Annotated in this window: 41 protein-coding genes, 1 tRNA gene and 2 pseudogenes (1 of these 44 running past the window's edge); 15 read left to right on the forward strand and 29 right to left on the reverse strand. The window is 66.2% G+C overall.

The genetic code is table 11. The features are described from left to right. The 4 genes from DIE12_RS10585 to acnA all read left to right on the forward strand — a co-directional run. Nucleotides 1-12, forward strand: the 3' portion of a protein-coding gene (locus DIE12_RS10585; protein WP_124521917.1) for a CoA ester lyase. It extends 993 nt beyond the left edge of the window; 12 of the gene's 1,005 nt are visible here — the last part of the coding sequence; its start codon lies off the left edge, out of view; its stop codon occupies nt 10-12. A 223-nt stretch (nt 13-235) separates the two neighbouring features. Continuing rightward, nucleotides 236-745 (forward strand): hypothetical protein, encoded by a 510-nt coding sequence (locus tag DIE12_RS10590; protein ID WP_124521919.1) that lies wholly within the window; start codon nt 236-238, stop codon nt 743-745. 22 nt (nt 746-767) lie between these two features. Continuing rightward, nucleotides 768-2,219 (forward strand): bifunctional 2-methylcitrate dehydratase/aconitate hydratase, encoded by a 1,452-nt coding sequence (locus DIE12_RS10595; RefSeq protein WP_124521921.1) that lies wholly within the window; start codon nt 768-770, stop codon nt 2,217-2,219. A 52-nt stretch (nt 2,220-2,271) separates the two neighbouring features. Then, nucleotides 2,272-4,989, forward strand: a complete 2,718-nt coding sequence (acnA, locus tag DIE12_RS10600; protein WP_044845311.1) for an aconitate hydratase AcnA — start codon at nt 2,272-2,274, stop codon at nt 4,987-4,989. A gap of 87 nt (nt 4,990-5,076) precedes the next feature. On the opposite strand, the pseudogene DIE12_RS10605 reads toward acnA, so the two are convergent. The 4 genes and pseudogenes from DIE12_RS10605 to DIE12_RS10625 all read right to left on the reverse strand — a co-directional run bounded on the left by DIE12_RS10605 (nt 5,077) and on the right by DIE12_RS10625 (nt 7,606). Continuing rightward, nucleotides 5,077-6,295, reverse strand: a pseudogene (locus DIE12_RS10605) (ISL3 family transposase). A 122-nt stretch (nt 6,296-6,417) separates the two neighbouring features. Continuing rightward, entirely contained in the window at nt 6,418-6,855 is a 438-nt protein-coding gene (locus tag DIE12_RS10615) for a DUF1801 domain-containing protein (RefSeq protein ID WP_124486403.1), read from the reverse strand. Beyond that, nucleotides 6,852-7,283, reverse strand: coding sequence for an SRPBCC domain-containing protein (locus DIE12_RS10620; protein ID WP_124486404.1), 432 nt, complete (start codon nt 7,281-7,283; stop codon nt 6,852-6,854). The genes DIE12_RS10615 and DIE12_RS10620 overlap by 4 nt, the downstream gene beginning before the upstream one ends. After that, nucleotides 7,280-7,606 (reverse strand): helix-turn-helix transcriptional regulator, encoded by a 327-nt coding sequence (locus tag DIE12_RS10625; protein ID WP_044845308.1) that lies wholly within the window; start codon nt 7,604-7,606, stop codon nt 7,280-7,282. The genes DIE12_RS10620 and DIE12_RS10625 overlap by 4 nt, the downstream gene beginning before the upstream one ends. Before the next feature lie 700 nt (nt 7,607-8,306). Here DIE12_RS10625 and DIE12_RS10635 point away from each other — a divergent pair. Further along, complete coding sequence (locus DIE12_RS10635; protein ID WP_124521923.1) at nt 8,307-10,046, forward strand: protease pro-enzyme activation domain-containing protein; 1,740 nt, start codon at nt 8,307-8,309, stop codon at nt 10,044-10,046. 82 nt (nt 10,047-10,128) lie between these two features. Here DIE12_RS10635 and DIE12_RS10640 read toward each other — a convergent pair whose 3' ends face one another. From DIE12_RS10640 to DIE12_RS10660, 5 genes are all read right to left on the reverse strand, one after another. Then, a complete protein-coding gene (locus DIE12_RS10640) occupies nt 10,129-11,565 on the reverse strand; it encodes an MFS transporter (protein ID WP_124521925.1) in 1,437 nt (478 codons plus the stop codon). A 261-nt stretch (nt 11,566-11,826) separates the two neighbouring features. Beyond that, entirely contained in the window at nt 11,827-12,663 is an 837-nt protein-coding gene (locus tag DIE12_RS10645) for an ABC transporter permease (protein ID WP_044845306.1), read from the reverse strand. A 37-nt stretch (nt 12,664-12,700) separates the two neighbouring features. After that, on the reverse strand, nt 12,701-13,975 hold the full coding sequence (locus tag DIE12_RS10650; RefSeq protein WP_044845305.1) for an ABC transporter permease: 1,275 nt from the start codon (nt 13,973-13,975) through the stop codon (nt 12,701-12,703). 93 nt (nt 13,976-14,068) lie between these two features. Beyond that, a complete protein-coding gene (locus tag DIE12_RS10655; RefSeq protein ID WP_044845304.1) occupies nt 14,069-15,115 on the reverse strand; it encodes an ABC transporter substrate-binding protein in 1,047 nt (348 codons plus the stop codon). A 78-nt stretch (nt 15,116-15,193) separates the two neighbouring features. After that, on the reverse strand, nt 15,194-16,288 hold the full coding sequence (locus DIE12_RS10660) for an ABC transporter ATP-binding protein (protein ID WP_044845303.1): 1,095 nt from the start codon (nt 16,286-16,288) through the stop codon (nt 15,194-15,196). A gap of 108 nt (nt 16,289-16,396) precedes the next feature. Between DIE12_RS10660 and DIE12_RS10665 the strand changes: the two genes are divergently transcribed. Beyond that, nucleotides 16,397-17,923 carry a PLP-dependent aminotransferase family protein gene (locus DIE12_RS10665; RefSeq protein WP_124521927.1) on the forward strand — a complete coding sequence of 509 codons (1,527 nt, stop codon included), beginning with the start codon at nt 16,397-16,399 and terminating at the stop codon, nt 17,921-17,923. 21 nt (nt 17,924-17,944) lie between these two features. Here DIE12_RS10665 and DIE12_RS10670 read toward each other — a convergent pair whose 3' ends face one another. The 5 genes from DIE12_RS10670 to DIE12_RS10695 all read right to left on the reverse strand — a co-directional run bounded on the left by DIE12_RS10670 (nt 17,945) and on the right by DIE12_RS10695 (nt 23,587). Next, a complete protein-coding gene (locus tag DIE12_RS10670; RefSeq protein WP_124521929.1) occupies nt 17,945-18,979 on the reverse strand; it encodes a lipase secretion chaperone in 1,035 nt (344 codons plus the stop codon). Nucleotides 18,980-18,982: 3 nt separating this feature from the next. Then, on the reverse strand, nt 18,983-20,077 hold the full coding sequence (locus DIE12_RS10675) for a triacylglycerol lipase (RefSeq protein WP_124486408.1): 1,095 nt from the start codon (nt 20,075-20,077) through the stop codon (nt 18,983-18,985). 232 nt (nt 20,078-20,309) lie between these two features. Next, nucleotides 20,310-22,442, reverse strand: a complete 2,133-nt coding sequence (locus DIE12_RS10680; RefSeq protein ID WP_124521931.1) for a TonB-dependent copper receptor — start codon at nt 22,440-22,442, stop codon at nt 20,310-20,312. 83 nt (nt 22,443-22,525) lie between these two features. Next, entirely contained in the window at nt 22,526-22,894 is a 369-nt protein-coding gene (locus tag DIE12_RS10690) for a DUF2946 domain-containing protein (RefSeq protein ID WP_044845298.1), read from the reverse strand. Between the two features lie 156 nt (nt 22,895-23,050). Next, nucleotides 23,051-23,587 (reverse strand): cytochrome b, encoded by a 537-nt coding sequence (locus DIE12_RS10695; RefSeq protein WP_124486410.1) that lies wholly within the window; start codon nt 23,585-23,587, stop codon nt 23,051-23,053. Nucleotides 23,588-23,818: 231 nt separating this feature from the next. On the opposite strand from DIE12_RS10695, the gene DIE12_RS10700 reads away from it, so the two are divergent. After that, nucleotides 23,819-24,457, forward strand: coding sequence for a Pr6Pr family membrane protein (locus tag DIE12_RS10700; protein ID WP_124521933.1), 639 nt, complete (start codon nt 23,819-23,821; stop codon nt 24,455-24,457). A gap of 54 nt (nt 24,458-24,511) precedes the next feature. On the opposite strand, the gene DIE12_RS10705 is transcribed toward DIE12_RS10700, so the two are convergent. Continuing rightward, the gene (locus DIE12_RS10705; RefSeq protein WP_124521934.1) at nt 24,512-25,246 is read right to left on the reverse strand and encodes a peptidoglycan DD-metalloendopeptidase family protein; all 735 of its coding nucleotides are present in this window, start codon (nt 25,244-25,246) and stop codon (nt 24,512-24,514) included. A gap of 428 nt (nt 25,247-25,674) precedes the next feature. Between DIE12_RS10705 and DIE12_RS10710 the strand changes: the two genes are divergently transcribed. Further along, nucleotides 25,675-25,995: a hypothetical protein gene (locus DIE12_RS10710; protein ID WP_044845295.1), complete on the forward strand. Its 321-nt coding sequence runs from the start codon at nt 25,675-25,677 to the stop codon at nt 25,993-25,995. Between the two features lie 115 nt (nt 25,996-26,110). Here the strand turns inward: DIE12_RS10710 and DIE12_RS10715 are convergent, their stop codons facing one another. The 4 genes from DIE12_RS10715 to DIE12_RS10730 all read right to left on the reverse strand — a co-directional run bounded on the left by DIE12_RS10715 (nt 26,111) and on the right by DIE12_RS10730 (nt 29,700). After that, on the reverse strand, nt 26,111-26,455 hold the full coding sequence (locus tag DIE12_RS10715) for a DUF4148 domain-containing protein (protein ID WP_044845294.1): 345 nt from the start codon (nt 26,453-26,455) through the stop codon (nt 26,111-26,113). 200 nt (nt 26,456-26,655) lie between these two features. Next, entirely contained in the window at nt 26,656-28,068 is a 1,413-nt protein-coding gene (gndA, locus tag DIE12_RS10720; protein WP_044845293.1) for an NADP-dependent phosphogluconate dehydrogenase, read from the reverse strand. Between the two features lie 97 nt (nt 28,069-28,165). Then, complete coding sequence (locus DIE12_RS10725) at nt 28,166-28,807, reverse strand: DUF938 domain-containing protein (RefSeq protein ID WP_124521318.1); 642 nt, start codon at nt 28,805-28,807, stop codon at nt 28,166-28,168. Further along, nucleotides 28,804-29,700 carry an NAD-dependent protein deacetylase gene (locus tag DIE12_RS10730; RefSeq protein WP_124486414.1) on the reverse strand — a complete coding sequence of 299 codons (897 nt, stop codon included), beginning with the start codon at nt 29,698-29,700 and terminating at the stop codon, nt 28,804-28,806. The genes DIE12_RS10725 and DIE12_RS10730 overlap by 4 nt, the downstream gene beginning before the upstream one ends. 1,182 nt (nt 29,701-30,882) lie before the next feature. Between DIE12_RS10730 and DIE12_RS10740 the strand changes: the two genes are divergently transcribed. Both DIE12_RS10740 and DIE12_RS10745 read left to right on the forward strand, forming a co-directional pair. Beyond that, nucleotides 30,883-31,842 carry an LLM class oxidoreductase gene (locus tag DIE12_RS10740; protein ID WP_124521316.1) on the forward strand — a complete coding sequence of 320 codons (960 nt, stop codon included), beginning with the start codon at nt 30,883-30,885 and terminating at the stop codon, nt 31,840-31,842. 352 nt (nt 31,843-32,194) lie between these two features. Then, on the forward strand, nt 32,195-34,669 hold the full coding sequence (locus tag DIE12_RS10745; RefSeq protein ID WP_124521956.1) for a mechanosensitive ion channel domain-containing protein: 2,475 nt from the start codon (nt 32,195-32,197) through the stop codon (nt 34,667-34,669). Between the two features lie 73 nt (nt 34,670-34,742). On the opposite strand, the gene DIE12_RS10750 is transcribed toward DIE12_RS10745, so the two are convergent. Continuing rightward, nucleotides 34,743-35,318, reverse strand: coding sequence for a hypothetical protein (locus tag DIE12_RS10750; RefSeq protein WP_124486417.1), 576 nt, complete (start codon nt 35,316-35,318; stop codon nt 34,743-34,745). Between the two features lie 195 nt (nt 35,319-35,513). On the opposite strand from DIE12_RS10750, the gene DIE12_RS10755 reads away from it, so the two are divergent. Both DIE12_RS10755 and DIE12_RS10760 read left to right on the forward strand, forming a co-directional pair. Further along, a complete protein-coding gene (locus tag DIE12_RS10755) occupies nt 35,514-35,699 on the forward strand; it encodes a hypothetical protein (protein ID WP_124521936.1) in 186 nt (61 codons plus the stop codon). A gap of 241 nt (nt 35,700-35,940) precedes the next feature. After that, complete coding sequence (locus DIE12_RS10760; protein WP_044845284.1) at nt 35,941-37,776, forward strand: protease pro-enzyme activation domain-containing protein; 1,836 nt, start codon at nt 35,941-35,943, stop codon at nt 37,774-37,776. Between the two features lie 136 nt (nt 37,777-37,912). On the opposite strand, the gene DIE12_RS10765 is transcribed toward DIE12_RS10760, so the two are convergent. The 9 genes from DIE12_RS10765 to DIE12_RS10810 all read right to left on the reverse strand — a co-directional run bounded on the left by DIE12_RS10765 (nt 37,913) and on the right by DIE12_RS10810 (nt 51,224). Continuing rightward, nucleotides 37,913-39,463 (reverse strand): phospholipase D family protein, encoded by a 1,551-nt coding sequence (locus DIE12_RS10765; RefSeq protein ID WP_124521938.1) that lies wholly within the window; start codon nt 39,461-39,463, stop codon nt 37,913-37,915. A gap of 411 nt (nt 39,464-39,874) precedes the next feature. Further along, nucleotides 39,875-42,325, reverse strand: coding sequence for a glucose/quinate/shikimate family membrane-bound PQQ-dependent dehydrogenase (locus tag DIE12_RS10775; RefSeq protein WP_124521940.1), 2,451 nt, complete (start codon nt 42,323-42,325; stop codon nt 39,875-39,877). Between the two features lie 630 nt (nt 42,326-42,955). Then, nucleotides 42,956-43,034, reverse strand: a tRNA-Ile gene (locus tag DIE12_RS10780). A 138-nt stretch (nt 43,035-43,172) separates the two neighbouring features. Further along, nucleotides 43,173-45,590 carry an RNA polymerase sigma factor RpoD gene (gene rpoD / locus DIE12_RS10785; protein ID WP_124486422.1) on the reverse strand — a complete coding sequence of 806 codons (2,418 nt, stop codon included), beginning with the start codon at nt 45,588-45,590 and terminating at the stop codon, nt 43,173-43,175. A gap of 88 nt (nt 45,591-45,678) precedes the next feature. Next, on the reverse strand, nt 45,679-47,550 hold the full coding sequence (gene dnaG / locus DIE12_RS10790; protein ID WP_124521306.1) for a DNA primase: 1,872 nt from the start codon (nt 47,548-47,550) through the stop codon (nt 45,679-45,681). A 72-nt stretch (nt 47,551-47,622) separates the two neighbouring features. After that, a complete protein-coding gene (locus DIE12_RS10795) occupies nt 47,623-48,069 on the reverse strand; it encodes a GatB/YqeY domain-containing protein (protein ID WP_059524656.1) in 447 nt (148 codons plus the stop codon). Between the two features lie 185 nt (nt 48,070-48,254). Further along, nucleotides 48,255-48,467, reverse strand: coding sequence for a 30S ribosomal protein S21 (rpsU, locus tag DIE12_RS10800; protein ID WP_006479415.1), 213 nt, complete (start codon nt 48,465-48,467; stop codon nt 48,255-48,257). A 105-nt stretch (nt 48,468-48,572) separates the two neighbouring features. Further along, the gene (locus tag DIE12_RS10805; protein WP_124486424.1) at nt 48,573-49,793 is read right to left on the reverse strand and encodes an NAD(P)/FAD-dependent oxidoreductase; all 1,221 of its coding nucleotides are present in this window, start codon (nt 49,791-49,793) and stop codon (nt 48,573-48,575) included. Nucleotides 49,794-50,285: 492 nt separating this feature from the next. Continuing rightward, nucleotides 50,286-51,224 (reverse strand): LysR family transcriptional regulator, encoded by a 939-nt coding sequence (locus tag DIE12_RS10810; RefSeq protein ID WP_124521942.1) that lies wholly within the window; start codon nt 51,222-51,224, stop codon nt 50,286-50,288. A 119-nt stretch (nt 51,225-51,343) separates the two neighbouring features. On the opposite strand from DIE12_RS10810, the gene DIE12_RS10815 reads away from it, so the two are divergent. From DIE12_RS10815 to DIE12_RS10825, 3 genes and pseudogenes are all read left to right on the forward strand, one after another. Then, a complete protein-coding gene (locus DIE12_RS10815) occupies nt 51,344-52,675 on the forward strand; it encodes an MFS transporter (RefSeq protein WP_124521944.1) in 1,332 nt (443 codons plus the stop codon). Then, nucleotides 52,672-54,078 (forward strand): FAD-binding oxidoreductase, encoded by a 1,407-nt coding sequence (locus DIE12_RS10820; protein ID WP_124521946.1) that lies wholly within the window; start codon nt 52,672-52,674, stop codon nt 54,076-54,078. Before DIE12_RS10815 ends, DIE12_RS10820 begins: the two co-directional genes overlap by 4 nt. 11 nt (nt 54,079-54,089) lie before the next feature. Then, a pseudogene (locus DIE12_RS10825) lies at nt 54,090-54,490 on the forward strand (electron transfer flavoprotein subunit beta/FixA family protein); the annotation flags it as partial.

A 54,490-nucleotide genomic window follows, 5' to 3' on the forward strand; every position in this document is an offset into this window, starting at 1 on the left:
GACGCGCGGTGAGCGCGCGCCGACACACGAATTTCATCGAATCACCGGGGCGCGAACCCGAGACGGGTTGGCGAAACGACAAAAAACGTAACGGAGCCCGAAAACCTGATATGAGCGCGGCCAAATAGGTGAAAATAGCGGCCGCTGCGCGCTTCCGGGGCGCGTGCAGTTTCAAACTGGCCGGCGGTGTCAGCTGCCGGCCCTTGTCAACTGATTATCGAAAGGTTCTGACTCCATGAAGAAACTCCTGATCGCTACCGCCATCGGCGCCTTGTCCGCCACGATGCTGGTGTCGGCTCCGAGCGCGTTCGCCCAGGATACGGCGACGACTGCGAAGAAGACGGCCAAGCGCCCGGCGCCGGCCAAGCGCATCGTTCCGCGCAGCAAGAAGGCGCAGGCGCGTGCCGCGGCCAAGGTCGATCCGGTACCGGACGGCGCGGCCAAGTGGTCGTGCAAGGACGGCCTGTCGTTCGACCTCGCCGGCGACATGAAGCGTGACCAGGTCGTCACGGTTCACTGGGCGAAGAAGAACTACAAGCTGCCGCGTCAGACCACGACGACGGGCGCCGACACGTTCTATGATCCGGCAGCAGGCTTCAAGCTGGTCGTGATCCCGAGCAAGGCGATGCTGTTCAGCGACGCGAACGGCGGCGAGCGTCTCGCCGACGAATGCGTGACGCCGGAAATGGCGCAAGGCACGCCGGCTCCGACGCAATCGAACGAGCTGAAGCCGGCAACGAACTAAGCGCGCTCTCCCGAGCTCCTCGATGTCCGCCTCGGTCTCCAACGTCCGCCCCGCTCCGGATACGGTACTCGTCGATATCGTCGACTACGTGCTGAACACCGGCATCGACAGCGCGCTCGCGCTGGAGACGGCGCGTCATTGCCTGATCGACACGCTCGGATGCGGACTCGAGGCGCTGTCCTACCCGGCCTGCACCAAGCTGCTCGGCCCCGTCGTGCCGGGCACGATCGTGCCGAACGGCGCGAAGGTGCCCGGCACGTCCTTCCAGCTCGATCCCGTCCAGGCTGCTTTCGACCTCGGCGCGATGATCCGCTGGCTGGACTTCAACGACACCTGGCTCGCCGCCGAATGGGGTCATCCGTCCGACAACCTCGGCGGGATCCTGGCGACGGCCGACTGGCTGTCCCGCACGGCCGTCGCGGCCGGCAGGAAGCCGCTTGCGATGCGCGACGTGCTCGTCGCGATGATCCAGGCCCACGAGATCCAGGGCTGCCTCGCACTCGAGAATTCATTCAACGCAGTCGGGCTCGACCACGTGCTGCTCGTGAAAGTGGCGTCGACGGCCGTCGTCGGCCGCCTGCTCGGGCTCACGCGCGACGAGCTGATCAACGCGGTATCCAACGCATTCGTCGACGGCCACGCGCTGCGCACCTACCGCCACGCGCCGAACACCGGTTCGCGCAAGTCGTGGGCGGCCGGCGACGCGACGTCCCGCGCGGTGCGCCTCGCGCTGATCGCGAAAACGGGTGAAATGGGCTACCCGTCGGCGCTCACCGCGAAAACCTGGGGCTTCTACGACGTGCTGTTCGACGGCAAGCCGTTCCGCTTCCAGCGCCCGTACGGAACGTACGTGATGGAAAACGTGCTGTTCAAGATCGCGTTTCCCGCCGAATTCCATGCGCAGACGGCCGCCGAGGCCGCGCTGCAGCTGCACGCGCAGCTCGCCGCGGCGGGCCGCACGACCGACGAAATCAGCCGGATCACGATCCGCACGCACGCGGCCGCGATCCGCATCATCGACAAGCAGGGCCCGCTCGCCAATCCGGCCGATCGCGACCACTGCATCCAGTACATGGTCGCCGTGCCGCTGCTGTTCGGCCGGCTGACCGCGGCCGATTACGAAGACGCGGTCGCCGCCGATCCGCGCATCGACGCGCTGCGCGCGAAAACCGTGTGCGTCGAGGATCCGCAGTTCACGAAGGATTACCATGACCCGGCCAAGCGGTCGATCGCGAATGCGCTGACGATCGAATTCGCGGACGGGTCGACGCTTGCCGAAGTAGCGGTCGAATACCCGATCGGCCATCAGCGACGCCGTGCGGACGGCATCCCGCTCCTGGTCGAGAAGTTCCGGACCAACCTCGCCCGCCGTTTCCCGGCAAAGCAGCAACAAGCGATTCTCGACGTGTCGCTGGACCAGGCAAAGCTCGAAGCGATGCCGGTCGATGAGTACGTCGACTTGTATGTGATATAGCCGTCATCTACAGGACTCTTTGTTTCCTAGCCTTAAACCCAGGAAAATCACCATGGCCCACAATCTCCACAAGACCCTCAAGGAATTCGACAGCGGTTCCGGCAAAGGCAAGTTCTACTCGCTGCCGCAGCTCGGCAAGGAACTGAAGACGAAGATCGAGCGCCTCCCGGTGTCGATCCGTATCGTGCTCGAGTCCGTGCTGCGCAACTACGACGGCAAGAAGATCACCGAAGAACACATCGAGCAGCTCGCGAACTGGCAGCCGACCGCGAAGCGCGTCGACGAGATTCCGTTCGTGGTGTCGCGCGTCGTGCTGCAGGACTTCACGGGCGTGCCGCTGCTCGCCGACATCGCGGCCATGCGCGGCGTCGCGGAGCGTTCGGGCAAGAATCCGAAGAAGATCGAGCCGCTGGTCCCGGTCGATCTCGTCGTCGACCACTCGGTGCAGATCGACTACTTCCGCCAGAAGGACGCGCTCGACCTGAACATGAAGCTGGAATTCCAGCGCAACAACGAGCGCTACCAGTTCATGAAGTGGGGCATGCAGGCGTTCGACACGTTCAAGGTCGTGCCGCCGGGCGTCGGCATCGTCCACCAGGTGAACCTCGAATATCTCGCGCGCGGCGTCCACAAGAAGACGGACGGCGGCGACACCGTGTACTACCCGGATACCCTCGTCGGCACGGACAGCCACACGACGATGATCAACGGCATCGGCGTGGTCGGCTGGGGCGTGGGCGGCATCGAGGCCGAAGCCGGCATGCTCGGCCAGCCGGTGTACTTCCTGACGCCGGACGTCGTCGGCGTCGAGCTGAAGGGCAAGCTGCGCGAAGGCGTGACGGCCACCGACCTGGTGCTGACGATCACCGAAATGCTGCGCAAGGAAAAGGTCGTCGGCAAGTTCGTCGAATTCTTCGGCGAAGGCACGAAGTCGCTGTCGCTGCCGGACCGCGCAACGATCGGCAACATGGCGCCGGAATACGGCGCGACGATGGGCTTCTTCCCGGTCGACGAAAAGACCATCGAATACTTCGAAGGCACGGGCCGCACGAAGGCGGAAATCGCCGCGTTCGAGAACTACTTCAAGGCCCAGAAGCTGTTCGGCATTCCGAAGGCGGGCGACATCGACTACACGAAGACGGTCACGCTGGATCTCGCCACGGTCGCCCCGTCGCTGGCCGGCCCGAAGCGCCCGCAGGACCGCATCGAGATCGGCAACGTCAAGTCGACGTTCACCGAGCTGTTCTCGAAGCCGGTCGCGGAAAACGGCTTCGCGAAGAAGGCGGACGACCTGAACGCGCAGTACACGACGAGCAACGGCGTCGACGTGAAGAACGGCGACGTGCTGATCGCCGCGATCACGTCGTGCACGAACACGTCGAACCCGAGCGTGCTGCTGGCTGCCGGCTTGCTGGCGAAGAAGGCCGTCGAAGCCGGCCTGACCGTCGCGCCGCACATCAAGACCTCGCTCGCGCCGGGATCGCGCATCGTCACCGAATACCTGACGAAGACGGGCCTGCTGCCCTACCTCGCGAAGCTCGGCTTCGAAGTCGCCGCCTACGGCTGCACGACCTGTATCGGCAACGCGGGCGACCTGACGCCGGAACTGAACGAAGCGATCACGAAGAACGACATCGTCGCGGCAGCCGTGCTGTCGGGCAACCGTAACTTCGAGGCGCGCATCCACCCGAACATCCGCGCGAACTTCCTCGCGTCGCCGCCGCTGGTCGTCGCCTACGCGATCGCCGGCAACATCACGCGCGACCTGATGACCGAGCCGGTCGGCAAGGGCAAGGACGGCTACGACATCTACCTCGGCGACATCTGGCCGACGAGCGAGGAAATCCACGCGCTGCTCAAGTTCGCGCTCGACCCGAAGAAGTTCGAGGACAACTACTCGAAGCTGACCAAGAAGGGCGACCTCTGGAGCAAGATCGAGGGCGAGACGGGCCAGGTCTACGACTGGCCGAAGTCGACCTACATCGCGGAGCCGCCGTTCTTCGGCAACGACTTCTCGATGGAGCCGGCCGATTCGATCCCGACGGTCAAGGGCGCGCGCGCGCTGGGCATCTTCGGTGACTCGGTCACGACCGACCACATCAGCCCGGCAGGCTCGATCAAGGAAGATTCGCCGGCAGGCAAGTGGCTGAAGGAGAACGGCGTGCAGAAGGCCGACTTCAACAGCTACGGTTCGCGCCGCGGCAACCACGACGTGATGATGCGCGGCACGTTCGCGAACGTCCGGATCAAGAACCTGATGATCCCGGCGAAGGCGGACGGCACGCGCGTCGAAGGCGGCCTGACGATTCACCAGCCGAGCGGCGAACAGCTGTCGATCTACGATGCGGCGATGAAGTACGTCGACGCCGACACGCCGACCGTCGTGTTCGCGGGCGAAGAGTACGGCACGGGCTCGTCGCGCGACTGGGCCGCGAAGGGCACGCAGCTGCTCGGCGTGAAGGCCGTGATCGCACGCAGCTTCGAGCGGATCCACCGCTCGAACCTGGTCGGCATGGGCGTGCTGCCGCTGCAGTTCAAGGGCGCGGACAGCATCCAGTCGCTCGGCATCACCGGCGAAGAGACCTACGACATCGAAGGCCTCGGCGACGACTTCAAGCCGCAGCAGGACGTCACGCTCGTGATTCACCGCAAGAACGGCGAAACGACCCGCGTGCCGGTGCTGCTGCGCATCGATACGCCGATCGAAGTCGATTACTACAAGCACGGCGGTATCCTGCCGTTCGTGCTGCGCTCGCTGCTCGCAGCGTAAGCGCGCGGCTTTTGCAGGTGCCGCAGCCGCCTCGCGGCGGTTGCGGCCGATTTGGATGCCCGACCTCGTGTCGGGCTTTTTTTTGGTTCATCGAGGATTACCGGGGAACGCGGCGCGGATCTTGAGGAAGAAGTATTCGTCGTCGCGGTACCCGTAAGCCCGACGCTTGATGACCTTGATGGTGTTGTTGATGCCTTCAACGACGCTGGTATTGAGCGGATGGCGGCAGCGAGTAACGATTCCGTGCCAGTAGCCCTGCAGGCGCTCGGCGAACTTTTGCAGGGCAGCGATCCCGCTTTGTTGAGCCTGCTCGAACCATTGCTCCCAAGCCTTTTGCGCCCAGGCCGGTTTTTGGTAGAACCAGAGCCGCTTGAGCTCGTCGCGTAACACGTAGACGCATAACAGCGCCTGATTGGCCGCCAGCAATTCCTTCAGGTGCACGGCCTGATCCGGCTTGAGGTTGTGGCGGTTGCGCAGCAACAGCCAGCGGCTGGACTTCAGAACCTTGCGGGCTGGCTTGTCATGTCGGAGTTGATTGGCCTGATCGACCCGCACCCGATCGATCACTTCGCGGCCGTACTTCCACCACGTGGTACAGGTCGAAGACGATTTCCGCCTGCGGACACTGTTCCCTGATTTCGAGTTCATAGGCCGTGGTCATGTCGATCGCGACCGCTTCGATACGCTTGGCCGCGCCTTCGGGAAGCTGTTCGAAGAAGGCCCGGGCCGTCTCACGCGAGCGTCCCGGCCCGATCCAAAGTACTTGCCGGCTGATCGGGTCGACCACCACCGTGGCGTAGCGATGGCCTTTATGCAGCGCGAACTCGTCCATCGCCAGATAGCGGATCGTCGACCAGTCCGGCTCGGCCACGCGGGCACGCAAGCGCATCTTGTCAATTGATTTGACCGTGTGCCAGCCCAGATCGTAGAAGGCCGCCACCGCCTGCACGCTGGCCGCTTGCAACAACTTCTCGCAGGCCTTGGCGAAGCGCTCCGTTACTCGCTGGTAACGGCCCAGCCACGCCAGCTTCTCCAACCGCGGACCGCCGCAGCGTTCGCACCAGACCCGACGACGGGGGACGTGCAGCACCACCCGGTACTCGAACAGCGGCAGGTCACGCACCCGGCGAACCGTTGTCTCGTGGATCTGCTGGCAGCGTGCCCCGCATTGCTCGCAGTACATGACCTTGTTGACCGGCTTCAAATACAGCGACAGCGTGCGGCCTTCGCCTTCCGGCCATTCCACTCGCTCCAACCGATAGCCGGTCCAGCAGCCCAGCGTCTGAAGTGCCTTACGATCGAGCAATTGCCTCTCCTGACGTCCTTAAAGTCAGGCGTCAGGTTACGCAATCGCTCCCAAACCCTCCACGGTTTCCTGCGATGAACCTTTTTTTTGCCTGCGCGGCGGTGTGCCGGCGCGCCGCCGCGTCATGCGGCCTTGTCGGCGCGTGTCCTGCCGCCTGCGGCCGGCCGCGCGTTCTTCTTCAGGTGCGCGCGGTTGTAGTCGATCGCCGCGCGAACGAGACGCTTCAGCGCCCGTTTGTCGAGCTTGTCGCCTTCGAGGAAATCGATCGCACGCCGCGCATTGCCTTCAAGGCCCGCATTGAACAGCCCATCGGGATCGGACAGGTGCGCGCCATGCATGAACGTGAGCTTCACCTTGCCCTTGTGCGCGTTCGCGACCGCGATCATCCCGTCGCACGACCATACGGGGCTGCCCATCCATTTCCATTCCTCGACGATGTCCGCTTCGGCGTCGAGGATTGTCTGGCGGAGATCGGCGAACGTCTTGCCGCGCCAGTCGGCAATACCGGCGATCAGCGCGTCGATGCGTTCCGACGGGCTCGGGTCCGATGCCGCGCTCATGAGCGGGCCTCCGTGCCTTCGTCAGGACGGGCCAGCACCTGTTCGAGCGACTCGAAGAACCGCGCCCACCCGTGCTGCGCACCACGGTACGCCTGCTCCTGATCCGCGCGGAAACCGGCCTGCTCCATCCGCAACAGCGTGCCGACCGGCGTCGGCGTGAGCGTCCAGGTGACGACGCTTTCCAGGCCGTACGCGGCCCACGTGTAGGACAGCACGCGCTGCGGCTCGATCGTCAGCAACGTGCAGTCGACCGAACCCCAGTCCGCGCGGAAGCTGAACGCGCGGCCCGCGACGGGCTCGAAATCGCTCTGCATCAGCCATGCCTCGATCAGATGCGGTTGCGTGAGCGCACGCCAGACCTTCTCCGGCGGATGCGACAGTTCCCGTTCGACGACGACGGTGCGTGTTTCAGTGGTGGCCTGGTTCATGACTGATCCATCCTCTTGAGCAGATCTTCGAGCGCGTCGAACCGGTTCTGCCAGAAGCCTGCCATCTGGCTGGTCCAGTCGATCAACGGAGTCAGCGCTTGCGGCTGTGCGCTGTAGTGCGTCTGCCGGCCTTCGTGACGGTCGCTCACGAGCCCGGCCTGCTTCAGTACTCCTAGATGCTTCGATACCGCCGGCTGCGTCACGCCTGCGTGCGCCGTCAGCGCGGCAACCGTCAGCTCGCCCTCCTCGCACAGCCGCTCGAAGAGCGCGCGGCGGGTCGGATCGGCGAGCGTCCTGAACAGCATGTCGGGAACGTTTTGCATGGCTTGATTCATAACCCGATAGTTATGGATTCAAGAATATCCCCGGATCGACGCACGTCAAGGAGCGATTTCGCAGGAAGCATCAGGCGATCCTGCAGCGGGGCCGTTCGCCGGAACGGACGGAATGGCGGCGAATCGGCTTGCGAAGAACATCACGCGCGCGTCGAGGCAGCGCCACCGTCCGATTCGAGCGTTTCTTCTAATCTGCTCGCCGGACGCTCCAACCGAAAGCACGCTGCAAGACTCGCCACTACGTCGTTCCACAGTTCGGGAAACGCGCGCGATCGACGGGTTCCGTTTTTATGCATTCGCGCATTCGTACGTCGTCGCGCCGGCCGCGCGGCAACGCCTGACCACATATTGCAACGCGCAATGCGTTCACGCGCGATCGAAAGCGCCGCTCACACACGGTCCTTCGCTCTGCAATCGCGCGCAATCCACTGCCGAAACGAACGAGTCGTGCGCGCAAACGCCAGCGACCGATGCGCGGTCGCGTGGCGAACCGGTTCCCTTTGCCGCGGGCCGCTGCCGCATGCATGAACGACGCATCGCCGGCACGCGAGCACGCCGATGTCAGAACTGACAGCTATGGAAACTGGCAGCTACCTGAACGGCACCGACGCCCTACGCTCGTCACCGCTCACGGCCCCACAAGGGCCGGGGCTTCCAGCAACGTCGTCTCTCCTAAAAAGGACTCCCGATGAAAAGGAACGCCTGGTTTGCCCTTCCCCTTCCGTCGCCGCGCCGCCTCGCGTGCGCGTGGCCGCTCGTGCTCGCCGCCGGCGCGGCACATGCGGCGACGGATTGGGTCGACACCCACACGAAGGCCTTTCTGACCGGCCCGCAATTGATGGCGCGCAGCGCCGCACCGTCGCTCGAACTCGCGGCCGGCGAAACGGCCGACATCGTCGTCAGCCTGAAGCTGCGCAACGCGGCGCAGCTCAAGCAGCTCGCGCACGACGTGAACCGGCCCGGCAACGCGCATTACCGCCAGTACCTGACGCACGAACAGTTCCTCGCCAGCTACGCGCCGACCGACGCGCAAGTGAAATCGGTCGTCGACTATCTGCGCAAGAGCGGCTTCGTGAACATCGAGGTCGCGCCGAACCGGCTGCTGGTGTCCGCGCGCGGCACGGCCGGCACGGTGAAGACCGCGTTCAACACGTCGCTCGTGCACTTCGAGTACGCGGGCCGCTCGGGCTTCGCGAACGCGTCGACCGCGCAGGTGCCGCGCGCGCTCGGCGACGTCGTCGGCTCGGTGCTCGGGCTGCAGAACGTCGCGCGCGCACGGCCGATGCTGCGCATCGGCAACGTCGCGAAGCCGCAGGCGCTCGCGGCCGGCACGGCCACCGGCCACTATCCGAAGGAATTCCCGGGCCTCTACAACGCGACCGGCGTGCCGACCGCGGCCGGCGTGAGCGTCGGCATCATCACGATCGGCGGCGTATCGCAGACGCTGCAGGACCTGAAGCAGTTCACGTCGAGCAACGGCTACGGCACGGTCGCGACCCAGACCGTGAAGACCAACGGCACCGGCACGACCGGCAGCTACAGCGACGACCAGGACGGCCAGGGCGAATGGGATCTCGACAGCCAGTCGATCATCGGCTCGGCCGGCGGTCAGGTCGGCAAGCTCGTGTTCTACATGGCGGACCTGAACGCCGCCGGCAACACGGGGCTCACGCAGGCGTTCAACCGCGCGGTGTCGGACAACACCGCGAAGGTGATCAACGTGTCGCTCGGCTGGTGCGAGACCGACGCGAACGCGGACGGCACGATCGACGCCGAAGAGCAGATCTTCACGACGGCTGCCGCGCAGGGTCAGACGTTCTCGGTGTCGTCGGGCGACGAAGGCGTGTACGAGTGCAACAACCGCGGCTATCCGGACGGCGCGAACTACACGGTGTCGTGGCCGGCCGCGTCGCCGCACGTGCTCGCGATCGGCGGCACGACGCTGTACACCACGTCGGCGGGTGCGTTCTCGAACGAAACGGTGTGGAACGAAGGCCTCGACGGCAACGGCAAGCTGTGGGCGACGGGCGGCGGCGTCAGCACGGTGCTGCCGGCGCCGGCGTGGCAATCGGGCAGCAATCGTCAGTTGCCCGACGTATCGTTCGATGCCGCACAAAGCACCGGCGCGTACATCTACAACTACGGCCAGTTGCAGCAGATCGGCGGCACGAGCCTCGCTGCGCCGATCTTCACCGGCTTCTGGGCGCGTCTGCTCGCGGCGAACGGCACGGGTATCGGTTTCCCGGCTGCGAAGTTCTATGCGGACATCCCGTCGAATCCGTCGCTCGTGCGCTATGACGTCGTGTCAGGGAACAACGGCTATCAGGGGTATGGCTACAGAGCAGGCACCGGCTGGGATCTGACGACCGGCTTCGGCAGCCTGAACATCGCGAACCTCAACAAGCTGATCCAGACGGGCGGCTTCTGAGCCCGACGCGACGGCCGGCGCGCGGCGGTCGTTCGCCGCGCACCGGCCGGGAAAGATACGGGCAGCGGGCGGGCGCGGAGCCCTACTCCGTCGCCCGCTCGTTCGTCGCTGTCGTCGCTGTCGTCGCGACCGAGGCGACCGGCGCGCCGGCCCGGTGCGATGGCGCGAAGAGCCGCAGCCCGCTCGCCACGCTCGCCGCCGCGGCAAAACCCGCCCCGAGCATCAGCGCGAGCGTCGGCCCGTGACGCCCCGCGATCCCGAACGACAGCGCGACGAGCGCCGCGCCGGTCGTCTGCCCGATCAGCCGCGCGGTCGCGATGATCCCGCTCGCACCGCCGCTGCGCTCGGGCGGCGCGCTCGACATCAGCGCCTTCAGGTTCGGCGACTGGAAGAAGCCGAAGCCCGCGCCGCACAGCATCATCCGCCAGCCGATGTCGACGACGCTCGGCGCTGCCGGCAACGCGGCGAGCGACACCATCCCCGCGCTCAGCAGCGCGAGCCCGATCGCACCGAGCAATCCGGGCGGATAACGGTCGGACAAGCGGCCCGCGATCGGCGCGGCGAGCGCGACGATCGCCGACCACGGCGTCATCAGGAACCCGGTCTCGACCGCGTCGCGATGCAGGACGGTTTCGAAGTAGAACGGCAGCGACACGAACGCGAGCCCCTGCGCGGCAAACGCGCACACGGCCGTCAGCGCGGACAGCGTGAACACGGGTCGGCGAAACAGGTCGACCGGGAGCATCGGCGCCGGGTGCCCGGCCTGGCGGCGGATCAGCAGCCAGCCGAACGCGAGCGCGACCGCGGCGGCCGCGAACACGACGGACAGCGGCCCGCGCTGCGCGAATTCGCCGAGCGCGAAGATCAGCGACGCGAACGTGATCACGTTGAACAGCGCGGCGAGCGGATCGAACGCGTGCTTGCCCCGCGCCGTCTGCGGCAGCGACGGAATCGCCACGGCAAGCGCGAGCACGCCGAGCGGCACGTTCACCGCGAACAGCCACGGCCACGCGGCCAGCGACAGGATCAGCGACGCGATCGTCGGCCCCACCGCGAACGACACGCCGACGACGAGCGCGTTGAAGCCGACGCCGCGCCCGAGCCGGTGCGCGGGAAACAGGTTGCGGATCAGCGCGACGTTCACGCTCATGATCGCGCTCGCGCCGAAGCCCTGCACGATCCGCGCCGCCGTCAACTGCGGCAGCGTCGCGGCGAGGGAGCAGCCGAGCGACGCGAGCGTGAACACCGCGAGGCCGCCGACATACACGCGCTTGTGGCCGACGATGTCGCCGAGCGACGCGAACGGCAGCAGCGTCGCGACCATCGCGAGCTGGTACGCGTTGATGATCCACACCGACGCGGCCGGCGACGCGTGCAGGTCGGCGGCGATCGCAGGCAGCGCGGTGTTCGCGATCGCGGTGTCGAGCGTCGCGAGCGCGACGGCCAGCAGCACGGCGGACATCGCGCGCCAGTTGACGGCCGGCTCCCGGGTGCCGGCGGGGGATGCGAATTCGGACAAGATGAGGCTCGGCTGACTGACGAGCGACGCGCGGCGTCGCGGATTGAGCGGCGCGGCAACGGGCGCTCCGTGCGTGCGACGGCAACGGAACGCGCGGCACCACGAGCCGTATTGTTGCAGAGCCGCATCGAACGTGCAGGCAACCGCTTCGTCAGTCAGCGAAACGAAAGCTTCGCCGCGCCGGATCAGGTGCGCGGCTTCGTCGAGAACGCAACGATCGCCGGCCCGGCAGCCGGCTCAACGTCACGCATCCGGCCGCCGTTACGACACCGCGCGCCGCGCGTTGCGGCCGCGCAGCCATTCGAGCGCGAGCAGCAGGCTCGTCGAGAAGATGATCAGGATCGTCGCGAGCGCGGCGATCGTCGGGCTGATGTTCTCGCGAATGCCGGTGAACATCTGGCGCGGCAGCGTCGTCTGGTCCGCGCCCGCGAGGAACAGCGTGACGACGACTTCGTCGAACGACGTCGCGAACGCGAACAGCGCGCCCGACATCACGCCCGGCGCGATCACCGGCAGCGTCACGCGGAAGAACGTCGTGACGGGGTTCGCGCCGAGCGACAGGCTCGCGCGCACCAGGTTCTGGTTGAAGCCCTGCAGCGTCGCGGCCACGGTCGTCACGACGAACGGCACGCCGAGCGCCGCGTGCGCGGCGATCAGGCCGGTGTAGGTGTTCGCGAGCCCGAGCGGCGCGAAGAACAGGTACATGCCGACGCCGACCACGACGACCGGCACGATCATCGGCGACAGCAGCACGGCCATCAGCAGCCCCTTGCCGCGGAAGTCCGCCTTCGTGAGGCCGATCGCGGCGAGCGTGCCGAGCACGGTCGCGACGACGGTCGCCGACGGCGCGACGATGAAGCTGTTCTTCGCGGCCATCCGCCACTCGTCGGATGCGATCAGGTTCTCGTACCAGCGCGTCGAGAAGCCCGGAATCGGATAGACGAGGAACGTGCTCGACGAAAACGACAGCGGCACGATCGCGAGCACCGGCAGGATCAGGTACAGCAGCGTCAGCACGACGAGCACGCGCAATGCGACGTACCACGCGCGCTCGGCGAACGACATGTGCGGCGCGAACAGCGGCCTGGCGAGTTTCATGGTCGGCTTCCCCTTCCCGTTTTCCTGTCCCCGGCGCTCAGCCGAGGCTCACGTTGGTGCGCGTGAAGCGCCCGTACACCGCATACAGCACCAGCGTCGCCGCGAGCAGCAGCCCGCCGAGCGCGCACGCCATGCCCCAGTTGATCGTCACGTTGGTGAAGTACGCGACGTAGTAGCTGACCATCTGGTCGTTCGGCCCGCCGAGCAGCGCGGGCGTGATGTAGTAGCCGATCGCGAGGATGAACACGAGCAGCGCGCCCGCGCCGACGCCCGGATAGGTCTGCGGCACGTACACGCGCCAGAACGCGGCGAACGGATGGCTGCCGAGCGACACGGCCGCGCGCTGGTAGGTCGGCGGGATCGACTTCATCACGCTGTACAGCGGCAGGATCATGAACGGCAGCAGGATGTGCGTCATCGAGATGTACACGCCGACGCGATTGAACAGCAGCGTCAGCGGATGCGAGATCAGCCCGGCGCCGATCAGCGCGGTGTTGATCAGCCCCTCGCTCTGCAGCAGCACGATCCATGCGGCGACGCGCACCAGCACCGAGGTCCAGAATGGAATCAGCACGAGGATCATCACGAGGTTCGCGCGGCGCTCGGACAGCGTCGAGATCCAGTACGCGAGCGGATAACCGAGCAGCAGCGCGAACAGCGTGACCGCGACGCCGATCACGAACGTGCGGCCGAAGATCGCCAGATAGATCGACTGGTCGGGATCGGCCCGCACGATCTGGCCGAAGCCGTCCTGCTTGTGGTCGAGCGCGGCGAGCAGGTAGAACGGCGACACCTGGCTGCCGTTCTTCGCGATCGCCTGCCAGTACGCGGGTTCGCCCCAGCGCGAATCGAGGTCGATCAGCTTCGCGCGGGTCTGCGCGGGTGTCAGCGCCGCGGTGCCCGCGCCCTCCTCGCCCTTCAGCGGCATCGCGCGCGCCGTCTTCGCGACGAGCGAGCGGTAGCCGGGAATCTCGGTGTTCAGGCGCCGCGCGAGCGCGCCCATCGCCTCGCTGTCGGCGACCTTCGTCATGTCGGCCGCCAGTGCGGCATACGCGGCATCGGCCGGCGGTGTCTTGCGGTCCCAGCCCGACAGCGCGGCCACCGTGTTCGGCAGCGCGGTCGCGATCTCCGGGTTCTGCACCGCGCGCGTGAGCAGCGTGCCGATCGGCACGACGAAGATGAGCAGCAGGAAGATCGCGAGCGGCGCGATCAGCAGCAACGCCATCGTGCGCTTGCGGGCCTCGGCGGCCTTCAGCTCGCGCTTGAGCGCGGCTGTCGACGGCGAGGAAGGAGCGATCGTCATCGTGTTCAACGGTTCTCTCCGGCCGGGCTCGATCCGGCGGAATGCCGCGCGACGCGTTCGACGCGCCGCGCGGCAGGTTGCATCAGGACACCTGAGTAGCGGTTACTTCGTCGCCCACGCGGCGAAGCGCTGCTCGAGCTCGTCGCTGTGGTCGGTCCAGAAGCCGATGTCCTCCAGCACCGCGTTCTTGCCGTTGGCCGGCGAGTTCGGCAGGTTCGCGAGCGTCTTCGCGTCGAGCGACTTGATCGCCGCGACGTTCGCGGGGCCGTACGCGATGTGATGCGCATACTCTTGCTGCGGCTTCGGCGTCAGCGTGTACGCGATGTACTGTTCGGCCAGCGCCTTGTTCGGGGAGCCCTTCGGAATCGCCCAGTAGTCGAGGTCGTAGATGCTGCCGTTCCACACGACCTTCAGGTTCTTGCCTTCCTTCTGCGCGGCGTCGATGCGGCCGTTGTACGCGGTCGACATCACGACGTCGCCGGCCACGAGGAACTGCGGCGGCTGCGCGCCCGCTTCCCACCACTGGATGTACGGCTTCAGTTCGTCGAGCTTCTTGAACGCGCGATCCTGGCCGGCCTTCGTGCCGAGCACCTTGTATACGTCCTTCGTCGAGACGCCGTCGGCCATCAGCGCGAACTCGAGGTTGTAGCGCGCGCCCTTGCGCATCCCGCGTTTGCCGGGGAATTTCTTCACGTTCCAGAAATCGGCCCAGCCGGTCGGCGCGGTCTTCAGCTTGTCGGCGTTGTACGACAGCGCGGTCGACCACACGAAGAAACCGACGCCGCACACCTGCGGCGATTCCGGAATCAGGTCGGACTTCTTCGCGATCTTCGACCAGTCGAGCTTCTCGTACAGCCCTTCGTCGCAGCCGCGGTTCAGGTCGCCCGACTCGACTTCGACCACGTCCCAGTTGACGTGCTTCGCCTCGACCATCGCCTTCACTTTCGCCTGCTCGCCGTTGTACTCGACGGCCGTGACCTTGTTGCCGGTCGCCTTCTCGAACGGCTGGTTGAATGCGGCCTTCTGTGCGTCGCCGTTCGCGCCGCCGAAGTTGACGACCGTGAGTTCGGCCGCCGTGGCCGATGCGCCGACGACGGCGAGCGCCAGTGCGAGCGCGGTGCGACGCGCGGTAGTGCTTGCTCCGTTCATGATGGTTCCTCTCCTCTCGTGGTGGAAGTGGGCAGTTGTTGTTGACGACGTGCAGCGATAAAGCGGGAAAACCCTGTGTCAGGCGAACACGCGCAGGTGCTCGGGCGCGAATGCGAGCGATACCGGCGCGCCGGGCGAGAACGCGTCGAGCGCGCCCGTGCCGAGCGGCACCTTCACGAAGCATTCGTCCTGGCCCGGCAGCGCGCAGCGCATGCGCACGTGATCGCCGAAATAGATGAGGCTGCGCGCCTCGCCGGTGACGCGGTTGGCGGTGCTGCCGTTCATGTGCCCGTTCGCGAGGCTCATGCGTTCGGGGCGGATGCACGCGACGGCCGGCGCGCCTTCGGCCGCGTCGCCGATGCGGCGCCCGACGAGCTGCGTGCCGTCGTCCAGCCGGAATTCGCAGAATTCGCCGTCGACGCGCGCGATGGTGCCGCGCAGCCGGTTGCTGTCGCCGATGAAGTTCGCGACGAATTCGTTGCACGGCGATTCGTACAGGCGGTCGACGGTATCGAGCTGCTGCACGATGCCCTTGTCGAACACGGCGACGCGATCGGACATCGTCAGCGCCTCGCCCTGGTCGTGCGTCACGTACACGAAGGTCACGCCGAGCTTCTCGTGCAGCGCCTTCAGTTCGTACTGCATGTGTTCGCGCAACTGCTTGTCGAGCGCGCCGAGCGGCTCGTCCATCAGCACCAGCTTCGGCTCGAACACGAGGGCACGCGCGAGCGCGATGCGCTGCTGCTGGCCGCCCGACAACTGCGCCGGATAGCGCTTCGCGAAACGCTCCATCTGCACCATCTTCAGCGCATGCGCGACGCGCTCCGCGCGCTCGGCGGCCGCGAGCTTGCGCACCGTCAGCGGATACGCGACGTTCTGCTCGACCGTCAGGTGCGGAAACAGCGCGTAGTTCTGGAACACCATGCCGATGTTGCGCTTGTGCGGCGGCACGGTATTCAGCAGTTCCCCGTCGAGGCGGATCTCGCCGCCCGTCGGGAACTCGAAGCCCGCCAGCATCATCAGGCAGGTGGTCTTGCCCGAGCCGGACGGCCCGAGCAGCGTCAGGAATTCCCCTCGGTGGATATCGAGGTCGAGCGATTTGACGACCAGCGTCTCGCCGTCGTAGGTCTTCCGCACGCCGCGAAAGCTGACGATCACATCATCGGACTTCATCGTGGCTGTCCCCTTGCTGCGCGACAAACGTTTTTGAGATGCGAGCCACTATACGGCGCGCACGGTTCTATACTAGGGAACCATTTCAATATTCCTAGTAGGACCACTTTGGATACCGTGATCCTGGGCGACTGGCTCTCGGCCCGTCTCGACCGCGGCTCGTCCGAGCCGATGTACCGGCAACTGCTGCAACTGATGCAGCAGGCCATTCTCACCGGGGAATTAGGGCCAGGCACAAAGCTGCCGAGTTCGCGCACGCTCGCGGCAGACCTGTCGATCGCGCGCAATACCGTGCTGCACGTGTACGACCAGCTGACGGCCGAAGGCTATGTGCTGACGACGACCGGCAGCGGAACCTACGTGGCCGACACGCGGCCGGACGCGGCCGCGATCCGCGTGCCGGGCACCGCCGCACCGCCGCCGTCCGATGCCGATGCGGCGCTGCAGCAGGACGCACAAGGCGGCCTGTCGATGCGCGGCCGGCAGCTGATCGAGCACGCGGGCGTGTCGCGGCGCCAGTGGGGCGCGTTCATGCCGGGCGTGCCGGACGTGTCGGAATTCCCGAGCCGCACCTGGAGCCGCCTGCAGGCGCGCCTGTGGAAGGAAGCGAATCCCGAATTGCTGACCTATGCGCCGGGCGGCGGCTACCGGCCGCTGCGCCGCGCGCTCGCCGACTACCTGCGCGTCGCGCGCTCGGTCAAATGCACGCCGGACCAGGTGATCATCACGACCGGCATCCACCAGTCGATCGACCTCGCGGTGCGGCTGCTGTCCGATATCGGCGATCGCGCGTGGGTCGAGGAGCCGTGCTACTGGGGCGTGCGCAGCGTGCTGCAGGCGACCGGCCTCGCGCTCACGCCGGTGCCGGTCGACCAGGAAGGCCTCGATCCGAGCGCGGGCGACATGCAGCATCCGCCGCGGCTCGTGCTCGTCACGCCGTCGCATCAGTATCCGCTCGGGATGGTGATGAGCCTCGCGCGCCGCCGGATGCTGCTCGAGTACGCACGCCAGCACCGCTGCTGGATCATCGAGGACGACTACGACAGCGAATTCCGCTATGGCAGCCGCCCGCTCGCGTCGCTGCAGGGGCTCGACGACGGCGGCCGCGTGATCTACGTCGGCAGCCTCGGCAAGATGCTGTTCCCGGGCCTGCGGATGGGCTACATGGTCGTGCCGGAGCATCTGGTCGACACGTTCCGCACCGGGCTGTCGGAGCTGTATCGCGAGGGCCAGCTGATGCAGCAGGCCGTGCTGGCCGAGTTCATCATGGACGGGCACCTGACTTCGCACGTCAGGCGGATGCGCACGCTGTACGGCGAGCGCCGGCAGTTGCTGATCGATGCGATCCATGCGCGCTTCGGCGACGCGCTGCCCGTGATGGGCGACGAGGCGGGACTCCATCTGGTGCTCGGCCTGCCCGACACGTGCGACGATCGCGCGGTCACGCAAAGCGCATTCGACGCGGGCGTGATCGTACGCCCGCTGACCAGCTACTACAGCAGCCTGGACACCGCGCGGCGCGGGCTGCTGCTCGGCTACGCATGCGTCGCGCACGAACGCATCGGCCCCGCGTTCGACACGCTCGCGGCCACCATCGAACAGCATCTGCCGCGGCGCTTCACGCGCGCGGCATGAGCGCGTGCGCGATTGCGCGCATTACTGCGCGGCAGCCGCGCCGCGGTCGAGCGACGCCGCGCGCAGCGCTTCGCCGGGCTTCGTGAACATGCGCTGCCGCAGCGCGGCGATCTGCGCGTCGCGATCCTGCGGCGACAATCCGGCCGCGCCGATCTGCGCACGCTGCGCCGCATAGTCGGCGTAGCGGCTCTGCCACGACGCGTCCTCCTGCTGCATCTGCGCGACGCGCGCGGCGGCTTCCGGGCCGAGTGTCTGCGTCAGTTGCGCGCGCATCGCATCGGGTGTCGCCCCGCTCTTCCGTAATTGCGCGATCTGGTCGATCGTGGCTTGCTGCCGGTCAGCCTTCTGCCGTGCCGCGCGTTCGTCGGCCGGCATCTGCTGCGCGAGCGCCGCGAGCCGCTCCGCCTTTTGCGCCTCCGTCAGCGCAGGGTCCTGCGTAATCTTCAGCCGCGCGAGATCGTAGCGCTGCCGCCACTGCTCGGTGCCGAAGAACGGCTGGCTCCAGTCGCCGAGCGTCCGATACGCGATCGACGCGCGCTGGTCGAGCGCGAGTTGCAGCGCGCCGAGATCGGACTTGTCGACCGCACCCGCCTCCGGCAGCTTCGCGAGCGCGTCGAGATACGCGCGGTATCGATGCCAGACATCGAGCGCCTCGGATTGCGCGACCGTGCCGTCGAGCTGGGCGGCGATCTCGCGCACGACGAGCGCATCGAGCGCGGGCGCGCTCAAGTCGCTCCGCGCGGTCAGGCAGTAGTCGAAGAAATCGCGCACCGCGCGCGACTTCGCGAGGTGGCCGCCGGTGTCGAGCGGCAGCCGCGGCGCACTGGAACCGGCGAGCGGCGGCGGCAGGCCAGCGCTCGCCGGCAATGCGGGCTGCGACGGCGCGGCGTTCACGCCGCCGAGGGCTGCGGCATCCGCCGACGCATGCGTCGCGTCGGCACCGCGATGCGATGCCGTACCGGTCCAGATCGCGACGCCGGCGATCGCCGCCAGCCCCACCGCGCCGTAGACCACGACGCGCCGCGCGAGCGGCGCGCGTCCTTCACGTGTCGTCATCGATCACACGCCCGCGAGCTGCAGCCGGTTCGCATGCGTGCGGATCACCGCGACCGGATCTTCCGCATACGCACCGCGCACGCCGAGCAACTGGTTGATCTCGTCGAGATGGTTCCACTTGTAGCTCGTGCCCAGCACCTTCCCGTACAGCGCGCTGCACTTCGACACGAGCCCGTCGTTCTGGCCTGAGCCGCGATTGATCATCACCGTGCCCGTGCCGAACAATGCGAGTGTCGACAGGTCGAGCGCATTCGCCGGATCGATCACCGGGATCGTGCTGGTATCCGTCGCGCCGGTGACGCCGAATGCGGAAACGGTCGGCTGGACCGCCGTGCCGGCCCACGAATACAGCAGGTGCGTATTGCCGCCGACGGTCTCCGTCGGCGCGCCCGTCTGGCAACTGCCCGGCGCGCCGAGCCCGGCACTCGGGTAATTCCGGTTGTACGCGGCGGCCTGGGCGGTCGTCAGCGTCTTCAGTGCGGCGAGCGCATCCTGGTTCGTGTTGTTGCTGCTGCTCGTCAGGATGCCGAACACATTGACGAACGCGGCGATCACCGACGACGACAATCCGGTCGGATCGTAGGCGAGCACGCCCTGCACGAAATCGGCGAACTCCGAGCCGCGATGCGGCGTGCCGATCGTCGTGACCGACGCGACGAGATCGGGCGCGACGGCAGCGACATAACGCGACGTGAGGCCGCCCTGGCTATGACCGACCAGGTTCACCTTGGTCGCGCCGGTCGCGGCAAGCACCGTCTTCACGTAAGCGAGCAGCTGTTCGCCGCGCCCGTTCGGCCCGTCGTCGCTCTGGAACCCGGACAGGTTCGCGACGTAGACGGTCGCGCCGTGCTGCTGCAGGTCCTCCTGGATGCCGTACCAGTACTCGAGCACGCCCGCGTACTTGTCGGTGCCGGTGAGCCCGTGCACGAGGATGATCGGGTAACGCGTCGCCGCGTAATTGTCCGCCGGCGCGGTTGCCGCCATCGCCGCGTGCGTCGTCGCGAGCGTCATCACCGCGGCCGTCCCCGCGAACGGCGCGACGCTCATCGCGCATGCCACTGCCCCTGCCACCATCCTGGAACGCATCGATCTGGCCATGCATGTTCTCCTGATTATTGTGCTGCCGGTGCGAATGAGATCGGATCGACGCGCACGGCACGTCGCGAACGGTCGCGGGTACCGTGTGCATCGAATGCGGGAGTGAATCACGAGTCGCGAACGTTTGCGCCCTGACTAGATACGGTTCTCTAATCGGTTGACGCGCCCCGCCCGTTCGGGCGGGGGCTGCATTCACGCGCCCGCATGCTGCATCGCACACGTGCACCGCACGTCACAGTTTCGCGCTCACGCGCACCCATGCCGTGCGCCCCGGCTCCATTACCGGCGCGTTCGCCGGATAGCCGAAGCCCGCGTTGCCGGCGAGGTTGAGGTGCTCGGTGTAGGCCTTGTCCAGCACGTTGTCGACGCCGATCGAGATCTGCACCTTCTTGCTGACGTTGTACTGCGCATGCAGCGACAGCACGCCGAAGCCGGCGCTCGGGCCGAAGTCCTTGCCGACCACGTTGCCTTCGTTCACCGCATAGCGATGCTGCGGCGCAACGACCCGCCACAGCCCGCCGGCCGACCATGCGCCGCGCGTGTACTCGAGCCCGAAGCGCGCCTCGAGCGGCGGCATCTGCGGCAGCGGATCGCCACTCGTCGCGTTGCGCCCCCACGCATACGCGAGCGACGTCTCGACGCGCAGCGGCGCGACCGGCCGCCACGATACGCCGGCTTCGCCGCCCATGATCTGCGCGTTGACGTTGGTTGCCTGTGTGGTCGTTCCCGTCATCCCGGCCGCGTAGTTGAACAGGATGTAGTCCTGTACATATCCCGCGTAGGCCGACACCCATGCATCGAACCGATCGCTCTTGTACTGCGCGCCGATGTCGAGCTGCGTGGTCTTCTCCGGCTGCACTGCCGAGAACGCGTTGATCGAGCCGGCGGGCCCGCGCTTCGCGGAGAACAGCTCCCAGTAGTCGGGATAGCGTTGCGCATGGCCGATCCCCGCATACCATGTGACCGGCAGCGACGCGAGATCGCGCTCGTAGCGCACGAATCCGCTCGGCAGCACGCGCGCGCGATCCTCGTCGAAAGTCGGATTCGGCTTGCTCGCCATCATCCCGCTCGTCGTCGCACGCTTGTCGCGCGCGCTCGCGTAGTCGACCCGCGCGCCGCCGATCACGCGCGACGCATCGCTCGCATACCACGTCAGCTCGCCGAACGCACCGGCGTTCCACATCGTCGCCTGCGCATCCCACGGCTGGTCGCCGTAGTTCTGCCGCCCCATCGCCGAGCGCGCGTCGAGCCGGTTCGACTGTGCGTCGACGCCGGTCACGAGCTTGAAGTCGTCACCGAAACGGAAGGTCGCCGCCGCCCGCGCGCCGAGCGTGCGGCGCCGCACCTCGGATGCCATTCGCATCGGCATGCTGCTGGTCGGGTCGGGCTGCCGCAACGTATAGTTGTCCATCACGTGGTCGGCTTCGTTGTAGTACACGCGCGCCTCGATCCGGTCGAGCACGTCGCCGAGATGCCGCTTGTCGAACGACAGGCCGAACGTCTCGCGGCGGAAATGCGCGCCGTCCATCCCACGCCCGGCGTAGCGCGCGTAGCCGTCGCCGGTGCCCGCCGTCAGCTCGACGCGTGTGTGATCGTCGGGGGTCCAGCCGAGCGCCGCGTCGGCGTTCCACTTGTCCCATTGCGACGGCACGGCATTGCCGTTGCCGTCGTCGTAGTCCTGCGCATGCGCGTGGTTCGCGGTCACGCGGCCGTAGACGTCCGGCGTGCCGGCCGTCACGTCGACGTTCTGGTCGTTGCGGCCGAACGAGCCGCCGACCACGCTGCCGTCGAACCGCATGCCGGGACGCTCGAAACGCGGCGTCACGCGTTCGAACAGCACGGTGCCGGCCGAGGCGCCGGGGCCGTACAGCACGGTCTGCGGGCCCTTCACGACGGTGACCTTGTCATAGCTTTCCGGCGCGATATACGAGGTCGGCGCGTCCATCCGGTTCGGGCAGGCGCCGAGCGTCGGCATCCCGTTCGCGAGAATGTTCAGCCGCGAACCGAACATCCCGCGCAGCACGGGGTCGCCGTTCGTCCCGCCGCTGCGGATCGACGTGAAGCCGGGAATCGTCTTCAGGTAGTCCGCGCCGTCGCTCGCCGGCAGCGGCTGGCGCGGCGTCTTCGGATCCGTGACGACGACGAGCGGCGTCGTCAGCGGCGACGCAACGACTTCGACGGGCGACAGCAGCGTGGCCGCGTCGTCCGTCGGCGCCCCGGACGCACGTGCGGATTCGGTCGCGGCCGCCGCCGCGGTCATCGCGCCGACGGCGAGCGCGGGAACGGTGAGTTTCAGCATGCGCGGCACGCGCCGCACACGGGAATGGCGCGACGCCCTCGGCGCGCGCAAGGAAAGAATGGTCATGATCGAAAGCCCGAGTGACGCCCTCCACGCGGCCTCGACGGACCGCACGGATATCGGCGATGAAAGAAACGGAAGGCAGCGCGTCAGGCGCGCTCGGGCGGTGCGCGTGGATATGCGCGCGGGTAGCGGTCGGCGCGCGCCGCGACGGCATGCGGCGCGGCGGCGGAAACGGCATGAGCGGGGACGAAGGCGAACGATACGGCGGCCGCGCCGCCGATCGCTGGACTGTGCGCGAAGAAGCCGCAGTAGCCGCACGCATCGAGATGCCGCGCATAATCGTGCGCGTGGCCTGCATCGGGCGCACGGTGCGCACCATGCTCTGCACTACAGACGATTGCATCGGGAGTCGTCGCCTGCGCGATGCGCCACTGCGACACCAGCGGCGCCGCGATCGCGAGCCAGATCGCGAACACGCCGAGCCAGGCGGTCAGGTGACGATGTCGGTGCAGCATGCGCGGCGATGCGTAAGCGGAACGTAAAAACAGCCGAGATGTTACAGAATGTTCGCCGCGATGGCCAGCCGCGCATCGGGGTAAACGGATCGGGGGCGCATGGTTGCGTCAACAACCATGCGCCCCCGGATGCTGCGCGGCTTCAGCGCGCGGCGATCACGGCGCCATGCGTCGCAGCACGTCGTCGCGCCGGATGAAGTGGTGGTAAAGCGCGGCCAGCGCATGCAGGCCGATCACGAAGTAGAACGCGTTGCCGATCAGTTCGTGCGCTTCCTTGATCGTCGGCCGCAGCGCCTTGTCGGGGCCGAACAGCGTGAACGACACGCCGATCCAGTCGAGCGACACGGGCTTGCCGCCCATGTTGACGAGCATGATGCCGAGCAGCGGCTGCGCGATGATGAAGACATACAGCGCGACATGGGCGAGCATCGACAGCCACTTGAGCAGCGTCGCCTGCGGAATCGGGTCCGGCACGCGGCTGATCATCCGCCACAGCACGCGCAGCACGGACAGCACGAGCACGAACGTGCCTGCCAGCAAGTGCACGTTCATCCAGAACACGCGGCTGTCGCTGCCTTTCGGTCCGCGAATCTCGATGGCCAGGTAGGCGAGTGCCACCAACAGGAAGATGACCCAGTGGAAGAAAATTGCGGGCGCGCTGTAGCGCGTCTGTTTCGCGAGGATGTTTTTCATGCGTTGTCTCGTGTTTCTCGTGTGGTATGCGGGGGAGGCCCGTGCCGGGCTGGCCGGTGCCCGGCGGCTGCCCCGATTGTAGCCTCGCGCGTGGCCGGCGTTGTGCGACCGGATCAAATATCCGACGAATCCGCGCGGCCCGTTCCACGGTGCCGCCGTATGGAAAATCCGCATCGCGCGCGTGCGCGGCTGTGGCACGATGAAGCTTTGGTGCGACGTTGCGCGGGCATCATGAGCAAAGCGATCTTCGTTGCGGCCTACCGGCTGATCGCCGCGTTGCTCGCGGTGTCCACCACGCTGCACAGCGTCGCCGGCAACTGGGGCATGCCGGCCTTCCATCTCGGCAACTACCTCAGCTACTTCACCCAACTGAGCAGCCTGTATGCAGCGGCCATGCTGGTCGCGGGGCTGTCGCGCATCACGCGTCCCGGCTCGGCCCGCTACGAATCGATGCGCGGCGCCGCCGTGCTCTACGTGCTGATCACCGCGATCGTCTACGAACTGCTGCTCGCACGGCTCGATGCGCTGCGCCACGTCACGCCGGCCCTCAACAACTGGGTCCTGCACCGGATCGTGCCGCTCGTGGTGCTGTGCGACTGGCTGTACGTGGAGCCGCGCTCGCCGATCCCGTGGCGCAGCGCGGTCGCGTGGCTCGGCTTTCCGGTCATCTATCTCGCCTATACGCTCGTGCGCGGCGCGCTGGAGAACTGGTATCCCTATCCGTTCGTCGATCCGCGGCCGCACGGCTACCTGCCGGTCGCGATCCAGTGCTCGCTGATCGCGCTCGGCGCGGCAGGGCTCGCGCTAGGCATCCGCTGGCTCGGCAATCATGCGAGGCAGTCCGACGCCGCGGCGCTCGAGGAAGGGTGAAGGCCGGAGCGGGAGCGTGTGCGCCGCACGGCGCACACGTCGTGAAGCGGCGTGTCAGCCGCCGTTGCGCGGCAGGAAGTTCATCGGGTCGACGACCTTGCCGTTCTGCCGGACTTCGAACTCGAACGTCGCGCGGCCGCTCGCGTCGGTGCCCATCTCGGCGACCGGCTGGCCCGCGCGCACCGCGTCGCCTTCGTTGACGAGCAGCCTGCCGTTGTGCCCGTAGGCCGTGATGAGCCCGTTGTCGTGCTTCAGGATCACGAGCGGGCCATACGCCTTGACGCCGGAGCCGGCGTACACCACCCGCCCGTTGGCCGCGGCCCGCACCGAACGGTCGGGCCCCGACGCGGCGATCACGATGCCGCGCGTCTTGCCGGCCGAGAACGGCGTCGCGACGATACCCATGGCCGGCCATGCCAGCGAGCCCGGCTGCGCGGCCGCCGCGGACGGCTGCCCGAGCGACGTCGCCGCAGGCGGCGGCGCGACGCGCAGCACCTGGCCGGGATACACGGCGTCATTCGGCGACATGTGGTTCCAGCCGGCCAGGTCCTGCACGCGCTGCCCGTAGGCGGCGGCGATGCCGGCGAGCGTGTCGCCCGGATTTACGCGGTAATAGCCGGCGATCACGCCCGGCGTGGCGACCGACGCAGGCGTCGACGGCCGCACCGGCTGCCAGCTGTCGGTCCACGGCGTCATCGTACAGCCCGTCAGCGCGGCGGCCGCGGCGACGAACGCCGCCTGCGGCAACCAGCGCGTGAGCGCATCGTGGATCGGAATCGTTTTTCTCAAGGGTCCTCCCGGATTTGCGTCGTTGCGCCGCCCACCGCCCTCCGGCGTGCGACGCACGATGTCCGGCCGAACGGCCGGACCAACCAGTATCCGACCGCTCTCGCGGCCGTCAGTTTCCACCGCGGGACGTCGACGCGAAAGGGCTCACCGGCCCCTTTTTCGCGCCATTTCTGCGTCGTCCCGACCGGCAAAGATACCATTTGTCGCGGTCAGGACCGCGGCAGGAGCCCCAGCCGGCAACAATCTTGCGGCGCCACGAACGGGTACCGGCGGGCTGCGGGCCGCGCCGCGCAGGGTGTCCCGCGGACTTCGGGCCGGCCGTCCCGCGGCGGGCAGCCGTATCGCGCCCATGAGCGCCGCCCCGCTGCCGGCCGCCTCCTATACTCGGAGGAGCACCACACGTTCCAGCGATAACGAGGAGAAAAACCATGAACAATGCGACGTTTCTGTCCGTGCAGCTCAACGCCGAGGATTTCGCCGGTTCCAGCGGCCTCGTCGAACTGCTCAACCGGCACCTGCTGTTCGCGACGGACGTCGCCGAAGCCGCGGACGCCCTCGTCCAGTTGGCGAGCGTCGCGCACCTGAGCGGCGCTACCCGGCACAGCGTCGAGCTGCCGGTACTCGCAATCGAGCGGCTGCGCGATGCGCTCGACACGCTGAGCGGCTACGACGAAGCATGGCTGCAGGCGCTGGAACCGGGCGACGCGCTGTTCCGGGACATCGGCCGCGGCCCGCGGCCGCTGCACTGACGCGGCGGGCGCCGCCAATGAATACAGCCCGTCGTTCCGTGATTCGGAACGACGGGCTGTGTGTACTGCGCAGGGGTCAGATCAGGCCGCCCATGCGGCCGGCGATCGATGACGCTCAACGACCCTTGTAGACCGGTGCACCGTCCGACACGCGCTTGACCTGCCAGCCGGTCTTGGCAGCGGCCGGGGCGCCCGATTCTTGCTGGGCGGCCGGTTGCGCACCGTAGCCGCTCGTATCGGCAGCGGCGACGTTCTGTTGCGGGTTTACGCGGGCTTCAGCTGCCTGGATGCTTGCCGGGTAGTCGGTACGGTCACTGCCCAGCTTGTAGCCGGCCTGTTGCAGCTGGGCCAGTTCGGCCTTCACCTGCGCACGGGTGACGGGGGCGTTCTGTTGGGCGAACGAGACGGCGGGAACGGCGAGGACGGCAGCTGCAGCGAACGTTGCGATCAGCGATTTCATGATTACCTCCGGGATTTTTTTGCTCCGCCGCACACACCATGTCTGCAGCGATGGAACAAAGTTTAGCCCCGAGATCACCTAGGGAAAACCATGAAAGAGCGAAAACACTGTTTCCTCGGAACCAACAATTGCGGGATCCGGGAACGAAAAACCCTACTCAAGGAATAGAATTTCGCAACAATACCGTCCTCGCCTGCCGGTTACGACCAGTTCGCGTGGAAGCTGCCCGGCTTGTCGGTACGCTCGAACGTGTGGGCGCCGAAGAAGTCGCGCTGCGCCTGCACAAGGTTCGCCGGCAGCCGCTCGGAACGGTAGCTGTCGAAGTACGCGACCGCCGACGCGAACGCCGGCACCGGCACGCCTGCCTTCACCGCGGCCACCACCACGTCGCGCAGCGACGCCTGGTAATTCGCGGCGATGTCCTTGAAGTACGGGTCGAGCAGCAGGTTCGCGAGCGCCGGATCCTTCGCGTACGCGTCCGTGATCTTCTGCAGGAAACGCGCGCGGATGATGCAGCCCGCGCGGAAGATCTTCGCGATCGTCCCGAGATCGAGGTTCCAGCCGTACTCTTCGGATGCCGTGCGCAGTTGCGCGAAGCCCTGCGCGTACGAGATCACCTTGCTCAGGTACAGCGCGCGGCGCACGGCTTCGACGAACGCGGCACGATCGCCGTCGAACGGCGCGGCGGCCGGGCCCGACAGGATCTTGCTGGCCGCGACGCGCTCGGTCTTCAGCGACGACAGCACGCGCGCGAACACCGACTCGGTGATCAGCGGCAGCGGCACGCCCAGGTCCAGCGCGTTCTGGCTGGTCCACTTGCCGGTGCCCTTCTGCGCGGCGCGATCGAGGATCACGTCGACGAGGTGCTTGCCGGTCTCTTCGTCCTTCTTGCCGAAGATCTTCGACGTGATCTCGATCAGGTAGCTGTCGAGTTCGCCCTGGTTCCACTCGGTGTAGACCGCGCCGAGTTCGTCGTTGGTCAGGCCCGCGACGTCCTTCAGCACCGCATAGCTCTCGGCGATCAGCTGCATGTCGCCGTACTCGATGCCGTTGTGGACCATCTTCACGTAGTGGCCCGCACCGTCCGGCCCCATGTACGCCACGCACGGCTCGCCGTCCGACGGCGCCTTCGCGGCGATCTGCTTGAGGATCGGCTCGACCAGGTCGTACGCGTCGCGCTGGCCGCCGGGCATGATCGACGGGCCGCGCAGCGCGCCCTCTTCGCCGCCCGACACGCCGGTGCCGATGAAATGCAGGCCCGATTGCGCGAGCTCCTGGTTGCGGCGGATCGTGTCCGTGAAGTGCGTATTGCCGCCGTCGATCAGCACGTCGCCCTTCTCGAGCAGCGGCTTGAGCGATGCGATCGTCGCATCGGTCGCTTCGCCGGCCTTCACCATCATCAGGATCCGGCGCGGCGTCTCGAGCGACGCGACGAACTCCTCGAGCGTATAGGTCGGCACCAGATTGCGGCCGGGGAATTCGGCGATCAGTTCGTCGGTTTTCTCGCGGCTGCGGTTGTACACCGACACCGCGTAACCGCGGCTCTCGATATTGAGTGCGAGATTGCGGCCCATCACCGCCAGCCCGATCACACCGATTGCTTGTTTGCCCATTAGTCAATTCTCCGGAAAAAACGGGGCGCGACCCGAGCCGGGCCGCGCGCACAGGCGAAAGGATAGTGGAAACCCGGCCGCGATGCGCGCTTGCGTGTCATTGCTCCGCGTGCGGCAGGCGCCGGAACACGACGCTCAGGTTGTTCGCCGGCATGTCGACGACCTCGATGCAGTCGAGCCCGCGGTCGAGGCCGAGCGCGACGACCGCCTCGAGATCGCGCACGCCCCACGACGGATCGCGGCTGCGCAACTGCTGGTCGAACGCCTCGTTGGATGGCGCCGTGTGCCGGCCTGCGAGGCGATACGGGCCGTACAGGAACAACACGCCGCCCGGACGCAGCACGCGCGACGCGCCGGCGAACAGCGCATCGGTGCAGGCCCACGGCGAGATGTGGATCATGTTGATGCAGACGATCGCGTCGAACGCCGCGGCCGGCCACGACGCGTCGCGCACGTCGAATGCCAACGGCTCGGCCAGGTTCGCGAGGCCGGCATGCGCGACCCACGCGGCGATCGAGCGGCGCGCGTGCGCGTCGGGATCGCTCGGCTGCCAGCGCAGCCCCGGCAGCGCCTGCGCGAAATGGACCGCATGCTGCCCGGTGCCGCTCGCGATCTCGAGCACGTCGCCGGTAGCCGGCAGCACGCGGCGCAACACGTCGAGGATCGGCCCGCGATTGCGCTCGGCCGCCGGCGCCGACAGCCGCGCGGACGGATCCGACGACGACGTCGGCCCGGTCACGATGCGTGCTCCGGCGCGCTGCCGGCGACGCCCAGCCGCGCGTTCAGCGCGTCGAGCGCGGGCGCGCAACGCGCCTCGACCTTCAGCGTCAGCATCGGATCGGCACGCGTATGGCCGAGGTTCAGCGCGGCGACGGGCTTGTTCTGCGCCTGGGCCCACACGCAGAACCGGTAGCCGGAATACACCATCAGCGACGAGCCGACGACGAGCAGCGCATCGGCCGCATCGAGCGCCTGCGACGCCAGCGCGACGCGCTCGCGCGGCACGTTCTCGCCGAAGAACACCACCGCCGGCTTCAGCAGCCCGCCGCAGGCCGGGCAGGCCGGGATGCGGAACGTGTCGAGCGCGGCCCATTCGAGATGCGCGTCGCCGTCGGCGGCGGGTTCCGCGTGCGCGCCGAGCAGCTCGGGGTTGTCCGTTTCGAGCACGGCCTGGATCGTCGCGCGCGCGTGATGCGCGCCGCAGTCGAGGCACGTGACGCCGTTGATGCCGCCATGCAGTTCGATCACGTCGCCGCTGCCCGCGCGCTGGTGCAGCCCGTCGACGTTCTGCGTGACGAGGCGCTCGATCCGGCCGGTGCCGCCGAGCCGCGCGAGCGCGACATGCGAGCGGTTCGGCTGCGCACGGCCCACCACGGGCCAGCCGATCATGCTGCGCGCCCAGTAGCGGCGGCGCGCAGCGTCGGAACCGAGGAATTCGTGGAGCTGGATCGGCGGCGAGCGCATCCATTGACCGTTGCGGTCACGATAGCCGGGAATGCCGGAATCCGTGCTGATGCCCGCACCGGTCAGCACGAGCAGCCGCGGATGGCGCTCGACGAACGCGTGCAGCGCATCGAGCGCGGCCGGTTCGATGCCGGCGGATGAGGGGTCGGGCAAGGCGATGTCGTTCATGTTGGCGGCGCGTGATCGGGCGCAGTGGCCGGCCGTGCGGCCGGCGCGCCAGCACATGATACAGAACGCCGCGCGATCCGGCCGGCGGTCCGCGCGCGACACCGGCGCCGCAAAAAAAAGACGCCCATCGACCACATGGCGATGGGCGCATCAACAATTGATCCATCGGGGTAGTGGATCAACTGACAGCACAATGTCGTCGGATCCGCCGCAGCGCTGCCGGCAGACCTTCCCCGGGACTACACCTTCGAATTCCTGAAATTGCCCTGATGTTTGCGAGGATCGCCGCGCGGCACGGCGCACGGCACACGCACGCATGCTTCGCGTGCGGCGCGCGTGCGTTTCGCGCGTCGGCATGACGATCCGGAAGTCATGGTCGCCCATCCGCGCACCGGCGGTTCATCCCCGACGGCCGACCGGCACGGGTCGGCCTCGTGCGTCACGCCTGCACGTCGTCGTTCGGAACGAACCGGATGGGTCCGGATGAAGCAAAAAGCCGCGCGCTCATGTCGCCGTAATCAACGGCGACGCGAAATCACGGGCAGGTCGGCGATTCATGTTTGCAACATGGCACGTTGCGATTCGGTCTGTTCTCATTCTCTTGTCCCCGTCTTCGATGCGTCCGACCTACTGAAGCGACGGCCGGGCCCCTGCTGCGCCCGGCGATCGCGCTCACGGCGCCTACAGACATGCAAGGAGCGCACCATGCTTCGCCGTGCAAGGCTGCGCGGGCCGTGAAACGACCCCGATGCAAATCGCACGACGACAGACAGGCGCGAACGTTTCGAAAGTGAAACGAGGGGAAACGGCCCGCGCGATCGATCGCGCCGGATGCGACGCCGGTGTTGCACGCATGTGACGCGTGCGCGGGCGGCGCGTTTGTGTCGGTTCGATGCCGACGATCCGCTTACAGTCGCGCGACCCTGGTCGCGCATGCATGGTCGAACGCGCTCGTCGAACCTGTGAGCGCCGCCTGCAACCACGGACAGCACGCTGCTCGCCGCAAGACCGGCCACCACGCGCTGACGTACGTTCATGCCGATTGATTGCCGGATGACCGAAGGTGCCGATCATGCCAATACCGCCGATACCGCCGCGCGCCGCAAGCGGCGCGCAAACACGTTAGCATTCGGACACGGTGCGGCGCGCGCACCGGCTTCGCCTCGTCTCCAAGGAACGAACATGACCCTGCCCGCCTCCGGCCGCGCCGACGTCGCGCGGCGCGTTTTCTCGGCCGAGCGGCTGTCGATCGGCCTGACGCTGCCGCTGCTGCGCAGCGGCCATACCGTCGCGGATTTCAACGAGCAGCTCGAACTCGCGGCGCTGGCCGATTCGCTCGGCTTTCGCGCACTGTGGGTTCGCGACGTGCCGCTCAACAGCGCCGATTATCCCGACCCGGTCGGGCATCTCGATCCGTGGGTGCTGCTCGGCGCGCTCGCGTCACGCACGCGCCGGATCGTGCTTGCCAGCGGCGCGATCGTGCTGCCGCTGCGTCATCCGCTGCATATCGCGAAAGGCGCGCTGTCGGTCGCGACGCTGTCCGGCGGGCGCTTCCTCCTCGGCCTCGGCTCGGGCGACCGGCCACCCGAATATGCGGCGTTCGGCGTCGACGCGCAAACGCGGCGCGACCGGTATCGCCGGCATTGGGACATCGTCGCGGCCGCGCTCGGCGTGCCGTCCCGTGTGCTGCCCGACGAGACGCCACCCGACGCGCCCGAGTTCACGCTGATGCCGCGCGGCGACGACGCGGTGCCGATGCTTGCCGTCGGCTCCGGCGGACAGAGCGTCGACTGGATCGCACGGAACGCGATCGGCTGGATGACCTATCATCGCGACCCGGATACGCAGCGCGCTCGTTATTCAATGTGGCGCGCGGCCGTCGACCGGCTTGCACCGCCGGGCTTTCGCGCGTTCGGCGTATCGATGCGGCTCGATCTCGATGCGAATCGCGATGCACCGCCCACCGCGCTGCCGCTCGGCTATGCGACCGGTCGGAATGCGCTCATCGACATCCTGCGGGACATGCGGGCAGCCGGCACGCACCACGTCACGCTGAATCCCGGCTCGGACCGGCCCGTGCGCGAGGTCATCGAGGAAATCGCCGAGCATGTATTGCCGGTCTTTCACGACGATCAGGGGTGATTCATCAGGAATCCGGAATTCTCCACCCATAGCCCATAGTCGAAGCCACGGTTGGCCACCCATCGAATCACCGGCGAGCACGTCTCGTTCCCGATCCTGCGCTTTCGCTTGCGGCGGGACCGCATGCCAACACCCGACGACCCGCCCTCATCACGGATCGTGAACGGCCGGCGCGAGACACCGCCACGCGAAAGGAACCGCACGGCAGCGCGCAAACGCACGCACCGCCTGCCGCATGCCCGATTCGAATATTCGTCGACGGAACTATCCGGTTCCGCTGGCAATCATGTTAACTTCCGTCCATCGTCCAGACCGGCGGGTCACGTTCCGATGCGCGCCCGCACGCCTACCCATGCGATATTTCCTGCTCGGCTGGCTGCTCGCCGCCGTCGTATCGGCCGCCCACGCGGCCGCCCCTGCCCCGGCCGCCGCCTCGGCCGCCTCCGGCGCCGTGCCCGCGCTGACGCCGCAGCAGGCGCAGCAGGCCCTCTCCGTCCTGCAAAACCCGCGCGAGCGCGAGCAGGTCGAAACGACATTGCGCGCGATCGCGGCCGTCGGCGTGCTGAGCACGCCCGCGCTTGCGGCGAGCGCCGCGGCGCCGGCCAGCGCGGCATCGGCTGGCACCGCTCCGGCCGCACTCACGACGAACGGGCTCGCGTCGATGCTCGTGCGGCAGGGATCGCGCTGGGCCGGTGAAATCGGCGGCGCGCTGAACGAATCGCTGCGCTCGCTGCTCGATGTCGGCTCGGTCGGCAACTGGTGGCACGAGCGGCTCGTACGCGCCGACCAACGTGCCGATCTCACGCGCGCGATCTTGATCATCCTCGCCGTGCTCGTGCCCGCACTCGCCGTCGAATGGTTCGCGAAGCGGCTGCTGCGGCGCGCGCTGGCCGCGCTGAGCGCGCGCCGCACCGAATCGTCGCGCCGGGCCGATGCCGACGCCGATTCAGCTGAACCCGAACCGCCCGGTCCCGGCGACCGCGCTTCGACGCCGGAACCGGCCGCCACCGCTGCCCGTGCCGACGGCACCGGCACGCCCGATACGTCGTCGCAAGGTCGCGGCCATGCGCGGCGCCACACCACGCTGCTGCGCCGGATGCCGCGCGCACTGGTCAGCCTCGCACTGCGGGTGATACCGCTGCTGGTATTCGTCGGCATCGCGAGCCTGACGATGTCGGTCCTCGACGGCGCCGGCACGCCGACCCAAACGGCACTCGAATCGCTGATCGACATCTACGTGATCTGCCGCCTCGTGACGATCGTCAGCCGGCTGTTCTTCCAGCCCGACGCGCGGCAGCTGCGGCTGCTGCACATCAGCGACGCATGGGCCGCGTTCGCGCAGCGCGCGATCGCGCGGATCGTGATGGTCGTCGGCGCCAGCACGGCCGCGGTCGAGATCGCCGCGAGCTTCGGCCTCAGCGACGCCGGTCACGTCGCGCTGCTGAAGGCGGTCGCGCTCGTCGGCCACTTGATGATCTCGGCGCTGATCCTCCGGTGCCGCCAGCCGGTCGCCGCGCGCATCCGCGCGGCCGGCGAGGATCGGCCGGCCTTCGCGATGGTCGGCAATGCGCTCGCCGACGCGTGGGCGCCCGTGTCCGTGTTCGTCGTGATGGCGTTGTGGTTCGTGTGGGCGCTCGACGTCCACAACGGCTACCGCGTGCTGATCACGCTCGGCGGCCGCTCGATCGCCGTGATGATCGGCATGCGGATCGTGTCGATCGTCGTGTTCGGCGCGCTCGCGCGGGTGTTCCAGCGCCGCGACGACGACCGCACGCTCGTCCACCTGCACGCGTACCGCTACTACCCGCTGGTGCGCCAGGTCGTGTCGGCGGCGATCGCCGTCGTGACCGTCGTGCTGCTGCTGCAGACCTGGGGCGTGCCGATCTTCCACGCGTTCGCGACCGGCACGATCGGCCATCGGCTCGCGTCGGCGCTGATCACGATCGCGATTGCAGCCGTCGTCGCGCTGATCGTCTGGGAAGCCGCGAACATCGCAATCGAGCGCCGCCTGCAGCAGTGGACACGCGAAGGCAACCTCGTGCGCGCGGCGCGCTTGCGCACGCTGCTGCCGATGCTGCGTTCGCTGCTGTTCATCATGATCGCGCTCGTCGTCGTGCTGACCGGCCTCAGCGAAATCGGCGTGAACATCGGTCCGCTGCTCGCCGGCGCCAGCATCTTCGGCGTCGCGCTCGGCTTCGGCTCGCAGAAGCTCGTGCAGGACTTCATCACCGGGATCTTCCTGCTGATGGAGAACGCGATGCAGGTGGGCGACTGGGTCACGCTCGCCGGCGTATCCGGCACGGTCGAATATCTGTCGATCCGCACCGTGCGGCTGCGCGCGGGCGACGGATCGCTGTACACGATCCCGTTCAGCTCGGTGACGACCGTCAACAATACGAATCGTGGGCTCGGCAACGCGGCCGTCAAGGTCAGCATCGCCTACGGCCAGGACATCGATCGCGCGATCGCGACACTGAAGGAGATCGGCGCCGCGTTGCGCGACGATCCGGATTACAAGGACGGCATCCTGTCGGACTTCAGCTACTGGGGCATCGACCAGGTCGACGGCGCGGCGATCGCGCTGGCAGGACAGATCCAGTGCAAGGACTCGGCGCGCTGGGGCGTGCAGCGCGAATTCAATCGGCGCATCGCGGTGCTGTTCCGCGAACGCGGAATCCGGATCGCGAATCCGCAGCGCAGCCTGGTCGCGTATGACGAAGGTTCGCGGCCCGTCGCGCCCGAGAACGATGAGAACAGCGACCACGCCGCCGGCACGCCGGACGCCGAACCGCCACCGCCCGTTGCGCCGGAGCGCAAGCCGGACTGATCGTACGGATGCCGCTGGCGCGACCACCGCCGGTCGCGCCGTGCGCGCGCCAACGAACGACGGATAGCCGCGCTCAACGCGCGGCGGTTTTCTTCGCGCGCCGAACGCGCTTCGCTGCGTTCGCCGGCGCGGCCGGCGTCGCGCCGGCATCCCGCTCACCGCCGCGCACGCTGCCGGCCGGATCGTCGCCGACGATCTTTCGGTGCGCGCGGTTTACCGCGACGGTTGCCCGAGCGCCATGTCGCAATTCATCGAGGACTTCAATGCCATGACCGCTCGCCTCAAGCACGCAACTGCCTTCGAAACGACCTCGCCCGCCGATGCGGACCGCATCGTGCGCGCCCCGCTTGCGGAACTCGAAACGCGGCTCGACGAGATCAAGACACTTGCGTCGGCAAGCGGCGACGCGCCGGACGAACGCCTGCTGCACTGTATCGACGGCCTGTTCCGGCTCGTCGACGACCTGCAGGCCGTCGAGCGGCACGACACGCCGAAGCTCGAGCTTCGGCGACGGGAGCGCCGTTGAAGTTTCCGTGCGGATGGCAGACCGGATTGCGTTACGCATTCGCCGGCGAGCGCGCTGCGCGACGCGTGACCGGAGCAGCCGGCGTCTGCGGCTCGAATGTTTCCTCCACAACCATTCGCTCATTACGAATGGAATCGTCAATTATCCGGCGCGCCGATCCGTCATTACATCCGACAGTGTCTTTGAAAATTACAAAATACCCCGCAACTTTTCAAAATCATTTCATCTTATTCAATTTAATTTTGTTTCATATAATCAGAAAAAGTTTGACACCGAACTTTCGTTCTTGATACCGTCCGATTCAAGCAATCTGACGAATTGTCCATCACGCAATCGATTCCGCTCGACGCATTGCGCTTGCGCCGCACCGACGTTCTCGCCGCCGACCGCCTCTTCTTCCGTTGGCGCATGCAACATCCCGATGCAATTGATTGGGCAGCTGCCGTCCGGCAGCAGGCCGAAGGACCGAACCGAATGAGCAGGACACCGAAACTGTTGCTCTAGTCATCCCGCCTGCATCAAACCCGCTGGCGCGGCCGCCCTGCATCGCGGCGCAGCGCCTCCATTGCCGAGCATTCCAGCATTTCGCCCCCGGAGGATCACCACCCCTGCGGATCGGGCGAAAGGCCCCGTCGCGTCCGCGCCATCCGCGCGAGCGCGGCGGATATCGGCGGCGCACGATCCGCGCCGCTGTCGACCGTCGTTGTTCGTGCCGTTCGATGTTCAACCGGAGGGGTAATTCAACATGAATCAGGTTGCAGACAAGAAACAAAAGCACATCCGCATCGTCAAGCTCGCCTTCGCCGCCGCGGCAGCCGCTTCGTTCGGCATGGCGAGTGTCCATGCCGCACCGGCCGCCGGCTGGACGGAAACGCGCACCAAGGGCTTCCTGCCGCTCGTCCAGCAAGGTGAAAGCAGCAGTACCGCCGGCGCGCCGGCGGCCAGCACCGCCGCCGCTGCCGCGGCTGCCACCGAGATGGCGCCCGGCGAATCGGTCGACATCGTGCTCGGGCTGAACCTGCGCAACGAAGCGCAACTCGACCAGTACCTGCACGACCTGCATACGCCCGGCTCGCCGCACTACAAGCAGTTCCTCACGCCGGCGCAGTTCGCCGCGCAGTACGCGCCGACCGACCAGCAGGTCGCCTCCGTCGTCGCGCACCTGCGCCAGGCCGGCTTCGTCAACATCGTGGTTGCACCGAACCGCCTGCTCGTGTCCGCCTCCGGCACCGCGGCAACGATCAAGTCGGCGTTCCGCACGACGCTCAAGCGCTTCACGCGCAACGGCCGCAGCGTCTACGCGAACACCGATGCCGCGCAGGTGCCGAACGCGATCGGCGGCATCGTCGGCGCGGTGCTGGGCCTGCAGAACGTCGAACTCATGCACACCGGCGCGGGCAGCAAGCCGCAAGGCAACACCAGCAACCTGACGATCCCCGCGGGCGCATCCGCGGTGCCGCACAACCCGACGGAATTCTCGTCGCTCTACGGCGGCGACGGCACGCCGACGGCCTCGCAGACCACGGTCGGCATCATCGCCGAAGGCGACCTGTCGCAGACCGTCAGCGACCTCAACACGTTCGCCGCGAACAACGGTCTCGGCACGATCAGCAGCAGCGTCGTGCCGACGGGTCCGTCAGGCAGTTCGTACACCGATACATCCGGCACCGTCGAATGGAACCTCGACAGCCAGTCGATCGTCGGCGCCGCCGGCGGCAGCGTGAAGCAGGTCGTGTTCTACGTGGCACCCTCGATGACGCTCACGGCGATCACCGCCGCGTACAACAAGGCGGTGAGCGACAACGTCGCGAAAGTCATCAACGTGTCGCTCGGCGTGTGCGAATCGTCCTCGTACAGCACCGGCTCGCAGGCGACCGACGACACGATCTTCAAGCAGGCCGTCGCGCAGGGGCAAACCTTCTCCGTGTCGGCCGGCGACCACGGCGCGTACGAATGCGCGAGCGGCACGCCGTCGCGCTCGACCTACACCGTGAGCGAGCCCGCGACGTCGCCGTACGTGATCGCGGTGGGCGGCACGACGCTGTTCACCAACACGTCGACCAATGCGTACAACAGCGAAATCGTCTGGAACGATCCGAGCTGGCAGCCGGGCACCGTGTGGTCGACGGGCGGCGGCTACAGCAAGTACGAAGCTGCGCCGGCGTGGCAATCGTCGAGCCTCACCGGGTCGACCAAGCGCGCGCTACCGGACGTCGGCTTCGACGCCGACCTGCGCACCGGCGCGATCCTCGTGGTGAACGGCCAGACGTCCGACACGCTGTGGGGCTCGGGCTACCTGAACAACGAAGGCGGCACGAGCCTCGCCGCGCCGATCTTCACCGGCATCTGGGCGCGGCTGCAATCGGCGAACAACAACGCGCTCGGGTTCCCGGCGTCGAGCATCTACAAGTACTTTCCGAGCAATGCGGCGCTGCTGCACGACGTGACGTCCGGCAACAACGGCAGCGGCACGTACGGCTACAAGGCGAAGGCCGGCTGGGATGCGACGACGGGCTTCGGCAGCGTGAACATCTCGAAGCTGAACGCGTTCATCCAGAGCACGGCGGATTTCGCGCGCTGATCGTGCGATGAGGTGCGGTTCCGGGTGCATTTCGTTGCGCGCGCCCGGAACCGTGTCGGCGGCTGTGCATGCGGCGCGTCCCGATCGACGACGACCGTCGGCACACGTCGCCCGCGGCTGTCGCGCGTAGGCGAAATCACAGCTGCGATTCGATCGGAAACAAGCCGAGAAACCACACTTCCATGCGCCGCGCCGCCGACACTTCCGGTTCGTGATCGAGTTCGGTCACCTTCCCGTCCGCGTCGGTCTGAATCCACTTGAGGCGCCCTTTCCCGGCCGGATCGGTCCGGAACTCGACGCGCCACGCGATTCGATCGAGCCGCGGCTCCAGATCCATCGCGACTTCGGATGCAATCGCCGGGCTCTCGCAGTAAACGCCGATCTCGGTATTGAGGTTCAGCGAGCGCGGGTCGAGATTCATCGACCCGATGAAGATGTTCTTGCGATCGAACACATACGTCTTCGCATGCAGCGATGCGCGCGACGAGCCGATGATGACCTGCTTCGAGATGCTCTTGTCTCCGGACGGGCGTCGCTCGTAAAGCCGCACGCCGGCTTCGACGAGATCGCGCCGATAGCGCCGGTAGCCGGCATGCACGGCCGCGACGTCGGTCGATGCGAGCGAGTTGGTCAGGATCGTCACTTGGACGCCGCGCGCCGTGAGCGCACGCAGCCGTTCGACCATGTCCTTGCCCGGCACGAAGTACGGCGACACGATCAGCAGCTCCTGCTCGGGCCGCAGCGCGAGTGCGCGCAGTTGCGGCATCAGGTGCCCGTCGCTGTCCTTCGGCGAGCGTGCGATCTTCGCCGGATCGTCGTACAGGACCGTCGCCTGCCCCCACGACAGCTCGGTCCCCTGCCCGTGCACGATCTGGTCGAGCCGTTGCCGCGCTTCGAGCACGTACGGATTGTCCTCCATCGCGCGCAGGTAATCGCGCAGCCGTTCGCGCTCCCGGTCGAGGCCGCCGGGCGCCGCGTCGTGCCCGACCAGCACATCGACCGGATATGCGTACGGCGAATTCCAGAACGTATCGAATTCGGTCGAGATGTCGTTCACGACCGGGCCGTGCACGACCACGTCGAGATCGCCGAACTCCAGCATCGACGACGCGCCGAAGTACTCGTCGCCGATATTGCGGCCGCCGACGATCGCCGCCTGGTTGTCCGCGATCATCGCCTTGTTGTGCATGCGCCGGTTGACCCGCGAGAACTCAAGCACCGTGCCGATCTTCTTGAAGTGGCGCGTGGCGACCGGATTGAAGAGCCGGATCTCGATGTTCGGATGCGAGCTGATCTCGAGCAGCTTGCGGTCGTCCGCGTTCGTCCCGAGATCGTCGAGCAGCGCGCGCACGCGGACCCCGCGATCGGCCGCGCGGATGATCGCATCCGCGAGCTCGTGTCCGGTCAGGTCGTCGTGCCAGATGTAGTACTGAAGGTCCAGCGAGCGGTCCGCGCGATCGGCGAGCAGCACGCGCGCGTCGAGCGCATCGACCGGGTCGCGCAGCAGATGAAACGCATCCTGCCCGGGATGGGCGGCGGCCTGCTGGCGGAACGCCGCGCCGAGGCGCGTGTTCTCGGTATCGGAGAACGCATGCGTCGGCGCACGATCAGCCTGCGGCGGCAGGCTGGCGCACGCGGCAAGCATCAGCAACGCAAGAATCGCACTCCACGAACGCAACATGATCATGATGGCCACCCCCACGGTCGGGCGAAGTCTGTTTGTGTTTGTTCTGGCTGCCGGACGGGGCGCGGCGCGGATCCCCGGTCCGCGCGCTGGACGAATCCCGAGCGCGCGCGCCGGTCGCGCCACAGCATACTTCGATTGACATCGGGACGGCACGCGCTCCGTGTTTCCCGGTGGCGGCGATACGACATGCGACACGGACGTGAACACGTTCGACACGTTCGCCACGTTCAGGCGGCGCGCAAAAGAAAAACCCGCGAGGCCTTGCGGCGTCGCGGGTTTCGAGATTTTGCCGAAGGCCAAAGAGTCGCCAGAAAGCGGGAAAAAAAGCGGCATGCCACGCATGCCGTTTCGGGGATCGGACCGTGCGCAGCGATACCTCTGTCCGGCGCTCCGTGCGAACAGCAACGCGTGTTAGTTCGGCAGCGCGTAAGCGATCACGTAATCGCCGAGCTTCGTGCCGAAGGAGCCGTGGCCGCCTGCGGCGATCACGACGTACTGCTTGCCGTTGATCGAGTAGCTCATCGGCGTGGCCTGGCCGCCTGCCGGCAGGCGGGCTTCCCAGAGTTGCTTGCCGTCGTTCACGTCGAACGCGCGGATGTAGTTGTCCGCCGTTGCGCCGATGAACGCCACACCACCGGCCGTGATCATCGGGCCGCCCAGCATCGGCATCCCCATCTTGAACGGCAGCGGGATCGGCGAGCTGTCACGCACCGTGCCGATACGCTTCTTCCAGACGATCTCGTTGGTCTTCAGATCGATACCGGCGATGTAGCCCCATGCCGGTTGCTTGCAGGGCAGGCCAAGCGGCGAGAGGAACGGGTTCAGCGTCACGCCAAACGGCACGCCGTACTGCGGCTGGATACCCGATTCCGTACCGCTCCCCTTGGCACCCGATGCCGGTTCGATCGGGTTGCCCGGACCGCGTGGGATCAGACGCGACACGAACGGCAGCGCAATCGGGTTGGCGATGGCGATCTGACGATCGGTGTCGAGCGCAATGCCGCCCCACTCGAACATGCCCAGGTTGCCCGGGAACACCAGCGTGCCTTGCAGCGACGGCGGCGTGAAGGTGCCTTCATACCGCAGCTTGTGGAACATCACGCGGCAGACCAATTGGTCGTACATCGTCGCGCCCCACATGTCCTTGTCCGTGAGCAGGTTCTTCGGACGGAACGTGAGTTCGGAGAACGGCTGCGTCGGCGAAGTACGGTCGCCAGGCGCGGCGCCTTGCGGCACCGGCAGTTCCGGAGCCGGCACGACGGTTTCGCCGGTGCGGCGGTCGAGCACGAACAGGTTGCCGGTCTTGGCCGGCCCGTACACGACCGGCACGGTCTTGCCGTCCTTGGTCGTGATGTCGGCGAGCGTCGGCTGCGACGGCATGTCCATGTCCCACAGATCATGGTGAGCGGTCTGGTAGAACCAGGCCAGCTTGCCCGTCGACGCGTGCAGCGCGAGCAGGCCGCTTGCATATCGCTCCATCTCCGGCGTACGGTCGCCGCCCCAAATGTCCGGCGTACGCACGCCCATCGGCAGATAGACGATATCGAGCTTCGCGTCGTAGGCGGCGGGCGCCCATGAGTTCGGCGAGTTCCAGGTGTAGTGCTCGTCCGGGCCCGGGATATGGTTCGGATCACTCGCGCCCGGATCGAACGCCCACATGAGCTGGCCCGTGCGCACGTCGTAACCACGGATCACGCCCGACGGTTCCCGATTCGAGAAGTTGTCTTCCACCGCGCCCGCTACGACGATCACCTTGCTGGTGACGACCGGCGGCGAAGTGGGCTCGTACATACCCGGCGTGGTGACCGGCATGGCATGCTGGAGATCGAGGTCGCCATTGCTGCCGAAGCCCGCGCAGCGCTCGCCTGTCAGTGCGTCGAGCGCGTACAGGTGGCCGTCGTTGACCGGCAGGTAGATACGGCGCGAGCACGCCCCCGTAGCCGATACGGCTGCGTCGCTTGCCGGTGCGGCGGCCTGCGGCGCCGAAGCAGCAGCGTCGCTAGCCGGAACAGCCGTTGCCGATACATCGGCGCTCGCCGTCAGATCGACATACGACACGCCGCGGCAAGTCACGTGCTGGAACGACGGATCGGTCTTGAGCTTCGGATCGAAGGTCCACTTGAGCGCGCCGCTCTGCGCGTCGAGCGCGAAGAGCTTCTGGTGCGGCGAGCACAGGTAGAGCAGATTGCCGATCTTGATAGGCGTGACTTCGTCGGTGATTTCACCCGGATCGTTCGGGCCTTTCATGTCGTTCGTGCGGAACGTCCAGGCCACCTGCAGGTTCTTCACGTTGTCCCGCGTGATCTGCTGCAGCGGCGCGTAGCGCGTGCCTTCCTGAGTGCGGCCGTACGCGGGCCAGTCCGAGGTGTCGATGCCGTTGGCGTTCGCGGCGGGCGAACCGACAGACGAAGCCATCGTGCCATTGACCGTCTGCGGATCGTTGAAGCAGGCGTACACGAGCACGCCCGCCCAGATCACCAGCGCGCCGACGAGCGACTGCACGCCGAGCTTGCGTGGCGCGTCGAGACGCCAGCTCACGAGCAGCAGCAACCACACGCCGAACACGACGAGCACCCCCGAGCGCGGCGCGAGCGCCCAGAAGTCGGGACCCGACTCCCACAGCGACCAGATGGCAGTGCCCCCGAGCACGAGCGCGTAGAGCACGAGCGCAGTGGGACTGCGGCGATACAGCAGCCACGTCACTGCCAGCAGCACGACGCCGGTCACGACGTAATATGCCGAGCCACCGAGCGAGAGCAGGTACGCGCCGCCTATCAGCAGAAAGAGCGATGTAAGCGCGATAAACAGGAGCGTTACGACGCCGATGAACCCCGGCGATGATGATTCGCTTGATCTGGTCATGATGATCTCAACCTTCTTTTGAGGACGGCGCCAGCATCGCTTGTCACGCGATGCCTGTGGCGAGGCTCGCCCGCGCGAACACCGGCGAGTCGTCCAGCCACTGCGCTGTGCCCGCAGTGGCCGGCTGTGCGGAAAACGCTCCGCGAAACGGCCTGTTGCTTTAGAAGACGTGCATCATCCCGACGTACGCGCCGGTTTGCCCTTCGTCCATGTTCGGACGGGTCGGCGAGCTGGAAGCTGGAATCGCGAGCCGTCGCAAACACCGGGAATTTACCGTTCTTGCTGTTGTCCACGTGTGCGACCGTGCCGTACAAGAAGGCGCGCTTGCTCGGATTATAGGTGGTAGCGAGTGCGTCGAGCTCGCCTGCGTATGCCGATGGTCGGCTTCGATGCGCACCGGTCTGTCGTCGAATACGCAGACAAGCGATCGCTCGCCGCGAAATCTTCGGGAAGGCAGTTTAGGGATGGGGAACACGAACGGTCCCTACCCGTTCGGGTAGTCCGGAGCCATGGATTGCCCGGGTCCGACGCGTTGAAGCCCGGAAACGAAAAAGCCGGCCCACCGGGCCGGCTTTTCGCGTCCAATCGCGGTCGGTTGCACCGCGTGGAAACTCTCGAACAAAGCGAATCTGGTGGGCCCCCCGGGAGTCGAACCCGGCACCAACGAATTATGAGTTCGCTGCTCTAACCAAGCATGAGCTAGGGGCCCAGACGGGAAGCAACCTGTGCTACACGCCACCCCGGCAACGAAGCCGGGCCGGCATTGTAACAACAAAGCCGCTAAAGAGGACAAACGCCACCGGCATCACGCGGATACCGGCGGCGTTCGCAAGTGAGACGCTGGAAATCAGTTCCCTTCGAGGAACGACTTCAGCTTGTCGGAACGGCTCGGGTGACGCAGCTTGCGCAGCGCCTTGGCCTCGATCTGACGGATCCGCTCGCGGGTAACGTCGAACTGCTTGCCGACTTCCTCGAGCGTGTGATCGGTGCTCATCTCGATACCGAAGCGCATCCGCAGAACCTTCGCCTCACGCGGCGTCAGCGAATCGAGCACGTCCTTCACGACGTCGCGCATGCTGGCATGCAGCGCGGCATCCGCCGGCGCGACCGTGTTGTTGTCCTCGATGAAGTCGCCGAGATGGGAATCGTCGTCGTCACCGATCGGCGTTTCCATCGAGATCGGCTCCTTCGCGATCTTCATGATCTTGCGGATCTTGTCTTCCGGCATCTCCATCTTCTCGGCGAGCGTTGCCGGATCCGGCTCGAGACCGGTTTCCTGCAGGATCTGCCGCGAGATGCGGTTCATCTTGTTGATCGTTTCGATCATGTGAACCGGAATACGGATCGTGCGCGCCTGGTCCGCGATCGAACGCGTAATGGCCTGGCGGATCCACCACGTCGCATAGGTCGAGAACTTGTAGCCGCGACGGTATTCGAACTTGTCCACCGCCTTCATCAGGCCGATGTTGCCTTCCTGGATCAGGTCGAGGAACTGCAGGCCGCGGTTCGTGTACTTCTTCGCGATCGAGATCACGAGACGCAGGTTCGCCTCGGTCATTTCACGCTTCGCCTGACGCGCCTTCAGTTCGCCGGCCGCCATCTGGCGGTTGGTTTCCTTCAGGTCCTTCAGCGGCAGCACGACGCGCGCCTGCAGGTCGATCAGACGCTGCTGCTGCTCGCGGATCGCCGGAACGTTACGCGACAGGACCGCGCTGTACGCATGGCCTTCGGCCGCGATCTTCTCGGCCCAGTCGAGATCCGTCTCGCTGCCGGGGAAGCGCGCGATGAATTCCGAACGCGGCATGCCGCACTTGTCGACGACGATGTGCAGGATCTGACGCTCGACCTGACGCACTTCGTCCACTTGCGCACGCAGCGTGTCGCACAGACGCTCGACGGTACGCGCGGTGAAGCGGATCGTCATCAGTTCGGTCTGGATCGTTTCCTGCGCCTTCAGGTAGGACTTCGACTTGTAGCCTTCCTTCTCGAACGCGCGGCGCATCTTGTCGAACCACTCGCTGATCTGCGAGAACTTGTCGAGCGAGGCACGCTTGAGGGCTTCGAGCTGGGCGGCATTGGCCGACGCCTGAGCGGCACCGTCGTCTTCCTCCTCTTCCTCTTCTTCCTCTTCCTCTTCGGCTTCCTCGTCCTCGTTCTCGATCGCTTCCGCTTCCTTCGCGGAGAAACCGTCCGTATCGGCGGAGTCCGAAGCATTCGGATCCAGCAGGCCGTCGACGAGCTCGTCGACGCGGATCTCTTCGTTCGCGACGCGCTCGGCCATCGCGAGGATGTCGGCGATCGTCGTCGGGCACGCGGAAATCGCCATCACCATGTGGCGCAGGCCGTCCTCGATCCGCTTCGCGATCTCGATTTCGCCTTCGCGCGTGAGCAGCTCGACCGTGCCCATCTCGCGCATGTACATCCGGACCGGATCGGTCGTGCGGCCGAATTCCGAATCGACGGTCGACAGCGCGACTTCCGCTTCTTCCTCGACTTCATCGTCCGACGACGCGGCCGGCGCGTTGTCGTTCAGGAGCAGCGTTTCCGCGTCCGGAGCCTGCTCGTAAACCGCCACGCCCATGTCGTTGAACGTGCCGATGATGCCTTCGAGGGCTTCGGTCTCGGTGAAGTTGTCCGGCAGATGGTCGTTGATTTCGGCATACGTGAGGAAGCCGCGCTCCTTGCCGAGCTTGATCAGCGCGCGCAGTTTCACGCGGCGCTCTTCGAGCTCCTCGGCCGTGCCGGGCGTGCTCGTCGCGAACGCTTCCTTCAGCAGCGCCTTTTCCTTGGCGCGACGATCGCGCACCTTGGATTTGCCCGGGGCAGCCGCGGCTGCGGGCTGCTCGTCGCTCTGATTTGCGTCGTCATCGACGGATACTTCGTTCAGCTTTTTGGTCATGGAGTTCGCCGTACCGGCTATATCGACTCGCGGCTGCTGGACGACAGCCGGTTGAACCGTAGGTGCATGAGTAGTACGTACTGCCGTTTCGTCCGCGGCGGCAGTCGTGTCCCTTGCGCTTTTCGCACTTGCCCGCTTCGCCGCCGGCTGGGCCGGCCCGGAGTCGGGTCTGGCGGCAGCCCGTGTTCTGGCTGCCGGCGCCGGCGCAGCCTGAGCAGTGCCGGCCGCGGTTTTCTTTCCTGCAGGGGCTGACGTGGCTGAAGACGTTGTCCTGGTGGAAGAAGCAGACTTGGCCGCTGTGACCTTGGTGGTCGGCTCCGTCGAGCCCTTGCCTGTTGCTTTCTTTCCGCCTGTCGTCTTTGCCATCGCGAATCTCGCCTCTGCTTAGAAAACAAACCGCTGGAAACCTTATATTATAGCACGCTGGGGCGCCCTCTCTCAGCGCCCCGGCCGCCTACAGCCCGAGCCGACGTTTCATGTCGGTTCGCTGCTGGTTCAATTCCGTCAATTCGGCCAGTTCCTCGGGTGTGAAGGTCGATTGCCGCGCCAGCCGATCGAGCCGGTCGCAGCAGGCGTCATAGCGCATCTTGAGCACCGCGGCCTGCAGTTCCTCCCCCGCGATCCGTTCCTGTTCACGCTGCCGCTCGGGCACCGTCTCGTCTTCCGGATTCTGTAACAGCAAATCGCGGACGTTTTCATCATAGTCCAGAATTTCGCGGAAGATTTCCTCGTAAGTCGCGCCGTTCGAGGAGGTCCGCAGGACATCGGACAGCAGCCGGAACTCCGCGCCGTCACCCAGCGCACGCGCATGCTCGACGACTTCGGCGAACAGCTCGCCGATCCGCGGCAGCGCGCGCAGGGTCGCAAGCTGTTCGTCGTCGAGCTGCGACGCGATCCGCGGATGCATCACGAGCGTGCGCAACGCGCGCTTTTCGCTGTCCGTCACGCGCCGCCGCTCGCTGCGCGCGGGCGCCTGGCGCGGCGGCGCCGCGATGCGCGCATCGACGTCCGACAATCCCGCGACTTCCTCGAACGGGATATCGAGACGGTCGGCGAACATGTGCATGATCTGCGCGCGCAACGCGTTCGCCGGCAGCGCCTGCAACAGCGGCTTCGCGTCGAACAGCGCCTTCGCGCGACCTTCCGGCTGATCGAGCGCCTTGCCCGCGATTGCTTCGTTCAACAGAAATTGCGACAGCGGCATCGCGCGCTCGACCTGCTCGGAGAACGCGTCCGCACCGAATTCGCGTACATAGCTGTCCGGATCGTGCTCGGCCGGCAGGAAAAGGAATCGGATCGTCCGGTTGTCCGCCGCATGCGGCAGGCACGCTTCGAGCGCGCGGCGCGCCGCGCGCCGGCCGGCCGAGTCGCCGTCGAAGCTGAAAATGACCGTGTCGGTCTGGCGCAGCAACTTCTGTACGTGGATCGGCGTGCATGCCGTGCCGAGCGTCGCGACCGCGTTCGGGAAGCCGAGCTGGGCGAGCGCGACGACGTCCATGTAGCCTTCGACGACCAGCACGTACTTGCGCTCGCGGATCGCGAGGCGCGCCTCGAACAGCCCGTACAGTTCGCTGCCCTTGTTGAACAGCGGCGTTTCCGGCGAATTCAGGTACTTCGGCTCGCCGCTGCCGAGCACGCGTCCGCCGAACCCGATCACCTGCCCCTTCACGTTGCGGATCGGGAACATGATCCGCTCGCGGAACCGGTCGTAGCGTCGCGCCACACCCTGCGCGTCGGTTTTCTCGCTGACGATCACGAGCCCCGATTCGACGAGCGAGTCGTCGCGATAGTCCGGGAACGCCGTTTCGAGGTTCTGCCAGCCGTCCGGCGCATAGCCGAGCCCGAAGCGCGCGGCGATCTCGCCGGTCAGGCCCCGGTTCTTCAGGTACTGGATCGCGACGGTCGCGCCACGCAGTTGCTTGCGGTAGTAGTCGCACGCGGCGGCCATCACGTCGGACAGCGCGGTCGCGACCGATTTCGACACGGGCGCCGGATAGTCGCCGCCGCCTCCACCGCCGCCGCCGCGCATCGACGGCTCGTGCGGCACGGTCAGCCCGACCGACTGCGCGAGCTCCTGCACGGCTTCCGGGAACGTGAGCCCCGCATGCTCCATCAGGAAGCCGATCGCCGTGCCGTGCGCGCCGCAGCCGAAGCAGTGATAGAACTGCTTGGTCGGGCTGACGGTAAACGACGGGCTCTTCTCGTTATGGAACGGGCACAACCCCATGAAGTTGGCGCCGCCCTTCTTGAGCTGCACGTACCGGCCCACCACGTCGACGATATCGACGCGGTTCAGCAAATCCTGCAGGAACGAATGCGGAATCACCGTGGGATCGAGCGAAAAAAAGACAATACGACGCCCCGGCGCACGCGCATGCGACGCGCCGGGAAGCGGGTTTTACTTCGACAGCGCGGCCTTGACCTGCGCGGAAACGGCCGTCATGTCGGCGCGGCCGGCGAGCTTGCCCTTCAGCACGCCCATCACCTTGCCCATGTCCTGCGGGCCGGCTGCGCCGGTTGCCGCGACCGCGGCCTGGACTTCGGCGGCCACTTCGGCGTCCGACAGCTGCGCGGGCATGTAGGCGCCCAGCACCGTCAGTTCGGCCTGCTCCTTCGCGACGAGATCGTCGCGGCCGGCGGCCTCGAACTGGCTGATCGAGTCCTTGCGCTGCTTGATCATCTTGTCGATCACCGCGGTGATGCCCGCGTCGTCGAGGGTCACCCGATCATCGACCTCGCGCTGCTTGATCGCGGCCATCAGCAGGCGAATCGTCGCCAGACGCTCGCTTTCCTTCGCGCGCATCGCGGCCTTCATGTCTTCGCTGATCTGCTCTTTCAAACTCATCTTGCACCCGGGATGGAAACGTGACTTCGACGCCCGCGAACGGGCGTCAACACAAAAACCCGCTTGGGACTAAGTCTCAAGCGGGTTGCTCGAATCCGGCATCGGCGACTCGCGGCCCCGGAACGAGGCCGATCGTGCGGAGGTCGCCGGTGCGCCGCTCAGCGAACCGCGCGGCGCTCAATCGTTCAGTACAGCTTCTTCGGCAGCGTCTGGCTGCGAATCCGCTTGTAATGACGCTTCACCGCAGCAGCCTTCTTGCGCTTGCGCTCGGCGGTCGGCTTTTCGTAGAACTCCCGCGCACGAAGCTCGGTCAGCAGACCGTTCTTCTCGATCGTGCGCTTGAAGCGACGCATGGCGACTTCGAACGGCTCGTTTTCTTTAACGCGAATGATCGTCATGATCCGACACGAATAAAGGTTTGCAGGGAAGACTTACGAGTATAGCAGAGCGTCGTGCAAAGACATAAGGGCCGGGTCCCGTCAACGGCAGGGCGCGCAGCCGTGTCAGGCGCCGCGCGAGAACTCCGCCGCAGCCTGCCCGGCCGCCGTGCCGGACGCCCATGCCCACTGGAAGTTGTAACCGCCGAGCCAGCCCGTCACGTCCACCGCCTCGCCGATGAAGAACAGCCCCGGCACCCGCGCGCTCATCATCGTCGCCGACGACAGTTCGCGCGTATCGACGCCCCCTTTCGTCACCTCGGCCTTCTTGTAGCCCTCGGTGCCGTTCGGTGTCAGCGTCCAGCCGGACAGCGCGTCGCCGATCTGGCGCAGCGTCTTGTCGGGCAGGTCCGCGAGCCGCGCGTCGGCCGCGACGCGGTGCGTGTCGAGCCAGACGTGGGCGAGGCGCGACGGCACCCAGTCCGCGAGCAGCGAGCCGATCTGCCGCTTCGACGTGTGCTTCGCGTCGAGCAGGTCGGCCACCGCGTCGCGCTGCGGCAGCAGGTCGATACGGATCGGGTCGCCCGACTGCCAGTAGCTGGAGATCTGCAGGATGCCCGGGCCCGACAGGCCGCGATGGGTCAGCAGCAGGTCCTCGACGAATTCGCCGCCGCGCTTCTTGTCGCCGGTCGACACGCGCACTTCGAGCGACACGCCGGACAGCGCCGCGAACGGCTCCCAGTCCTGCGACGCAAAGGTGAGCGGCACGAGCGCGGGCCGCGTATCGACGAGCTTGTGGCCGAACTGCTTCGCGAGCCGGTAGCCGAAGTCGGTGGCACCGATCTTCGGGATCGACAGGCCGCCGGTGGCGACGATCAGCGCGCGTGCGCGGATCGGCCCCGCCTGCTGCGTGTCGAGCGTGAAGCCGTCGGACGGCGCGTGGCGCACCGCGTCGACGACCACCGGCCGGCGCCAGGCGATGCCGCCCGCGTCGCATTCATGCTTCAGCACGTCGATGACCGCGTCGCTGCCGTGATCGCAAAAGAGCTGCCCCTTGTGCTTTTCGTGCCAGGTCACGTGGTGGCGCTTGAGGAGCCCGAGGAAGTCGCGCGGCGTGTAGCGCGCAAGCGCCGAGCGCGCGAAATGCGGATTCGACGACAGGTAGTTGTCGGGACCCGCATGGAGGTTCGTGAAGTTGCAGCGGCCGCCGCCCGAGATGCGGATTTTCTCGGCGAGCCGCGGCGCATGGTCGATCAGCACCACGCGGCGGCCGAGTTGCCCGGCGACCGCGGCGCTCATCATCCCGGCGGCGCCCGCGCCGATCACGGCGATGTCGTAAGTTTCCATGGCGCGGTTTGTTCAGGAACTTTGCATAGGCTATGAATTATGCATATTTATCAGCCACTTAGAGGTAGGCGACTGATGAATATCTTGAGGAAGGGCGAATGATACATGCGACGGCGGAGAACGCAACGCTTGGATGGCCGCAGCTTCGATTCTCAGGTAGGGCGCATGCAACCGCGAATCGACAGCCTTCGTCCTTGCTGATCGCCAGGAGAACCTGAATGCGGCTGAACTCCGCGACCAGCGACTCCTCATCAGCAGCCGGCCCTATCCCGGTTTCCCGATCCTGCTTTGGGACAGCATGGAGGGTTGTCGTTCGGTCAACAGGTTTCAGCTCAGCCTGCGTGATATCCAAGAGCGGCTGTTCGAGCGCGGATCAACCTTGTATCGATACATTCCGGACAACCGAAGCTCGCGACATTTTCCCAAATTCACATCGTGGCTCCGATTTCGAATCGGCACGTTGGACGGCCGTACCCGTGCGACAGCACTGGATCAACATTTGACGCGTCGCCCAGCTATTCCAAGCGACTCCATACCACTCAACGAGTCTACAAGGTATTGACGGAAGCCCTCAGCGGCTGGCGAGACCGCGCGGCTTGCTGAATGGTAAAGGCATACTTGGCGCATGACTTCCGGCTCTACAATCCGGCGCATAACCAAACCAAGCGGTCGCGCCAGCAGGCCGACATACGCCGGCGCCAACGTCAACGCAAGTCCAACCGCTGCCATCCCAAGAGCGGTGCTGATGTTGTCGACGACGTCCATAGGCGCGATACGCTCGTCGTCAGCGACGCCTGCGCGCATGAGTGAAACGTTACGTTCATAGTCTCGACCCGCCGCGACAACCGGCTGCTTTCGCAGGTCGGACCACGTAATCCGTCCACGTTTAGAGAGAGGATTGTCCGGCGCGCACCAGAGCACCCAGGGGCTTTTGAACAGTTCGATACGCGCCACGTCATCACCGACCGTCTGATCGGGGCCGACTCCGAGGTCGACGTCTCCGTTGGCAACCATGTCTACAAGGTTATCGACTGCCGCATCCCGAATCCGTATCACCACCTTGGGATGCGTTTGCCCGTATCTCTTAATCGCAGTGGGCATCATCGTCGTCGCGATTACAAGCGGAGCTGCAATCCGAACGATCCCTGCGGCGCGATTCCGTATATCGTCCGCCGCGGCCTGAGCCAGTTCGATATTCCTCATCACGCTCTTCGCGTGAACGACGAACTCCCGGCCGGCCGGCGACAGTGCCACGCTACGCGTGGTGCGATCGAACAGGCGAAAGCCCACACCGCTTTCGAGTTCCGCAATCAGCAGACTTACGGCGGACGGCGACAAGTTCAGGCGCTCGCCAGCTCGCGCAAAGTTGCGAACATCCGCCACGGCAAGGAAAGCAGCAAGCTGCCTCGGCGTGAATCTGGCCCCGGACATGCGCCCTCCATTGAACAGTTTTTCTCGATAATAGGTCAGAAATCATCGTTTGTCTTATTGAATAGCCCGACGCAAACTTTCGCCACAAAGACCGACTATTCCAACTCAGGAGACACACTGTGGCGCAATCATTCACCGCGCACCTCGAGCAGGAGGAACAGCTCGAAGAACGCGCTTACTCGATCGTTACCTGGCGGCTTGTGCCGTTCCTCTGTCTGTGCTTCGTCATCGCGTTCCTCGATCGCGTCAACATCGCGTTCGCGAAATTGCAGATGGTGTCGGAGCTGGGCTGGAGCGAGCAGATCTACGGTTTCGGCGCCGGAATCTTTTTTCTCGCGTATTTCGTATGCGAGGTTCCGAGCAATCTGATCATGCATCGGGTCGGCGCACGCCGCTGGATCGCCCGAATCATGATTTCCTGGGCCGTGCTGACGGGCCTCATGGCATTCGTGCACACGACGACGGCCTTCTATGTGATCCGCTTCCTGATTGGCGCCGCCGAAGCGGGCTTCTTCCCTGGGATCATCCTCTACCTGACATATTGGTATCCAGCGAAGCGCCGAAGCCGCGTGATCGCAACATTCATGACCGCCATTCCGATCGCCGGCGTCTGCGGCGGCATTCTCTCAGGATGGATTCTGTCGACGTTTCACGGCGCGGCTGGTTTATCCGGGTGGCAATGGCTGTTTGTGCTCGAGAGCGTACCGTCGCTGATTGTCGGCATCGCTGCATTGTTCTATCTCGACGACAGTATCCGCAACGCGAAGTGGCTGGACGACGAAGCGCGCGTCCGGCTGATTGCAAACATCGAAGCAGAGTCGAAGAACAAACAAACGGTATCGCTTTCCGAAGCGTTGCGCCGGCCCGCAGTATGGCTGCTGGCGTTCGCGTACTTCGGTGCCGCGATGGGTCAGTATGGTTTCGGTTTCTGGCTTCCGTCGATCATCAAACACATGGGCGTCGCGTCTGCGCTGAATGTGGGCCTGCTGTCGGCAATTCCATACGCGTTCGGCATCGGCGCGATGCTGGTGGTCGGGCGTAGCGCGGATCGAAGCGGTGAGCATCGCTGGCACTATCTCATACCGTGCGCTGCCGCGGCTCTCGGGCTCGTCGCGAGTGCGCTGTACAGCGGCCAGCAGGTGGTTTCGCTTGTGGCGCTGACGGTTGCCTGCATGGGATTGCAGTGCCTTGCGCCTGTGTTCTGGCGCATTCCAACTTCGTTGCTGGGTGGGGTTGCTGCGGCCGCTGGCATCGCACTGGTCAATTCGATCGGCAACCTTGCCGGGTTCGTCAGCCCTTACATGATCGGTTGGATCGTAGACCGCACGGGCAGCGCGAGCGTCGCGCTTTACGTCACCGCAGTGTTTCTGCTGCTGTCGGCCGGCATCGTCGCTGCGATGCCGCGCAATGCCGGGCGGGATCGGCAACTCAACATCGGACATACTCAATGACTCCATTCATCGAACAGCCTGTCGACCTATTCGTCGCAGCGCTCGAAAGCACGCTCGGCGACAGCTCGGTCGTGCTCGACTCGTCTGTCGCGTCGGCTCACGCCGGCGACTGGTGTGAAGCACCACATTGCATGCCGAGCATCGTCGTGTTCCCGCGCACGCCGCAACAGGTGGCGGCGACACTTGAGATCTGCAGCCGCTTTCGTCGCCGTGCTGTCGTGCAAGGCGGCTTGACGGGTCTCGCCGGTGGCGCGACGCCGCGCGAAGGGGAAATCGCGCTTTCGTTATCGAAGCTCGATGCAATCGAGGAAATCGACGCCGTAGGCGGCACCGCCACCGTGCAGGCTGGCGTCGTTCTCGAAGAATTGCAGCAACGCGTCGAAGAACAAGGCTGGTACTTTCCGCTCGATCTCGGCGCTCGCGGTTCATGCCAGATCGGCGGCAACGCCGCTGTCAATGCTGGTGGTAACCGTGTGATCCGGTTCGGCACAATGCGCGATATGGTGCTTGGCCTCGAAGTCGTGTTGCCCGACGGGCGTCTGCTCAGCATGCTCAATCGCGTCACGAAAAACACAACCGGCGTAGATCTGAAGCACCTGTTCATCGGCAGCGAAGGTACTTTGGGCGTGATTACCAGACTCGTCCTCAAGCTTTCTCCGCTGCCTACGAGCGCATGCACTGCGCTCTGTGCGCTTCCGTCGTTTGACGCCGCAACGCAGCTCATACGCGACGCTCGCGCCACACTGCCGGGCCTCTCCGCGTTCGAGGTCATGTGGGACGACTTCATGGCCGCCGCTCGCGAAGTCCACGAGTTGCGGCCAGCCTTCGATGCCCCCGCGCCGGTGTACGCATTGCTGGAGACGCTCGGTACCGACGAAGCAGACGAACGGCGACAACTCGAGGAGTTTCTGGCCAATGCGTTCGACCACGGTCTCGCGACCGATGCCGTCGTAGCCCAATCGATCGACGACGCGCAGCGGCTTTGGGCCTATCGCGAAGCCATAGGCGAACTGCTGGCGCACCTCAAGCCGCATGCCGCTTTCGATGTTGGCGTTCCGATGGCAGCAATGGAGCGGTTCGTTGATTCGACGCGCAAAGCGCTGACGCAGCAGTTTGCGCGCCAACGTCACCTGTTCTTCGGCCATATCGGCGACGGAAATCTTCACGTGCTTTCGGGTCCCCACGACAGCCCGGACGACCTGCATCGCGTTGAAGATCTCGTCTACCGGGCAGTCGCCGACGTGGGCGGCTCGATCTCTGCTGAGCACGGCATCGGAGTCGTGAAGCGAGACTTTCTGCACCATAGCCGTTCTGCTGACGAGATTGCGTTGATGCAGGCGATCAAGGACCTGCTGGATCCGGCAGGCGTACTGAATGCTGGTCGGATTCTACGAAAAGACTGAACGGAAGATACATGAAGATAATCGTCGCGGTGAAAAGAGTGGTCGATTACAACGTGAAGGTCCGCGTGAAGTCGGACAACACCGGCGTCGACATCGCGAACGTGAAGATGTCGATGAACCCGTTCGACGAAATCGCCGTTGAAGAAGCCGTGCGCCTGAAGGAAGCGGGCGTCGCGACCGAAGTGATCGCGGTGTCGGTGGGCGTCGCGCAAGCGCAGGAAACGCTGCGTACGGCGCTGGCGATCGGCGCGGATCGCGCGATCCTCGTCGAGTCGAACGATAGCGTCGAGCCGCTGGCCGTCGCGAAGATCCTGAAGGCGCTGGTCGACAAGGAGCAGCCGCAACTGGTGATCCTCGGCAAGCAGGCGATCGACGACGATTCGAACCAGACGGGCCAGATGCTGGCTGCGCT

The organism is Burkholderia sp. Bp9015, from assembly GCF_003853505.1.
GTDB lineage: Bacteria > Pseudomonadota > Gammaproteobacteria > Burkholderiales > Burkholderiaceae > Burkholderia.

What these genes read in the sequence shown, in the direction of transcription:
- DIE12_RS10590 (WP_124521919.1), top strand. Translation starts at nt 236, where the DNA reads ATGAAGAAACTCCTGATCGCTACCGCCATCGGCGCCTTGTCCGCCACG.
- DIE12_RS10595 (WP_124521921.1), top strand. Translation starts at nt 768, where the DNA reads ATGTCCGCCTCGGTCTCCAACGTCCGCCCCGCTCCGGATACGGTACTC.
- acnA (WP_044845311.1), top strand. Translation starts at nt 2,272, where the DNA reads ATGGCCCACAATCTCCACAAGACCCTCAAGGAATTCGACAGCGGTTCC.
- DIE12_RS10615 (WP_124486403.1), bottom strand. Translation starts at nt 6,855, where the DNA reads ATGAGCGCGGCATCGGACCCGAGCCCGTCGGAACGCATCGACGCGCTG.
- DIE12_RS10620 (WP_124486404.1), bottom strand. Translation starts at nt 7,283, where the DNA reads ATGAACCAGGCCACCACTGAAACACGCACCGTCGTCGTCGAACGGGAA.
- DIE12_RS10625 (WP_044845308.1), bottom strand. Translation starts at nt 7,606, where the DNA reads ATGCAAAACGTTCCCGACATGCTGTTCAGGACGCTCGCCGATCCGACC.
- DIE12_RS10635 (WP_124521923.1), top strand. Translation starts at nt 8,307, where the DNA reads ATGAAAAGGAACGCCTGGTTTGCCCTTCCCCTTCCGTCGCCGCGCCGC.
- DIE12_RS10645 (WP_044845306.1), bottom strand. Translation starts at nt 12,663, where the DNA reads ATGAAACTCGCCAGGCCGCTGTTCGCGCCGCACATGTCGTTCGCCGAG.
- DIE12_RS10655 (WP_044845304.1), bottom strand. Translation starts at nt 15,115, where the DNA reads ATGAACGGAGCAAGCACTACCGCGCGTCGCACCGCGCTCGCACTGGCG.
- DIE12_RS10660 (WP_044845303.1), bottom strand. Translation starts at nt 16,288, where the DNA reads ATGAAGTCCGATGATGTGATCGTCAGCTTTCGCGGCGTGCGGAAGACC.
- DIE12_RS10670 (WP_124521929.1), bottom strand. Translation starts at nt 18,979, where the DNA reads ATGACGACACGTGAAGGACGCGCGCCGCTCGCGCGGCGCGTCGTGGTC.
- DIE12_RS10675 (WP_124486408.1), bottom strand. Translation starts at nt 20,077, where the DNA reads ATGGCCAGATCGATGCGTTCCAGGATGGTGGCAGGGGCAGTGGCATGC.
- DIE12_RS10680 (WP_124521931.1), bottom strand. Translation starts at nt 22,442, where the DNA reads ATGACCATTCTTTCCTTGCGCGCGCCGAGGGCGTCGCGCCATTCCCGT.
- DIE12_RS10690 (WP_044845298.1), bottom strand. Translation starts at nt 22,894, where the DNA reads ATGCTGCACCGACATCGTCACCTGACCGCCTGGCTCGGCGTGTTCGCG.
- DIE12_RS10695 (WP_124486410.1), bottom strand. Translation starts at nt 23,587, where the DNA reads ATGAAAAACATCCTCGCGAAACAGACGCGCTACAGCGCGCCCGCAATT.
- DIE12_RS10700 (WP_124521933.1), top strand. Translation starts at nt 23,819, where the DNA reads ATGAGCAAAGCGATCTTCGTTGCGGCCTACCGGCTGATCGCCGCGTTG.
- DIE12_RS10710 (WP_044845295.1), top strand. Translation starts at nt 25,675, where the DNA reads ATGAACAATGCGACGTTTCTGTCCGTGCAGCTCAACGCCGAGGATTTC.
- DIE12_RS10715 (WP_044845294.1), bottom strand. Translation starts at nt 26,455, where the DNA reads ATGAAATCGCTGATCGCAACGTTCGCTGCAGCTGCCGTCCTCGCCGTT.
- gndA (WP_044845293.1), bottom strand. Translation starts at nt 28,068, where the DNA reads ATGGGCAAACAAGCAATCGGTGTGATCGGGCTGGCGGTGATGGGCCGC.
- DIE12_RS10730 (WP_124486414.1), bottom strand. Translation starts at nt 29,700, where the DNA reads ATGAACGACATCGCCTTGCCCGACCCCTCATCCGCCGGCATCGAACCG.
- DIE12_RS10740 (WP_124521316.1), top strand. Translation starts at nt 30,883, where the DNA reads ATGACCCTGCCCGCCTCCGGCCGCGCCGACGTCGCGCGGCGCGTTTTC.
- DIE12_RS10745 (WP_124521956.1), top strand. Translation starts at nt 32,195, where the DNA reads ATGCGATATTTCCTGCTCGGCTGGCTGCTCGCCGCCGTCGTATCGGCC.
- DIE12_RS10750 (WP_124486417.1), bottom strand. Translation starts at nt 35,318, where the DNA reads ATGAGCGAATGGTTGTGGAGGAAACATTCGAGCCGCAGACGCCGGCTG.
- DIE12_RS10760 (WP_044845284.1), top strand. Translation starts at nt 35,941, where the DNA reads ATGAATCAGGTTGCAGACAAGAAACAAAAGCACATCCGCATCGTCAAG.
- DIE12_RS10765 (WP_124521938.1), bottom strand. Translation starts at nt 39,463, where the DNA reads ATGATCATGTTGCGTTCGTGGAGTGCGATTCTTGCGTTGCTGATGCTT.
- DIE12_RS10775 (WP_124521940.1), bottom strand. Translation starts at nt 42,325, where the DNA reads ATGACCAGATCAAGCGAATCATCATCGCCGGGGTTCATCGGCGTCGTA.
- rpoD (WP_124486422.1), bottom strand. Translation starts at nt 45,590, where the DNA reads ATGGCAAAGACGACAGGCGGAAAGAAAGCAACAGGCAAGGGCTCGACG.
- DIE12_RS10795 (WP_059524656.1), bottom strand. Translation starts at nt 48,069, where the DNA reads ATGAGTTTGAAAGAGCAGATCAGCGAAGACATGAAGGCCGCGATGCGC.
- rpsU (WP_006479415.1), bottom strand. Translation starts at nt 48,467, where the DNA reads ATGACGATCATTCGCGTTAAAGAAAACGAGCCGTTCGAAGTCGCCATG.
- DIE12_RS10805 (WP_124486424.1), bottom strand. Translation starts at nt 49,793, where the DNA reads ATGGAAACTTACGACATCGCCGTGATCGGCGCGGGCGCCGCCGGGATG.
- DIE12_RS10810 (WP_124521942.1), bottom strand. Translation starts at nt 51,224, where the DNA reads ATGTCCGGGGCCAGATTCACGCCGAGGCAGCTTGCTGCTTTCCTTGCC.
- DIE12_RS10820 (WP_124521946.1), top strand. Translation starts at nt 52,672, where the DNA reads ATGACTCCATTCATCGAACAGCCTGTCGACCTATTCGTCGCAGCGCTC.